Source organism: Paractinoplanes maris (genome assembly GCF_023544465.1).
Taxonomy (GTDB): domain Bacteria; phylum Actinomycetota; class Actinomycetes; order Mycobacteriales; family Micromonosporaceae; genus Actinoplanes; species Actinoplanes maris.
Genome location: NZ_JALPVL010000015.1, coordinates 54708 through 107965, shown reverse-complemented (window position 1 = coordinate 107965; position 53258 = coordinate 54708). Strand labels below are relative to the sequence as shown.

General features: G+C 71.0%; 62 protein-coding genes and 2 pseudogenes (2 of these 64 cut by a window edge). 23 read left to right on the top strand and 41 right to left on the bottom strand.

Annotation, left to right across the window (positions count from 1 at the left end):
- The 8 genes from NAG42_RS37070 to ruvC form a co-directional block, all read right to left on the bottom strand.
- Positions 1-1841: the 5' portion of a RelA/SpoT family protein gene (locus tag NAG42_RS37070; RefSeq protein ID WP_250036960.1), read on the bottom strand. The gene continues 667 nt to the left of window position 1, outside the view; only the first 1841 of its 2508 coding nucleotides appear in the window; the start codon lies at positions 1839-1841; the stop codon falls past the left edge of the window.
- A gap of 168 nt (positions 1842-2009) precedes the next feature.
- The gene (locus NAG42_RS37065) at positions 2010-2573 is read right to left on the bottom strand and encodes an adenine phosphoribosyltransferase (protein ID WP_438872496.1); all 564 of its coding nucleotides are present in this window, start codon (positions 2571-2573) and stop codon (positions 2010-2012) included.
- Between the two features lie 68 nt (positions 2574-2641).
- Entirely contained in the window at positions 2642-3844 is a 1203-nt protein-coding gene (gene secF / locus NAG42_RS37060) for a protein translocase subunit SecF (protein WP_250036959.1), read from the bottom strand.
- Position 3845: 1 nt separating this feature from the next.
- Positions 3846-5717 (bottom strand): protein translocase subunit SecD, encoded by a 1872-nt coding sequence (gene secD / locus NAG42_RS37055; RefSeq protein WP_250037215.1) that lies wholly within the window; start codon positions 5715-5717, stop codon positions 3846-3848.
- 189 nt (positions 5718-5906) lie between these two features.
- A complete protein-coding gene (gene yajC / locus NAG42_RS37050; RefSeq protein ID WP_250036957.1) occupies positions 5907-6296 on the bottom strand; it encodes a preprotein translocase subunit YajC in 390 nt (129 codons plus the stop codon).
- A 143-nt stretch (positions 6297-6439) separates the two neighbouring features.
- Positions 6440-7474, bottom strand: a complete 1035-nt coding sequence (gene ruvB, locus NAG42_RS37045) for a Holliday junction branch migration DNA helicase RuvB (RefSeq protein WP_250036955.1) — start codon at positions 7472-7474, stop codon at positions 6440-6442.
- Positions 7471-8073, bottom strand: coding sequence for a Holliday junction branch migration protein RuvA (ruvA, locus tag NAG42_RS37040; protein WP_250036953.1), 603 nt, complete (start codon positions 8071-8073; stop codon positions 7471-7473). Before ruvA ends, ruvB begins: the two co-directional genes overlap by 4 nt.
- Complete coding sequence (ruvC, locus tag NAG42_RS37035) at positions 8070-8612, bottom strand: crossover junction endodeoxyribonuclease RuvC (RefSeq protein WP_250037214.1); 543 nt, start codon at positions 8610-8612, stop codon at positions 8070-8072. Before ruvC ends, ruvA begins: the two co-directional genes overlap by 4 nt.
- 104 nt (positions 8613-8716) lie before the next feature.
- On the opposite strand from ruvC, the gene NAG42_RS37030 reads away from it, so the two are divergent.
- On the top strand, positions 8717-9256 hold the full coding sequence (locus tag NAG42_RS37030) for a hypothetical protein (protein ID WP_250036950.1): 540 nt from the start codon (positions 8717-8719) through the stop codon (positions 9254-9256).
- 29 nt (positions 9257-9285) lie between these two features.
- On the opposite strand, the gene NAG42_RS37025 is transcribed toward NAG42_RS37030, so the two are convergent.
- From NAG42_RS37025 to pdxT, 4 genes are all read right to left on the bottom strand, one after another.
- Entirely contained in the window at positions 9286-9837 is a 552-nt protein-coding gene (locus NAG42_RS37025; protein ID WP_250036948.1) for a Uma2 family endonuclease, read from the bottom strand.
- A 66-nt stretch (positions 9838-9903) separates the two neighbouring features.
- Positions 9904-10455 carry a Uma2 family endonuclease gene (locus tag NAG42_RS37020; protein ID WP_250036946.1) on the bottom strand — a complete coding sequence of 184 codons (552 nt, stop codon included), beginning with the start codon at positions 10453-10455 and terminating at the stop codon, positions 9904-9906.
- A gap of 43 nt (positions 10456-10498) precedes the next feature.
- Positions 10499-11251, bottom strand: coding sequence for a YebC/PmpR family DNA-binding transcriptional regulator (locus NAG42_RS37015; protein WP_250036944.1), 753 nt, complete (start codon positions 11249-11251; stop codon positions 10499-10501).
- Between the two features lie 18 nt (positions 11252-11269).
- Entirely contained in the window at positions 11270-11866 is a 597-nt protein-coding gene (gene pdxT / locus NAG42_RS37010) for a pyridoxal 5'-phosphate synthase glutaminase subunit PdxT (RefSeq protein WP_250036942.1), read from the bottom strand.
- A 22-nt stretch (positions 11867-11888) separates the two neighbouring features.
- On the opposite strand from pdxT, the gene NAG42_RS37005 reads away from it, so the two are divergent.
- Complete coding sequence (locus NAG42_RS37005) at positions 11889-12305, top strand: helix-turn-helix transcriptional regulator (RefSeq protein WP_250036940.1); 417 nt, start codon at positions 11889-11891, stop codon at positions 12303-12305.
- Positions 12302-12712 carry a VOC family protein gene (locus NAG42_RS37000; protein ID WP_250036938.1) on the top strand — a complete coding sequence of 137 codons (411 nt, stop codon included), beginning with the start codon at positions 12302-12304 and terminating at the stop codon, positions 12710-12712. The genes NAG42_RS37005 and NAG42_RS37000 overlap by 4 nt, the downstream gene beginning before the upstream one ends.
- Before the next feature lie 279 nt (positions 12713-12991).
- Here the strand turns inward: NAG42_RS37000 and NAG42_RS36990 are convergent.
- Positions 12992-13509, bottom strand: a pseudogene (locus NAG42_RS36990) (transposase); the annotation flags it as partial.
- Positions 13510-13704: 195 nt separating this feature from the next.
- On the opposite strand from NAG42_RS36990, the gene pdxS reads away from it, so the two are divergent.
- A complete protein-coding gene (gene pdxS, locus NAG42_RS36985; protein WP_250036936.1) occupies positions 13705-14601 on the top strand; it encodes a pyridoxal 5'-phosphate synthase lyase subunit PdxS in 897 nt (298 codons plus the stop codon).
- 14 nt (positions 14602-14615) lie between these two features.
- On the opposite strand, the gene NAG42_RS36980 is transcribed toward pdxS, so the two are convergent.
- From NAG42_RS36980 to pgsA, 4 genes are read right to left on the bottom strand one after another with little or no spacing between them, the layout of a single operon-like run.
- On the bottom strand, positions 14616-15173 hold the full coding sequence (locus NAG42_RS36980; protein WP_250037213.1) for a hypothetical protein: 558 nt from the start codon (positions 15171-15173) through the stop codon (positions 14616-14618).
- Between the two features lie 25 nt (positions 15174-15198).
- The gene (locus NAG42_RS36975) at positions 15199-16353 is read right to left on the bottom strand and encodes a glycosyltransferase family 4 protein (RefSeq protein ID WP_250036935.1); all 1155 of its coding nucleotides are present in this window, start codon (positions 16351-16353) and stop codon (positions 15199-15201) included.
- Positions 16354-16361: 8 nt separating this feature from the next.
- Complete coding sequence (locus NAG42_RS36970; protein WP_250036933.1) at positions 16362-17225, bottom strand: phosphatidylinositol mannoside acyltransferase; 864 nt, start codon at positions 17223-17225, stop codon at positions 16362-16364.
- Positions 17222-17884, bottom strand: a complete 663-nt coding sequence (gene pgsA / locus NAG42_RS36965; RefSeq protein ID WP_250036931.1) for a phosphatidylinositol phosphate synthase — start codon at positions 17882-17884, stop codon at positions 17222-17224. The genes NAG42_RS36970 and pgsA overlap by 4 nt, the downstream gene beginning before the upstream one ends.
- A 202-nt stretch (positions 17885-18086) precedes the next feature.
- Here pgsA and NAG42_RS36960 point away from each other — a divergent pair, with 202 nt between their 5' ends.
- On the top strand, positions 18087-20246 hold the full coding sequence (locus tag NAG42_RS36960) for an elongation factor G-like protein EF-G2 (RefSeq protein ID WP_250036929.1): 2160 nt from the start codon (positions 18087-18089) through the stop codon (positions 20244-20246).
- Between the two features lie 9 nt (positions 20247-20255).
- Here NAG42_RS36960 and NAG42_RS36955 read toward each other — a convergent pair whose 3' ends face one another.
- On the bottom strand, positions 20256-21413 hold the full coding sequence (locus NAG42_RS36955; RefSeq protein ID WP_250036927.1) for an FAD-dependent monooxygenase: 1158 nt from the start codon (positions 21411-21413) through the stop codon (positions 20256-20258).
- A gap of 54 nt (positions 21414-21467) precedes the next feature.
- On the opposite strand from NAG42_RS36955, the gene NAG42_RS36950 reads away from it, so the two are divergent.
- Positions 21468-22034 (top strand): TetR/AcrR family transcriptional regulator, encoded by a 567-nt coding sequence (locus NAG42_RS36950; RefSeq protein ID WP_250036925.1) that lies wholly within the window; start codon positions 21468-21470, stop codon positions 22032-22034.
- On the opposite strand, the gene NAG42_RS36945 is transcribed toward NAG42_RS36950, so the two are convergent.
- Positions 22020-22541, bottom strand: a complete 522-nt coding sequence (locus NAG42_RS36945) for an HIT family protein (protein ID WP_250036923.1) — start codon at positions 22539-22541, stop codon at positions 22020-22022. The genes NAG42_RS36950 and NAG42_RS36945 overlap by 15 nt on opposite strands.
- A gap of 9 nt (positions 22542-22550) precedes the next feature.
- Positions 22551-23441 carry an ADP-ribosylglycohydrolase family protein gene (locus NAG42_RS36940; protein ID WP_250036921.1) on the bottom strand — a complete coding sequence of 297 codons (891 nt, stop codon included), beginning with the start codon at positions 23439-23441 and terminating at the stop codon, positions 22551-22553.
- A 96-nt stretch (positions 23442-23537) separates the two neighbouring features.
- On the opposite strand from NAG42_RS36940, the gene NAG42_RS36935 reads away from it, so the two are divergent.
- The 4 genes from NAG42_RS36935 (at position 23538) to NAG42_RS36920 (ending at position 28191) form a co-directional block, all read left to right on the top strand.
- The gene (locus NAG42_RS36935; RefSeq protein WP_203382696.1) at positions 23538-24227 is read left to right on the top strand and encodes a response regulator transcription factor; all 690 of its coding nucleotides are present in this window, start codon (positions 23538-23540) and stop codon (positions 24225-24227) included.
- Between the two features lie 134 nt (positions 24228-24361).
- Positions 24362-25624, top strand: coding sequence for a HAMP domain-containing sensor histidine kinase (locus NAG42_RS36930; protein WP_438872501.1), 1263 nt, complete (start codon positions 24362-24364; stop codon positions 25622-25624).
- A gap of 194 nt (positions 25625-25818) precedes the next feature.
- Entirely contained in the window at positions 25819-28023 is a 2205-nt protein-coding gene (locus NAG42_RS36925; protein WP_250036919.1) for an RICIN domain-containing protein, read from the top strand.
- A 9-nt stretch (positions 28024-28032) separates the two neighbouring features.
- Complete coding sequence (locus NAG42_RS36920) at positions 28033-28191, top strand: hypothetical protein (protein WP_250036916.1); 159 nt, start codon at positions 28033-28035, stop codon at positions 28189-28191.
- Here the strand turns inward: NAG42_RS36920 and NAG42_RS36915 are convergent.
- Both NAG42_RS36915 and NAG42_RS36910 read right to left on the bottom strand, forming a co-directional pair.
- Positions 28170-29195 (bottom strand): adenosine deaminase, encoded by a 1026-nt coding sequence (locus NAG42_RS36915; RefSeq protein WP_250036914.1) that lies wholly within the window; start codon positions 29193-29195, stop codon positions 28170-28172. The two genes, NAG42_RS36920 and NAG42_RS36915, sit on opposite strands and share 22 nt — an antisense overlap.
- 11 nt (positions 29196-29206) lie before the next feature.
- Positions 29207-29965, bottom strand: a complete 759-nt coding sequence (locus NAG42_RS36910) for a trans-aconitate 2-methyltransferase (protein ID WP_250036913.1) — start codon at positions 29963-29965, stop codon at positions 29207-29209.
- 67 nt (positions 29966-30032) lie between these two features.
- Here NAG42_RS36910 and NAG42_RS36905 point away from each other — a divergent pair, with 67 nt between their 5' ends.
- The gene (locus tag NAG42_RS36905; RefSeq protein WP_250036911.1) at positions 30033-31010 is read left to right on the top strand and encodes an aldo/keto reductase; all 978 of its coding nucleotides are present in this window, start codon (positions 30033-30035) and stop codon (positions 31008-31010) included.
- 41 nt (positions 31011-31051) lie between these two features.
- Positions 31052-31303, top strand: a complete 252-nt coding sequence (locus NAG42_RS36900) for a hypothetical protein (RefSeq protein ID WP_250036909.1) — start codon at positions 31052-31054, stop codon at positions 31301-31303.
- A gap of 113 nt (positions 31304-31416) precedes the next feature.
- Here NAG42_RS36900 and NAG42_RS36895 read toward each other — a convergent pair whose 3' ends face one another.
- The 7 genes from NAG42_RS36895 to NAG42_RS36865 all read right to left on the bottom strand — a co-directional run bounded on the left by NAG42_RS36895 (position 31417) and on the right by NAG42_RS36865 (position 35613).
- Entirely contained in the window at positions 31417-31620 is a 204-nt protein-coding gene (locus NAG42_RS36895; protein ID WP_011905669.1) for a cold-shock protein, read from the bottom strand.
- A gap of 308 nt (positions 31621-31928) precedes the next feature.
- Positions 31929-32201 (bottom strand): DUF4235 domain-containing protein, encoded by a 273-nt coding sequence (locus NAG42_RS36890; protein ID WP_250036908.1) that lies wholly within the window; start codon positions 32199-32201, stop codon positions 31929-31931.
- Positions 32198-32626 carry a DUF3618 domain-containing protein gene (locus NAG42_RS36885; protein WP_250036906.1) on the bottom strand — a complete coding sequence of 143 codons (429 nt, stop codon included), beginning with the start codon at positions 32624-32626 and terminating at the stop codon, positions 32198-32200. The genes NAG42_RS36890 and NAG42_RS36885 overlap by 4 nt, the downstream gene beginning before the upstream one ends.
- A complete protein-coding gene (locus NAG42_RS36880) occupies positions 32623-33054 on the bottom strand; it encodes a phage holin family protein (RefSeq protein ID WP_250036904.1) in 432 nt (143 codons plus the stop codon). The genes NAG42_RS36885 and NAG42_RS36880 overlap by 4 nt, the downstream gene beginning before the upstream one ends.
- An 81-nt stretch (positions 33055-33135) precedes the next feature.
- A complete protein-coding gene (locus NAG42_RS36875) occupies positions 33136-34305 on the bottom strand; it encodes a mechanosensitive ion channel family protein (RefSeq protein WP_250036902.1) in 1170 nt (389 codons plus the stop codon).
- Positions 34306-34401: 96 nt separating this feature from the next.
- On the bottom strand, positions 34402-35226 hold the full coding sequence (locus NAG42_RS36870) for a DUF1206 domain-containing protein (protein WP_250036900.1): 825 nt from the start codon (positions 35224-35226) through the stop codon (positions 34402-34404).
- Between the two features lie 60 nt (positions 35227-35286).
- Positions 35287-35613, bottom strand: coding sequence for a hypothetical protein (locus NAG42_RS36865; RefSeq protein ID WP_250036898.1), 327 nt, complete (start codon positions 35611-35613; stop codon positions 35287-35289).
- A gap of 41 nt (positions 35614-35654) precedes the next feature.
- On the opposite strand from NAG42_RS36865, the gene NAG42_RS36860 reads away from it, so the two are divergent.
- Positions 35655-35939: a GNAT family N-acetyltransferase gene (locus NAG42_RS36860; RefSeq protein WP_250036896.1), complete on the top strand. Its 285-nt coding sequence runs from the start codon at positions 35655-35657 to the stop codon at positions 35937-35939.
- A gap of 45 nt (positions 35940-35984) precedes the next feature.
- On the opposite strand, the gene NAG42_RS36855 is transcribed toward NAG42_RS36860, so the two are convergent.
- Positions 35985-37547 carry a glycoside hydrolase family 3 protein gene (locus NAG42_RS36855; protein ID WP_250036894.1) on the bottom strand — a complete coding sequence of 521 codons (1563 nt, stop codon included), beginning with the start codon at positions 37545-37547 and terminating at the stop codon, positions 35985-35987.
- A 146-nt stretch (positions 37548-37693) separates the two neighbouring features.
- Here NAG42_RS36855 and NAG42_RS44625 point away from each other — a divergent pair, with 146 nt between their 5' ends.
- From NAG42_RS44625 to NAG42_RS36845, 3 genes are read left to right on the top strand one after another with little or no spacing between them, the layout of a single operon-like run.
- Complete coding sequence (locus NAG42_RS44625; protein ID WP_284046419.1) at positions 37694-37825, top strand: hypothetical protein; 132 nt, start codon at positions 37694-37696, stop codon at positions 37823-37825.
- Positions 37826-37841: 16 nt separating this feature from the next.
- On the top strand, positions 37842-38792 hold the full coding sequence (locus tag NAG42_RS36850; protein WP_250036892.1) for a TIGR03557 family F420-dependent LLM class oxidoreductase: 951 nt from the start codon (positions 37842-37844) through the stop codon (positions 38790-38792).
- A 40-nt stretch (positions 38793-38832) separates the two neighbouring features.
- A complete protein-coding gene (locus NAG42_RS36845; protein ID WP_250036890.1) occupies positions 38833-40470 on the top strand; it encodes a RecQ family ATP-dependent DNA helicase in 1638 nt (545 codons plus the stop codon).
- Positions 40471-40514: 44 nt separating this feature from the next.
- Here NAG42_RS36845 and NAG42_RS36840 read toward each other — a convergent pair whose 3' ends face one another.
- Both NAG42_RS36840 and NAG42_RS36835 read right to left on the bottom strand, forming a co-directional pair.
- A complete protein-coding gene (locus NAG42_RS36840) occupies positions 40515-41498 on the bottom strand; it encodes an aldo/keto reductase (RefSeq protein ID WP_250036888.1) in 984 nt (327 codons plus the stop codon).
- Between the two features lie 39 nt (positions 41499-41537).
- Positions 41538-42425 (bottom strand): aldo/keto reductase, encoded by an 888-nt coding sequence (locus tag NAG42_RS36835; protein WP_250036886.1) that lies wholly within the window; start codon positions 42423-42425, stop codon positions 41538-41540.
- 198 nt (positions 42426-42623) lie between these two features.
- Here NAG42_RS36835 and NAG42_RS36830 point away from each other — a divergent pair, with 198 nt between their 5' ends.
- Positions 42624-43496, top strand: a complete 873-nt coding sequence (locus NAG42_RS36830) for a helix-turn-helix transcriptional regulator (RefSeq protein WP_250036884.1) — start codon at positions 42624-42626, stop codon at positions 43494-43496.
- Positions 43497-43498: 2 nt separating this feature from the next.
- On the opposite strand, the gene NAG42_RS36825 is transcribed toward NAG42_RS36830, so the two are convergent.
- The gene (locus NAG42_RS36825) at positions 43499-43810 is read right to left on the bottom strand and encodes an NADPH-dependent FMN reductase family protein (protein ID WP_250036883.1); all 312 of its coding nucleotides are present in this window, start codon (positions 43808-43810) and stop codon (positions 43499-43501) included.
- A gap of 48 nt (positions 43811-43858) precedes the next feature.
- Between NAG42_RS36825 and NAG42_RS45420 the strand changes: the two are divergent.
- Positions 43859-44611, top strand: a pseudogene (locus NAG42_RS45420) (MFS transporter); the annotation flags it as partial.
- Positions 44612-44705: 94 nt separating this feature from the next.
- Entirely contained in the window at positions 44706-45107 is a 402-nt protein-coding gene (locus NAG42_RS45415) for an MFS transporter (protein WP_369077121.1), read from the top strand.
- On the opposite strand, the gene NAG42_RS36815 is transcribed toward NAG42_RS45415, so the two are convergent.
- The 4 genes from NAG42_RS36815 to NAG42_RS36800 all read right to left on the bottom strand — a co-directional run bounded on the left by NAG42_RS36815 (position 45016) and on the right by NAG42_RS36800 (position 48294).
- Entirely contained in the window at positions 45016-45747 is a 732-nt protein-coding gene (locus NAG42_RS36815) for an ankyrin repeat domain-containing protein (RefSeq protein WP_250036881.1), read from the bottom strand. The two genes, NAG42_RS45415 and NAG42_RS36815, sit on opposite strands and share 92 nt — an antisense overlap.
- Before the next feature lie 8 nt (positions 45748-45755).
- The gene (locus NAG42_RS36810; protein ID WP_250036879.1) at positions 45756-46262 is read right to left on the bottom strand and encodes a hypothetical protein; all 507 of its coding nucleotides are present in this window, start codon (positions 46260-46262) and stop codon (positions 45756-45758) included.
- A gap of 14 nt (positions 46263-46276) precedes the next feature.
- Complete coding sequence (locus NAG42_RS36805; protein ID WP_250036877.1) at positions 46277-47905, bottom strand: alpha/beta hydrolase; 1629 nt, start codon at positions 47903-47905, stop codon at positions 46277-46279.
- Between the two features lie 65 nt (positions 47906-47970).
- Complete coding sequence (locus NAG42_RS36800; protein WP_250036875.1) at positions 47971-48294, bottom strand: hypothetical protein; 324 nt, start codon at positions 48292-48294, stop codon at positions 47971-47973.
- Positions 48295-48345: 51 nt separating this feature from the next.
- Here NAG42_RS36800 and NAG42_RS36795 point away from each other — a divergent pair, with 51 nt between their 5' ends.
- From NAG42_RS36795 to NAG42_RS36780, 4 genes are all read left to right on the top strand, one after another.
- The gene (locus NAG42_RS36795) at positions 48346-48621 is read left to right on the top strand and encodes a hypothetical protein (protein ID WP_250036873.1); all 276 of its coding nucleotides are present in this window, start codon (positions 48346-48348) and stop codon (positions 48619-48621) included.
- Positions 48622-48655: 34 nt separating this feature from the next.
- A complete protein-coding gene (locus NAG42_RS36790) occupies positions 48656-49159 on the top strand; it encodes a hypothetical protein (protein ID WP_250036871.1) in 504 nt (167 codons plus the stop codon).
- 72 nt (positions 49160-49231) lie between these two features.
- Positions 49232-50065: a helix-turn-helix transcriptional regulator gene (locus NAG42_RS36785; protein ID WP_250036869.1), complete on the top strand. Its 834-nt coding sequence runs from the start codon at positions 49232-49234 to the stop codon at positions 50063-50065.
- Positions 50058-50465, top strand: coding sequence for a VOC family protein (locus NAG42_RS36780; protein WP_250036867.1), 408 nt, complete (start codon positions 50058-50060; stop codon positions 50463-50465). Before NAG42_RS36785 ends, NAG42_RS36780 begins: the two co-directional genes overlap by 8 nt.
- Here NAG42_RS36780 and NAG42_RS36775 read toward each other — a convergent pair.
- The 4 genes in view from NAG42_RS36775 to NAG42_RS36760 are tightly spaced (at most 17 nt apart) and all read right to left on the bottom strand, a layout consistent with a single transcriptional unit that may run on beyond the window.
- Positions 50462-51085, bottom strand: a complete 624-nt coding sequence (locus NAG42_RS36775; RefSeq protein ID WP_250036865.1) for a response regulator — start codon at positions 51083-51085, stop codon at positions 50462-50464. The genes NAG42_RS36780 and NAG42_RS36775 overlap by 4 nt on opposite strands.
- Positions 51082-52341 (bottom strand): sensor histidine kinase, encoded by a 1260-nt coding sequence (locus NAG42_RS36770; protein WP_250036863.1) that lies wholly within the window; start codon positions 52339-52341, stop codon positions 51082-51084. Before NAG42_RS36770 ends, NAG42_RS36775 begins: the two co-directional genes overlap by 4 nt.
- A 17-nt stretch (positions 52342-52358) precedes the next feature.
- Positions 52359-53099: an ABC transporter permease gene (locus NAG42_RS36765; RefSeq protein WP_250036861.1), complete on the bottom strand. Its 741-nt coding sequence runs from the start codon at positions 53097-53099 to the stop codon at positions 52359-52361.
- 5 nt (positions 53100-53104) lie between these two features.
- Positions 53105-53258, bottom strand: partial view of an ABC transporter ATP-binding protein gene (locus tag NAG42_RS36760; RefSeq protein ID WP_250036860.1) — the 3' end only. It continues 749 nt past the right edge of the window; the window shows 154 of its 903 coding nt (coding positions 750-903); its start codon lies off the right edge, out of view; it ends in the stop codon at positions 53105-53107.

Below are 53258 nucleotides of genomic sequence, written 5' to 3'. Positions count from 1 at the left end.
CGCTGCAGGGGCAGACCCTGCTTGCGCATGGCCTTGACGATCGACTCCTTGCCGTCCTCGATCGCTTCCTCGCGGCGCTCCTTGTTGAAGTACTGCCGGATCTTGGTCCGCGCGCGGGGACTCTTGACGAAGCCCAGCCAGTCCTGCGTCGGGCCGGCGTTGGCCGATTTCGACGTGAAGATCTCGATGACGTCGCCGTTGGACAGGGTGGACTCGAGCGGGACCAGCTTGCCGTTGACCCGCGCGCCGATGCACTTGTGCCCGACCTCGGTGTGCACCGCGTAGGCGAAGTCGACCGGCGTCGACCCGGTCGGCAGGGGGATGACGTCGCCCTTGGGCGTGAAGACGTACACCTCCTGACTGGACAGATCGAAGCGCAACGCGTCGAGGAACTCCGACGGGTCGCTCGCCTCGCGCTGCCAGTCGAGCAGCTGCCGCAGCCAGGTCATCTCGTCGATGTGAGCCGGCGGGCCGACGATCGTCGCGCCCTTCTGCTCCTTGTACTTCCAGTGGGCGGCGATGCCGAACTCGGCCGTGCGGTGCATCGCGAACGTGCGGATCTGCATCTCGACCGGCTTGCCGGTCGGGCCGATGACCGTCGTGTGCAACGACTGGTACATGTTGAATTTCGGCATCGCGATGTAGTCCTTGAACCGGCCCGGCACCGGCTGCCAGTTCGCGTGGATGACGCCCAGCGCGGCGTAGCAGTCGCGGACCGTGTCGACCAGGATGCGCACGCCGACCAGGTCGTAGATGTCGTTGAAGTCGCGGCCCCGCACGATCATCTTTTGATAGATCGAGTAGAGGTGCTTGGGCCGGCCGGTGGTCTCCGCCTTGATCTTGGCCGACTTCAGATCCAGCGAGACCCGGTTGGTCACCTGGCGCAGTAGCGCCTCACGCTGCGGCTGGTGCTCGCCGATGAGCCGGTTGATCTCCTCGAACCGCTTGGGGAAGAGCGTGCCGAACGCGAGGTCCTCGAGCTCCCACTTGATCGTGTTCATACCGAGGCGGTGGGCCAGCGGGGCCAGGATCTCGAGCGTCTCCTTGGCCTTCTGCTCCTGCTTGGGGCGCGGCAGGAAGGTCAGGGTGCGCATGTTGTGCAGCCGGTCGGCCAGCTTGATGACCAGCACCCGCGGGTCCTTGGCCATCGCCACGACCATCTTGCGGATGGTCTCGGCCTTCGCCGCGTCGCCCAGCTTGACCCGGTCGAGCTTGGTCACGCCGTCGACCAGCAGGGCGACCTCGCCGCCGAAGTCGTTGCGCATCTGCTCGAGCGAGTAGTCGGTGTCCTCGATCGTGTCGTGCAGCAGGGCCGCCACCAGGGTGGTGGTGTCCATGCCGAGGTTGGCCAGGATCGTCGCCACGGCCAGCGGGTGGGTGATGTAAGGGTCGCCGGACTTGCGGTACTGACCCGAGTGCCACCGGGCGGCCACGTCGAACGCACGCTGGAGCATGCGGCCGTCGGCCTTGGGGTGGCTGGCCCGATGGGTGGCGATCAGGGGCTCGAGAACCTCGCTGACCTGAGTGCTCTGCCAGGGCGCGTTGAAGCGCGCGAGACGAGCCCGCACGCGACGGCCGGTGGGAGCGCTGGCCAGGCCGAAGCCGCCGGCCGAGACCTCGGCCGGGGCCATCGGCTGAGTGGCCTCCGCGTCGGGAACCTCTGCCGGTGCGGTCGACGCCGGATCAACCTGCGCCGAATCAACCTGCGCCGAATCAACCTGCGCCAGATCGACCTGCGCCGCGTCGACCTGCTCGGGGGCCGCCTCAGCAGCTGCACCAGTCGGTGAGTCCTCGGTCGGCTGCACCGTGCCCTCCGCCGGAGGGACGACGTCGCTGGACACCGGCCTCCTCACACCATCGCTCGGGACCTGGCCGGTTGTCGCCGGCCGCAGAAGTCCGCCAATGCCAGGGTTGGTCACCTGGTCAGGAACGCCATCCTACCCGCACTGTCTTCCCGGATGGCGCGGCCGAACCTCCGAAAGAGCGGGCGCGAGGACGGCAAAGCCCCATCAAACGGTCAGCAGGGCGTGGACCTTCCGGGGATTGAGCCGCTCACGGCCCTTCAGGAAAGCCAGCTCCATCAGCACGGTGAAACCCACAACCGTGCCGCCCGCGCGCTCCACCAGATCGAGGGCGGCACCGGCCGTGCCGCCGGTGGCCAGCACGTCGTCGACCACCAGGACGCGCTGCCCGGCGATGAAAGCGTCCTCGTGCACCTCGAGGGTGGCCTCGCCGTACTCGAGCTCGTAGGAGGCCGCCAGGGCCGGCCGCGGCAGCTTGCCGGCCTTGCGCACCGGCACGACGCCGACCTCCGCCGCATACGCGATGGCGGCGGCCACGACGAAGCCGCGCGCCTCGACCCCGGCCACCACGTCGAACGAGTCGCGCCCGTGGTAGGCCACGATCCCGTCGATCACCTCGCGGAACGCCCGCCCGTCGGCGAACAGCGGCATCAGGTCCTTGAAGACGACGCCCGGCTTGGGGAAGTCGGGCACGTCGACGGTGCCGCCGGCGACCACGGCGGCCAGGTCGGGCCCGCTGTCTCCGGTGGCGCGAAGCTTCTCTTCGGTCACGGGCGCCAGCCTACCGTGTGTGGGGGCGGCCGGATCACCGGCCGCCCCCACTCCACTGCTCATGACGTCTAGCGACGCTTGGTGCCTCCGCTGGGGCGGTTGCCGGCACCGCCGGGCCGCTGGGTGCGGTTGGTGTTGCGCTTGGCCGTCGGACGGCTGCCCGGCCGCGGGGCGGCCGACGCCAGAGCCGGCGCCGCCTCGTCGGTGACCGTGGCGTTGGCGTCCCGGCCGGTCCGCTCGCCGCGCGGGGCGACGTCGCCCGAGCGGGCCCCCGCCCGCCGGGCGAGGACGCGGGCGGTGTGCGCCTTGATCCGGGGCTCGCGGTCCTTGAGCACCGTGAGCACCGGGGCCGCGAACAGGATCGAGGCGATGACGCCGAAGCCCATGCCCACGAAGAGCACCAGGCCCAGGTCCTTGAGCGTGCCCGCGCCGAGCAGGCCGGCCCCGATGAAGAGCAGACCGCCGACCGGCAGCAACGCCACCAGACCGGTGTTGAGCGAGCGCATCAGGGTCTGGTTGACCGCGAGGTTGGCCGCCTCGTTGTAGGTGCGCAGGCTGCTGGCCGTGATGCCGCGGGTGTTCTCCTGGATCTTGTCGAACACCACCACCACGTCATAGAGCGCATACCCCAGAATCGTCAGGAAGCCGATCACCGTGGACGGCGTGACCTCGAAGCCGACCAGCGAATAGACCCCGGCCGTGACGATCAGGTCGAGCAGCAGCGAGCTGAGTGCCGCGACCGCCATGCGCCACTCGAACCGGACGACCAGATAGACCATCACCAGCACCAGGAAGATGACCAGGCCGAGCAGCGCCTGTCTCGTCACCTGGCCACCCCAGGCGGCCGACACCTGGTCGTCACTGACCTGCTCGGCCGGGACACCCAGGTCCTCGACCAGGTTGGTCTTGGCCTGCTCGGCCTGCTGGGCGGTCATGGCCGAGGCGCGCACGGTGTAGGTCGGCGACCCACCCGCGGTGCCGACCCGCTGCGCGGCGCCGACCTCGTTGCCCGGGTCGACGGCCTGGATGGCCCGCTCGACCGCGTCGGACACCTCGGACTGCGTCAGCTCGGTGTCGCCCACCTTGGCCGGGACGCTGAACGACGTGCCACCGGCGAACTCGATGCCCAGGTGGAACTGCTTGATCGAGATGCTGGCGATCGAGATCGCGACGAGCAGGGCGGCCAGCAGGAACCACAGCTTGCGCCGGCCGATGATGTTGACGTTCGCCTCACCGGCGTAGAGCCGGTAGGCGAGACCTTGGCGGGCCATCTCAGGCCTCCTTGGGGTCGGTGGTGGCGTTGCGCAGGACGCGGCCCAGGCCACTGACCCGCGGCGACAGGAACGCCTTGGTGCGCGCGAACATCGTCATGATCGGGTGCCGGAAGAGGAACACCACGACCAGGTCGAGGACGGTGGACAGGCCGAGCGCGAACGCGAAGCCCTGGACCGCGCCGACCGAGACGATGTAGAGAACGACGGCGGCGAGAATGGTGATCGTGTTCGCCGAGATGATCGTCCGGCGTGCGCGCGCCCATGCTCTGGGCACCGCACTTCGCGGACTTCGGCCCTCGTGGATCTCGTCTTTGAGTCGTTCGAAGTAGATGACGAACGAGTCGGCCGCGACACCCAGTGACACGATGAATCCGGCGATGCCGGCCAGGGTCAGGGTGAAGCCCACCGTGCGGCCGAGGAAGACCAGCGCACCGAAGGTCAGCAGACCCGACAGGATCAGGCTCAGGAAGATGACCGAGCCGAGCAGGCGGTAGTAGAAGAACGCGTAGATCGCCACCAGGCCCATGCCGATCGCGGCGGCCAGCAGACCGGCCTGGAGCTGCTGGATGCCCAGCGTGGCGGAGACGGTCTGGGCCGGGCCCGAGGTGAAGGTGACCGGCAGCGCGCCGAAGTTGAGCTGGTCGGCCAGCTGACGGGCCGAGGCCGAGGTGAACTGGCCGGTGATCTGCGAGGTGCCGGTCAGCACGCCCTGGATCTGCGGGGCCGAGATGACGTTCTTGTCGAGCACCACCGCGACGGCGCAGTGGTCGACCTGGCCGTAGAGCGCCTGCGCGGCGACGAAGCAGGGCGCACTCGAGGTGGCCTCGAACGCCTGCCGGGTCAGCGCGGCCCACTTGTTGGCACCGGCGCTGGTGAAGTCGAGCGAGACGACCCACTGGCCGGTCTGCTGGTCGAGCTGCGGGCTCGCCTTGGAGATGTCCTCACCGACGACCGGCGCCTTGTCGAGCAGCACCTTGCCGCCCTGGTAACAGGCCACGGCCTCGGAGTCGATCTTGTCGATCGCGCCGTTCGGCCGGTCGTTGAGCTGCTGGCAGCCGATCGTCGGCACGTTGAACTGCATCTGCGGGGTCAGCGCGTTGACCTCTTCGCCGGTGAGCTTGCCGAAGTTGGCGAACGGCAGCCCGGCCTTGGTGTCGGTGCTGAGGTCGACCGGCGCGGTCAGCTTGCCGGCCGCGGCCCACGCGGCGGCGCCGACCTTTTTCTGCACGGCCGCCCGCTGCTGCTGCGTGTCGGCGCTGACCGGCGCACTCGCGCTCGCGCTGGGCGACGGCGCCGGCGCACTCGGCGTGGCGCTGGGCGTCGGGGCCTTCACGACCTCGCCGCCACCCTGACCGCCGGTCGAGGGGGCGTTCTGCACCGCGGGCGCACCGGCGCTCGGGTTGGCGCCGGGGTTGGCGCCCGCGCTCGGGTTGGCCGACGGCGCCGCGCTGGGCGCGGCCGACGGCGGGTTCAGCGCGACCGAGGCCACGTCACCGGTCGCGCCGATCACCATGCGGAAACGCATCTGAGCGGCCTGCGACAGGTCCTTGAGCTGGTCGTCGGCCTTGCCGGCGAGCGAGACCACGATGTTGCGGTCGCCCTGGATGACAACCTCGGCCTCGGAGACACCGAGCGCGTTGACCCGCTCCTCGATGATGCCGCGGGCCTGCTCCATGCTCTGCTTCGAGGGCACCTGGTTGCCCTCGACCGAGGCGATGTAGGTCGCCTGGGTGCCACCGACCAGGTCGAGGCCGAGCTTGGGGTGCAGGCGGTCGGTGAAGCTGCCGCTCGCCCCGCCCGCGAAGAAGACGAGGAGGTACAGGACGACGAAGATCGCGCCGAGCACGGCTAGTTGCCGTCCGGGATGCATCTGTCCCTGTGGTGGTCGTGCCACGGCTGTCGATCTCCCTGTGTTTACGGCATCTGAGTGTGGTTAAAGCGGTCGTAGTATCTAACGTCCGCTTCGCGCGATCGGCTGCGGCCACGCGCGGGCCCGACGAACCGGCCCGGCAGCTTGTCGCCGCACGGGCCGGCCCGAAGGGGTCTTACGTCTGCGACGTCAGTCCTTTTTACGCGTATCGGTGACCGGGTTGACGATCGGCTCGTCGACCAGCGGCTCCGGCTCCGGCTCGACGATCTCCTCGGAGGCCGGAGCGGCGGCGGTGCTGGTGACGACCCGGGCGATGGCCGGCCGCGCGAAGTCGACGTGCACCCCGTCGGCGATCTCGATGGTGACGACGTCGTCGGCGATGGCGACGACGGTGCCGTGCAGGCCGCCGATGGTGACGATGCGGTCACCGGGGCCGAGCGTGTTCTGCATCTGCTGAGCCTCGCGACGACGCTTCTGCTGCGGCCGGATCATCAGGAAATACATCACGGCGAAGAGCAGAACGATGAGGAGCAGCGGCGTGAAGCTGCCGCCCCCGGATGCCTCGGCTGCCAGGTCCACGAATAAGCCTTCCGTTGGCCGGCGGTCACGCGGAACACGTGCCGTCGGCGATAAACACATCCCGGTTGAACGGCGGCGAGTCTAATCGGTCAACCTGGGAAGTCCGAATGCGGCACACATCACGTTCGCATTACGAGGGGATTTCATGCATCCCGTGCGAACAAATCCCCTTGGACCGTGCCCGAGGGCGGCGTCTTTCCCAGATGCAGCCAGCCCGCCTCGGTCGCGACCCGGCCCCGCGGGGTACGGGCGAGCAACCCGGCCCGGACGAGAAAGGGCTCACACACCTCCTCGACGGTGTCCGACTGCTCCCCCACGGCGACTGCCAGCGTGGACAGACCGACCGGGCCGCCCCGGAACGACTCGATCAACGCCCGCAGGACGGCCCGGTCGAGCCGGTCGAGGCCGAGAGCGTCCACGTCGTACACCTTGAGGGCCTCACGAGCCGTGGCCTCGGTCACGACGCCGTCGGCCCGCACCTCGGCGTAGTCCCGCACCCGGCGCAGCAGCCGGTTGGCGATCCGGGGTGTCCCCCGCGACCGCCCCGCGATCTCGGCCGCCCCCTCGTCGGTGATCGGCACGCCGAGAATGCGCGCCGACCGGTGCAGCAGCGAGTCGAGGTCGGCCGGCGAATAGAAGTCGAGGTGCGCGACGAAGCCGAACCGATCCCGCATCGGGCCGGACAGCAAGCCCGCGCGGGTGGTCGCCCCGACCAGCGTGAACGGCTCGACGTCGAGCGGGATGGCGGTGGCCCCGGGCCCCTTGCCCACCACGACGTCGACCCGGAAGTCCTCCATCGCGCTGTAGAGCAGCTCCTCGGCCGGCTTGGCGATGCGGTGGATCTCGTCGATGAACAGCACGTCCCCCGGCGCGAGCCCGGTGAGGATCGCCGCCAGGTCGCCCGACCGCTCGATGACCGGCCCGCTGGTGGTCCGGATCCCCGTCCCCAGTTCGGCCGCCACGATGTTGGCCAGCGTCGTCTTACCGAGCCCGGGCGGCCCCGAGAGCAGGATGTGGTCGGGTGGGGTGCCCCGGCCCATGGCTCCCTTGAGCAGCAGCTCCAGCTGGTCGCGCACGCGGTGCTGGGCGATGAACTCGGCCAGGCGGCGGGGGCGGACACTGGCCTCGGCGTCGAGCTCGTCGTCGCCGGCGTCGGTGGAGACCAGGTCGTCGGTCATCGGGCCTTGCCCAGCAGGCGGATGGCCTGGCGCAGCAGCACGGGGACCGGGGGCACCTCGCCGTCGATGCTCTCGGCGACCGCGACGACCGCCTGGTCGGCCTGGGCGGCGGACCAGCCCAGCGCGAGCACACCCTGGCGCACCTGCTCCTGCCAGGCCCCGTTGAGCAGACCGGCCGGGCCGCCGTCGGCCGTGGGCATCGGGCCGATCCGGTCGCGCAGCTCGAGGACCAGGCGCTCGGCGCCCTTCTTGCCGATGCCGGGCACCCGGGTCAGCGTGGCCAGGTCACCGCCGGCGATGGCCCGGCGCACCGTGTCCGGCTGGTGCACGGCCAGCACGGCCTGGGCCAGCCGCGGGCCGACCCCGCTGGCCGTCTGGAGCAACTCGAACAGGTGCTTCTCGTCGTCGTCGGCGAAGCCGTAGAGGGTCAGCGAGTCCTCCCGGACGACCATGCTGGTGGCCAGGCGCGCCTCGACGCCGGCCTTGAGACCGGCCAGGGTGCCGGGGGCGCACTGCACCTGCAGGCCGACGCCGCCGACCTCGATGACGGCGCTGTCCGGGGCGATCGCCGCCACCACTCCGCGCACGCTGGCGATCATCGGCGGGCTCCCCCTTTGTGGGCGCGGGCGGCAGCGGCCAGGGCCGCGGCCTGGATCCGGGCGCGGGTACCGCCGCGCCAGATGTGGCAGATGGCGAGGGCGAGGGCGTCGGCCGCGTCGGCCGGCCGGGGCGGCTCGGCCAGCTGGAGCAGGCGGGTGACCATCGCCGTGACCTGTGCCTTGTCGGCCGTGCCGGAGCCGGTGACGGCCGCCTTGACCTCGCTCGGCGTGTAGGTCTGCACGGGTAGCCCGGCCCGCGCGCCGGACAGCACGGCGACCGCGCTGGCCTGGGCGGTGCCCATCACCGTCCGTACGTTGTGCTGGGAGAACACCCGCTCGACGGCCACGCTCTCGGGCTTGTGCTCGGCCACCAGCTCGGCCAGGGCACGGTCGAGTTCCAGCAGGCGGTGCGCGATGTCCTGGTCGGGCTCGGTGCGCACGACGTGGTAGGCGATCATCTTGCCCGGCCGCCCCGGCACGCCCTCGACGACACCGACCCCGCACCGGGTGAGACCCGGGTCGATGCCGAGCACGCGCACCACGGACCTCCCCTGCCTCACGTACGTGTGTTCGACACCCTAATACGCGCCCCACTTGCGCCCGGCAGCGACACGCCTCGACGATGGAGCAGGGGGTGTGACCCATGTATCTCGTTCCGCCCATGGACGATGAGCCGCCACCGGCGTATGTCGCCTTCGTCGCGGCCCACCTCGACGCGCTGCGCCGGGAGACGAGCCGGCTGGTCGGCGCCGACCCGGAGGCCGAGCACATCTATCTGGACGTGCTGGCCGACGTCGCGTCGCACTGGCGGCGCCTGGACTGGCAGCGGCGCCTGCTCGGCCGCCCCGACGCCGCACGCGACTATCTGCGGCGCCGCCTCGAGGTGCGGACGAAGGACTGGCGCGACGACCAGATCTACGAGGTCGACGTCCGGGTGCTGCCCCGGCCGTCGTACGCCCCCGCGCTCTACCGCCGGGGCGGCAGCATCGCCCTGCTCAAGGCGGCCGTCCTGCCCGACACGCACCGCCCGGGCCGGATGCGGGCCGTCGCCGACGCCGGCATCGCGTGGTGCCAGGCCTACCGGCGCCACCAGTGGCACGCCGTCGGCCGCCGGATAGCCTTCGGCATCCTCCTCATAGCAACCTTGATCCAGACGATGTCCTCGATCTCGGTCGACTACTGAAAAGCGCCGCAGGCATCGATGAGCGACATTCAGTTGGCCGCGGCATCGGAATACTCGGATTCGAGTTCGGACAGCAGGACGTTGCGTTCGCGGCCATAGACGGGCTCGCCGCCGGCCAGCAGGAGGCGGTGGACGAGGACGAAGGCGTCGTCCTCGGCGTGGTCGGGCGTCCGGTCGACGATCCAGTACTCGGGGATGCCGTGCGCCGCATACCAGGCCGCCTTGTCGGTGTACTCACCGTTGGCCGCCCCCTCCGAGACGATCTCGACGACCAGGCTGAAGGACGAGGCGGGCAGGTTGGAGAAGGTGGCGAGATCGGCCGGCAGACGGGTCACCACCCCGAGGTCGGGCACGCGGTTGTCGCGGGGGCGGTCGCCCCGGAGGCCGGGATCGATGGAGACGTTGTGGCCGGCGGCGTGCAGCAGGGTCAGGACCCGCCGGCACATGATCTTGTGCCAGTAGGTGGCCGGCGCCGTGACGACCAGGTTGCCCTCCCGCAGCTCATAGCGATAGGGCTTGGGCAGCGACGCGAGATCCTCGACGTCCAGGTCCTCGATGGGCGGAAGAAAGAAGCCGGCCATGGGCGGGTCGCACCTCCACGCCGAGATGACTCGATCCCGCCACCTTACTGGTCACACGACCAGTCGTCAGGATTCAGCCGCGGAGCCGAACTCCGCCTCCAGCTCTGAAAGGAGCAGGCTGCGCTCCCACACGTAGTCACGCTTGCCCTCTGACAAGACGAGTCGGTGGATACGCACCAGGGCGTCGTCGTCGGAGCGATCGGGAGTCTGGTCGGCGATCCAGTACTCCGGGATGCCACGCTGGGCATACCACGACAATTTGTCGGTGTATTCACCGTTCAGCGAGTTCTCGGAGACGACCTCGACGACCAAGCGGTAGGCCGAGCCCGGGAGGTTCGAATAGGACGCCAGGTTGGACAGGGCGACTTCGACGACGCCGACGTCCGGAAGGCGGTTGTCGCGCGGGCGGTCGCCGAGAACTCCTGGGTCCTGGAAGGCGCGCAGTCCGGCCGCCCGAAACATGATCATGAGACGCGCCGACACCTCCTTATGCCAGAACGTCGACGGCGTCATGATGACGAGGTTTCCCTCGTGCAATTCATAGCGGTAACCCTCGGGCAGGGTGAGGAGGTCTTCGACATCGAGGTCCTCGATCGGCGGAAGATTGAGGCCGGTCATAACGGCAAGCACCCCCTCACCCTACTGGTCTCACGACCAGATGTCACGCGTCAATAGCTGCAAGGATATCGTCGCTGATGTCGGCGTTGGAGTAGACCTCTTGGACGTCGTCGCAGTCGTCGAGGGCGTCGACCAGCTTGAGCACCTTGCGGGCGCCCTCCTCGTCGACCTCGACGTTCATCGTCGGCAGCAGCGACGAGTCGGCCGAGTCGTACTCGATGCCGGCCTCCTGCAGGGCCGTGCGCACCGCGATCAGGTCGGTCGGCTCGCTGACCACCTCGAACGCCTCGCCCAGATCGTTGATCTCCTCGGCGCCCGCGTCGAGCACGGCCAGCATCAGGTCGTCCTCGCTGAGGCCGCCCTTCGGGACGATCACGACGCCCTTGCGGTTGAACAGGTAGGACACCGAGCCGGCGTCGGCGAACGTGCCGCCGTTGCGGGTGAGCGCCGTGCGCACCTCGGTGGCCGCTCGGTTGCGGTTGTCGGTGAGGCACTCGATGAGCAGCGCGACCCCGTTGGGGCCATACCCCTCGTACATGATCGTCTGCCAGTCGGCGCCGCCGGCCTCGAGGCCGGAGCCCCGCTTGACCGCGTTGTCGATGTTGTTGTTGGGGACCGAGCTCTTCTTGGCCTTCTGAATCGCGTCGAAGAGCGTCGGGTTGCCCGCCGGATCCCCGCCGCCGGTGCGGGCCGCGACCTCGATGTTCTTGATCAGCTTGGCGAACATCTTGCCGCGCTTGGCGTCGATGACGGCCTTCTTGTGCTTGGTCGTCGCCCACTTGGAGTGGCCGGACATGCGAAAACCTCCGTGGTCTCAGGCGGCCTGGCGGACCATCTCGACGAAGTACCGGTGAACACGGAGGTCGCCGGTGAGTTCCGGGTGGAAAGCCGTGGCGAGCAGGTTGCCCTGCCGAACGGCGACAATCCTACCGGCGGCCGGACCATCCTTGACGCGGCCCAACACCCGCACGTCGCCGCCGACCTCCTCGACCCAGGGCGCGCGGATGAAAACCGCGTGAAAATCGTCGCCGGCGATGTCGTCGATCGCCACGTCGCCCTCGAAGGAATCGACCTGCCGGCCGAACGCGTTGCGCCGCACGGTCATCTCGATGCCCTGGAAGGACTCCTGGTCGGGTCGTCCGTCGAGCACCCGGGTGGCCAGCAGGATCATGCCCGCGCAGGACCCGTAGACCGGCATGCCGTCGGCGATCCGCTTGCGGATCGGGTCGAGCAGCCCGAACGACACCGCCAGTTTGCTGATGGTGGTCGACTCGCCGCCGGGGATGACCAGGGCCTCGACGTCGGCGAGCTCCTCCGGCCGGCGGATCGGCCGGGCCAGGACGTCGCTCTCGGCCAGCGCGGCGAGATGTTCGCGCACGTCGCCCTGCAGGGCCAGCACTCCGATGTTCACGGTGCCAGCTTAGGCTCGGTTCGTGTTCGCTTTGCGCAGGGTGCGCGACCACATCGACCGCAACAGCGCGGCGCCGCTGCGGCTGAGCGACCTGGCCGCGCTCGGCGGCATGTCGCGGTTCCATCTGGTACGAGCATTCCGCGCGACCTACGGCGAGACCCCCATGAGGTACCTGTCCCGCCGGCGCATCGCCCAGGCGCAGGACCTTCTCCGGTACGCGAACCTGACCGTCACCGAAGTCTGCATGGCGGTCGGCTTCACGTCGCTGGGCTCGTTCTCGTCGCGCTTCTCGGAGCTCGTCGGCGAGAGCCCGACCGCCTATCAACGCCGCTGGGCCACGTCGTCCCCGCACATCCCGGGATGCTGGCTCTTCATGCACGGAGTGATCGCAATTTCGGAGAAGCCCGCCGGGGACCGGCCCCCTACGGTCGAGGCATGATTCTCAACGTTTCGCTGATGACGGTGTACTGCCTCGACCAGGAGGCCACCCGCGACTTCTATGTCAAGCACCTCGGCTTCGAGCCGCGCGTGGACGCCCAGATGGGCCCGCTGCGCTGGGTGACGCTGGCCCACCCCAACCAGCCCGAGCTGGAGCTGACCCTGATGACGCCGGGCCCGCCGCTGGCGCCGGAGGCCGCGTCGTTCATCCGGGGCCAGCTGGAGGCGGGCCAGATGGGCGGTTTCGGCCTGCGCGTCGACGACTGCCGCCGCACCTACGCCGAGCTCTCCGCGGCCGGCGTCGAGTTCCTGCAGGAGCCGTCCGACCGCCCCTACGGCGTCGAGGCCGTCATGCGCGACAACACCGGCAACTGGCTCGTCCTCGTCGAAAAGCAGAACCAGCCCTAGTTGTGCGCAGTCCAGGAACCCTTCCAGCGAGCCCGGAGGCCTTCGTCCCACGCTGACGCCGCAGGCCCGATTACTGCTGGCGCCTGATCGTGGAGCAAGGCTGGTAACCGGCACGAGCAGCTGAGCGCTACGACGTGTCCTGGCGGACCGCCTGTCGCTGGGCGAACCGCTACAGCGACTTGAGCGCTGACGGCATGCCGAGCGCTCGTCACACCCGCACCTGTCACGTCCGCTGGCGTGGTGTAGGTGTCGGCCATCGCTGATCCGTGTGGGTTGATGCTATGCGGCGATCTCGGCTGGATCGGTGTCTTGGCTGGTGATCACGGGGGTGAGACGGGCTTTGCGAAGCAGATCCAGGCCCATGTAGCGGCGTCCTTCGACCCGTTCATCGGTCTGCTCGCCAGCACGGCGCCGACGAGGCAGATGATCGCGGCCCGGTTCGGGAAGATCCCGACGACGTCGGTGCGCCGCCGGATTTCTTTAATCAGGCGTTCTTGCGGGTTGCTCGACCAGATCTGGCGCCGGGGCTCGCGCGGGAACGCGGTGAACGCGAGCAGATCGTCTCGGGCGTCGTCGAGGTGTCGGCGGCGTCACCGAACTTGTCGCGATGGTATCGCGAACTGGGCTTTCGCCTCGTCGGTGTCGGGCTGGTCGAAGACGGTGCGGACCAGGGCGGCGACCCACGGCTGCGCCGATTTGGGGACATTGGCCAGGAGGTTGCTCAGGTAGTGGGTGCGGCAGCGCTGCCAGCACGCGCCGGGCAGGGCCGCGCCGATCGCCGAGACCAGGCCGCGGTGGCGTGGACGTTGATGTGCGGCCAAGTTGTCCACATGCCGTCCGGGGGCGGCGGCGTTGTCCACAGGTGCCGGTGGGGCGGATGAGCCGTTTCACCGGCGGACCAGGCCACCGAGGGGGCGATTGGCCATCGGACGGGGCTGGGAACGTGCCTACCCTGCACGTATCGAGACCACTGTCTGAGGAGCCGATTCACGATGTCTGAGAACCAGCCCGCCGTCGGGACGGCCCGGGTCAAGCGCGGCATGGCGGAGATGCTCAAGGGCGGCGTGATCATGGACGTCGTCACGCCGGAGCAGGCGAAGATCGCCGAGGATGCGGGCGCCGTGGCCGTCATGGCCCTGGAGCGGGTGCCGGCCGACATCCGGGCCCAGGGTGGCGTGTCGCGCATGTCCGACCCCGACATGATCGACGGCATCATCAACGCCGTCTCGATCCCGGTCATGGCCAAGGCCCGCATCGGCCACTTCGTCGAGGCCCAGGTGCTGCAGTCGCTCGGCGTCGACTACATCGACGAGTCCGAGGTGCTGACGCCGGCCGACTACGCGCATCACATCGACAAGTGGAACTTCACGGTGCCCTTCGTCTGCGGGGCCACCAACCTGGGTGAGGCGCTGCGCCGGCTCACCGAGGGCGCGGCCATGATCCGGTCGAAGGGTGAGGCCGGCACGGGTGACGTCTCCAACGCCACCACCCACATGCGCAGGATCCGGGCCGAGATCCGGCGGCTGCAGACCCTGCCCGAGGACGAGCTGTTCGTCGCGGCCAAGGAGTTGCAGGCCCCCTACGAGCTGGTCAAGGAGGTCGCCGAGCTGGGCAAGCTGCCGGTCACGCTGTTCACCGCGGGCGGCATCGCCACCCCGGCCGACGCCGCGATGATGATGCAGCTGGGGGCCGAGGGCGTCTTCGTCGGCTCGGGCATCTTCAAGTCCGGGAACCCGGCCGAGCGTGCCGCCGCCATCGTCAAGGCCACCACCTTCCACGACGACCCCGACGTGATCGCCAAGGTGTCCCGCGGCCTGGGTGAGGCCATGGTCGGCATCAACGTCGAAGAGGTGCCCGAGCCGCACCGCCTGGCCGAGCGCGGCTGGTAGGCGAGCACCGACGGTCAGACCGGCTCCAGTGGCACTGCCGGGACGGCGGGCGCTGGAGCCGGGGCCGGGGCGGGAGCCGGGGCCGGGATGGCCGCCGGCATCGGTGGCTCCTCGATGTCGAAATACTGCGGGAGCGGGTATTGCCGCGCCATGCGCAGCGCCCGCACCAGCGGGCGCCGGCGAGCGGTCAGGGCGTCGCGCACCAGGTCGGTGTGCACCTGCCGGGCCAGCACGACCCGGCGGCTGGTGGCGACGAGCGTACGCATCGCCGGGTCCACCCCGGCCGGCGTGACCGCCTGCAGCTGGCGGGTCAGATCGTTCTCGGCCGACTCGCGCTCGTCGGCCTCCGCGTCGAGCGCGAGCCGCGCGGCCGCGTAGAGCTCGACGATGTCGGACTGCTCGGCCACCACCGCGGCCGCCGCGGCCCGGCGCATCAGGTGCGCGTCGAGAGCCCGCTCGGCCGACTGGGCCCGCACGTGCACCCGCTCGACCCGGTGGGCCGTCCAGCCCAGGTAGGCCGCGAGCAGCACGACCGCCGCGGCGACACCCAGGACCCAGTACATGGCCGGAATCGTAGTGCCCCGCCGCCGCCCCACGTCATGAGCTGTGACGTGGTTCGGCCCACTCCTCGTCCATGACCCGCCCGTCGGTGGCCTCGATCGCGGTCGCGTAGACCTCCAGGACGCGCTGGGCGACGCTCGGCCAGTCGAAGACGGCCACCGCCGACCGCGCCGCCTCGGACAGCGCCGAGCGGCGCGCGGGATCGGACAGCAACGCGTCGAGCAGCACACATAGCGCCTGGGAGTCCCCGGTCGGGAACAGCGCACCGGCCCGGCCGCCGTCCAGGACGCGCCGGAACGCGTCGAGGTCGCTGGCCGCGATGGCCGTGCCCGCCGCCATCGCCTCGGTGAGGATCATGCCGAAGCTCTCGCCCCCCGTGTTCGGTGCCACATAGACGTCGACACTCCGCAGCATGCGAGCTTTGTCAGCTTCTGAGACCAAGCCGAGGAATGTCACCCGGTCGCGCAGATCGGCGGGAAAGTCCGGATAAAGGTCGTCGGAGTCACCTGGTCCCGCCACCAGCAGTCGCAACCCCGGTCGCTGACGCGCCAGCGGTACGAAGGCCTCGCGCAACAGCACGAAGCCCTTGCGGGGTTCGGTGAACCGCCCGAGGAACCCCAGGGTCCCCCCGTCCCCCGGCCAGCCCTCCAGCGGCCGGGCGGACGAGAACTTGGCCACGGCGACCCCGTTGGGGATCTCCACCGCTCCCCCGCCCAGGTGCTCGACCTGCACCTTGCGGGCCAGCTCGCTCACCGCGATCCGCGCGGTGATCTTTTCGACCACCAGCTGCAGCATCCCCTGAGCAGCCGACAGAGCCCGTGAGCGGGTCATGGCCGTATGGAACGTGGCCACCACCGGCCCCCGGGCCGACAGCACCGCGAGCAGCGACAGGCTGAGCGTCATCGGCTCGTGCACGTGCAGCACGTCGAACTGCCCCGCCTTGAGCCACCGCCGCACCCGGGCCGTCGACACCGGCCCGAACGCGATCCGGGCCACCGACCCGTTGTAGGGCAGCGGCACGGCCCGGCCGGCCGAGACCACGTACGGCGGGAGCTGAGCATCCTCGTCGGCCGGGGCCAGCACGCTGACCTCGTGACCGAGGCCGATCAGGGCCTCGGAGAGGTCCATGATGTGGTTCTGCACGCCACCGGGCACGTCGAACGAGTAGGGCGACACGATCCCGATCCGCATGGCACCTCCTAGAGCCACAATTTCTGCAGCATGTGCCAGTCCTGCGGATGCTCCGCGATGCCGACCGCGAAGGCGTCGGCCAGCAGCTGGGTGGTCGCCTTGACCCGGACGTCGAGCGCGCCCTCGGTGACCGGCGTGATCCGCCGCAGCACGGCCCGGGTCTGCGTCGGCGTGAAGAACAGGTCGACCGCGAACAGCGGCGCGCCGGTGCGGATGGCCAGGATCGCGGGCCCGGCCGGCATCCGGGTGCGCCCGCCGAAGAAGCTGACCTCGACGCCGTTGCGGGACAGGTCCCGGTCGCCGAGCAGGGCCACGGCGTACCCCTGCTGCAGTTTCTCGGCCAGCACGTCGAGCGGCGGACGCTGCCCGCCGGTCAGCGGGAGCACCTCCATGCCGAGCTTCTCGCGGTACTCGACGAACTGCCGGAAGACGGCCTCGGGCTTGAGCCGCTCGGCCACCGTGATCATGCGCCAGTCGTGGGAGACCAGCCAGGCGGCGGCCGCGTCCCAGTTGGCCAGGTGGGGCAGCGCGAGCACGACGCCCTTGCCGTCGGTGATCGCCGTCTTGAGCTGGTCGTAGTCGTCGGAGGACATGCCGAAGCCGGTGAGGAACTGCTCGCGGGTCTGCGAGGGCAGCCGGAACGCCTCGAGCCAATAGCGCGCGTACGAGCGGAGCGCGTCCCGGACCAGCAGATCGGGCATGTCGGGCACCACCTGCTGCAGGTTGCGGCGCAGCCGCTGGGTGCCCGGACCGTTCTGGGCGTACGCCCGGTCGGCCGCGACCATGAAGAGCCGCCGCGCCACCGGCAGCGGCAGTGCCCGCACCACCCGCCACCCGGCCGCGTAGCCGAGCTCGATCAGCCGGTCCTTCACGCAGACGTGCCCTTCGGGTCGATCGGCACCGACTCGCCGGGGGCCGGCGCCGGAGCAGGCTCGGTGCGGGCCGCATGGATCAGACGCTGGAACACGGTGATGAGCGACAGCGCGGCCAGCACCCAGAGCGCGGCCGGCAGGCCCCACTCGAGCCCGGCGCCGCCCAGGATGCCGCCGACGCCCACGATGAGCAGCCGCTCGAGCCGCTCGGCGATGCCCACGTCGGCGTTCAGCCCCAGGCTCTGGGCCCGGGCCTTGACATAGGAGACGACCTGGCCGGCCGACAGGCTGATCAGGGCGGCGACCATGCCACCGTACGGGTTGCCCTGACCCGCCAGGTAATAGGCGACCGCGCCGAAGACGGCCGCGTCGGCCAGCCGGTCCATCGACGAGTCGAGCAGGGCACCGAACTTGCTCGACCCGCCGCGCATGCGCGCCATCGTGCCGTCGAGCGCGTCGGTCAGCGCGAAGGAGGTGACGATCACGGTGCCCCAGATGAGGTGGCCCATCGCACCGAAGTAGGAGCCGATCAGCACACCGACAGTGCCGGCGACGGTGACGGCGTTGGGAGTGACCCCGATACGCAGCAGGAAGCGCGCGGTCGGGTTGAGGCCGTAAGCGACAACGGCGCGCGCGGAAACTTGGACGATCTTTGCCATGGCCGTCCTACCTTATCGGCGCTGACCAGGTCGGCGCGCCCCGGCAAGGCCGGAACGTTTGGCGACTACATAGGGTTGCGGGGCGGACAGCGCCGGGTGTGGGATTTCCCCTAACAGCGGCGTAACAGTCGGGAAACGACAGAGCGACCCGCTCCATCGGATCCAGCCGCAAAACACCCAGGACGATGGCAGGAGATCCGCCATGGCGCAGAAGACCCAGGAGAAGGGGCTCAACGGCGCTACGGCGCCGGTGGTGACCGAGCCCGGCAGAGTACGCAACGTGGTGCTGGTGGGCCACTCCGGTTCGGGCAAGACAACCCTGGTCGAGGCGCTGCTGGCGGCCACCGGGACGATCTCGCGGGCCGGGTCGGTGACCGAGGGCACCACGGTCTCGGACCACGACCCGGCGGCGGTGCGGCAGCAGCGCTCGGTCGCGCTGGCCTGTGCCCCGCTCGTGCACCAGGAGGTGAAGATCAACCTGCTCGACACCCCGGGCTACGCCGATTTCGTCGGGGAGCTGCGCGCCGGCCTGCGGGCCGCGGACGCCGCGCTCTTCGTCGTCTCGGCGGTCGACGGGGTCGACGACGCCACGGTCGCGCTGTGGGAGGAGTGTGCCGCGGTCGGCATGCCCCGCGCCGTCGCGATCACCCGGCTCGATCACCCGCGGGCCGACTACGAGCAGACCCTGGCCGACTGCCAGGACGCCTTCGGCGAGAACGTCATGCCGATCTATCAGCCCATGCTGGGCGACGACGGTCACTCCGTGGCCGGCCTGATCGGCCTGATCACGTTGCGGGTGCTGGACTACTCCGAGGGTTACCCGCCGCGCGCCGGCGAGGCCGAGCCCGAGCACCTGAACCCGATCGCCGACGACCGCAACGCGCTCATCGAGGGCATCATCGCCGAGAGCGAGGACGAGTCGCTGATGGACCGCTACCTCGGCGGTGAGCTGATCAGCACCGACACCCTGGTGCCGGACCTGGAGAAGGCGGTGGCCCGGGGCAACTTCTATCCGGTGATCCCGGTCTGCGCGGGCACCGGTGTCGGCCTCGACGCGCTGCTCGACGGTCTGGTCGGCGGTGCGCCGTCGCCGCTGGAGCACGACCTGCCGGTGGTCACCGGGGTGGACGGCTCGCCGCGCCCGCCGCTGCACTGCGATCCCGACGGGCCGCTGGTGGCCGAGGTGGTCAAGACCACCATCGACCGGCATGTGGGCCGGGTCTCCCTCGTACGCGTCTTCTCGGGCACCCTGCGGCCGGAGCAGACCCTGCACGTCTCGGGTCACGGCCTGGCCGAGCGCGGCCACCCCGACCACGACGCCGACGAGCGGGTGGCACACGTCTACTCCCCGCTCGGCGCCCAGCTGCGCGAGGTCGGGCAGTGCGTCGCGGGCGACATCTGTGCGATCACCAAGTCCGGCACGGCGGAGACCGGCGACACGTTGAGCAGCAAGGATCAGCCGCTGCTGATGGAGCCGTGGGCGATGCCCGAGCCGCTGCTGCCGATCGCCGTGGTGGCCAAGACCCGCTCCGACGAGGACGCGCTGGCCAAGAACCTGGGCCGCCTGGTCGCCGGCGACCCGACCCTGCGGCTGGAGCGCAACGCCGACACCCACCAGCTGGTGCTGTGGACGATGGGTGAGTCGCACGCCGACGTGGTGCTCGACCGGCTGCGCGCGGGCGGGGTCGAGCTCGACACCGAGCCGGTGAAGGTGCCGCTGCGCGAGACGTTCGGCGCGGCCGCCAAGGGGCACGGGCGGCACGTGAAGCAGTCCGGCGGCCACGGGCAGTACGCGGTCTGCGACATCCACGTCGAGCCGCTGCCACGCGGGTCCGGTTTCGAGTTCGTCGACAAGGTGGTCGGCGGATCGGTGCCGCACAACTACATCCCCTCGGTCGAGAAGGGGGTGCGGGCCCAGCTCGAGCGCGGGCTGGCCACCGGCTATCCGGTGGTCGACGTGCGGGTGACCCTCTTCGACGGCAAGGCTCACAGTGTCGACTCGTCGGACGCGGCCTTCCAGACCGCCGGCGCGCTGGCGTTGCGTGAGGCCGCCGCGGCCGGGCAGGTGACGCTGCTCGAGCCGATCGACGAGGTCGTGGTGCGGGTGCCGGAGACCTACGTCGGGGCCGTGATGAGCGACCTCTCCGGGCGCCGGGGCCGGCCGCTCGGCACCGAGAACGACGACAGCGGCTCCTTCAGCCTGGTGCGGGCCGAGGTGCCGGCGACCGAGCTGATCCGGTACGCCGTGGAGCTGCGCGCCCTGTCCTCGGGCTCGGGCACCTTCACCCGCACCTACGCCCGCCACGAGCCGATGCCCTCCCACCTGGCCGAGGGAGCCAAGAAGGATTTCGACCGCCGATGACGTCGGCGCTCAGACTGTGATGGCGTTGGCTGCCTCGCGCAGGGGCGCCAGCACCCGCTCGATGACCTGCTCCTTGCGCGGGTGGAACTTGAGCGTGCGCATCCCGTAGTTGCGGAATCCGATCGCGAGCCGGCCGCCGGGCACCATGTCCTTGACCATCCGGCGGCCGAACTCCATGTTCTTGGCCACGTAGGGACGCATCCGCCGCTCGTACGCCGCGAACGCCTCGACGTGTCCGGCGCGCCCCAGCTCCTCGGCCAGCACCCACGCCCCGACCAGGGCCAGGCTGGTGCCCTGGCCCGAGGAGGGCGCCGGGCAGTGTGCCGCGTCGCCGAGCAGCACGACCCGCCCGGACGACCAGCGCGGCATCTCGACCTGGCTGAGCGAGTCGAAGTAGAAGTCGTCGGCCTCCCGCATCGCGTCGAGGAACTGCGCCGTCCGCCACCCGCCACCGGCGAACGCGTCGGCCACCAGCCGCTTGCCGTCCCGCCGATCGTGCCCGGCCCGCGGATCGGCGAAGATCATGCCGACCCGGGCCGGGCCGGCCGGATCCATCGCATAGACGAAGGTCAGCCGCCCGGGTTCGGCATACATGACCTCCTCGCGGTCGATGCCCAGGGTGTTGGCGGTGGTGAAGATCGAGAGGTAGCCGCCCAGGTGGCGCAGGGGCACGTCGCCCAGCACCCGCCGGCGGGTGGCCGAGTGGAGCCCGTCGGCCGCGACGACCAGCCCGAAACGCCCGGTGCGCCCGCTCGCGAAGGTCACGTCGACCCCGTCCGGCCCGTCGTGCAGCTCGGCGATCGAGTCGCCGAAGGCGAAGTCGGCACCGGCCGCGTCGTGCAGGATCCGGCTCAGGTCGCCCCGCATGATCTCGAGGTCGTCCCCGCGCCGCCCCATGATCAGGTCGGCCGGGAGGGCGGCGAACGGCTTGCCGGTCCGGTTGACATAGGTGATCTGGCGCATGCCCGTGTCGGCTGCCCGGGCCTGCTCATAGACCCCCAGCCGGTGCAGCACGGTGGTGGCGGCGCCGCGGACATCGACCTTGTAACCCGCCTCGCGCAGCGAAACCGCCTGCTCGACGACGGTGACGTGGTGGCCCTGACGGGTCAGCAGCCGGGCCAGGGCGGGGCCGGCGACACCGGCGCCGGAAACCAGGATCTCAGTCATGCCGTTACTATACAAACGTCTTATACGTTTGTATAGATCGTAGGGTGAACAACCATGGGGCATCGGGAAGACCTGCTGGCGGGGGCGAAGCGCTCGCTGTACGACAAGGGCTACGCCCGCACGACGGCGCGCGACATCGTGGCTGTGTCCGGGACCAATCTCGGCTCGATCGGCTACCACTACGGCTCGACCGAGGCGCTGATGACCGCGGCCATGCTGGGCGCCATGGAGGACTGGGGCGACGAACTGAGCCGCGCGTTCGCCGAGGAGCCGGCGGGCGACGACCAGGATCCGGTGGTCGCGTTCTGGCGGCGGGTCATCCACTCGATCACGACGCATCGCGAGCTGTGGCTGGCCAGCGTCGAGGTGATGATCCAGAGCGAGCACAACCCGCACCTGCGGGCCCAGCTGGCGGCGGGCGTGCAGGCCGGGCGCCGGGGCATGGCCGCGCTGGTCACCGGCACGCCCGAGGATCAGCTCGACGAGGCGACGGTGCGCACGGTCGGCTCGGCCCAGATGGCGCTGATGTCGGGCGTGGTGACCCAGTGGCTCACCGACCCGGCGACCGCGCCCGGCCCGGAGGACATCGCCGCGGGCGTACGAGCCTTAGGGCGAGCTTGAAGCTCGCCCTTGGGCCGGCCACGCCTCGATCAGTAACCGGCGGGTGTCGTCCAGCAGCTGCGGCAGCACCTTGGTGCGGCTGACCACCGACATGAAATTGGCGTCGCCGCCCCACCGGGGCACCACGTGCTGATGCAGGTGGGCGGCGATGCCCGCCCCCGCCACGGCGCCCTGGTTCATCCCCAGGTTGAAGCCGTGCGGACTGCTCACCGAGCGGATCACCCGCATCGCCGTCCGCGTGAAGGCGGCGACCTCGGCCGTCTCGTCCTCGGTCAGGTCGGTGTAGTCGGCGACGTGCCGATAGGGGCAGACCATCACGTGGCCCGGATTGTACGGATAGAGGTTGAGCACCGCGAATACCAGCTCACCGCGCGCGACCACCAGATCGTCGGTCTCGGGGGCCCGGCAGAACGGGCAACCCGCCGGCTTGTCGGCGCCCGTGACGTAATCGAGCCGGTGCGGCGTCCAGAGCCGCTCCAAACCGTCGGGCTCAGCCTCGTCGCTCACCCCCGGAGCTTATTCGCCGGTGGCGGTGGGGAGCCAGGCGGGCAGCGGCTCGCGGGCCGCGAGCCAGCCGGGCGGGATGCCGCCGGCCCCGGTGTACGCGGCCACGACGCCCCCGGCGATGGCACAGGTGGTGTCGACGTCCCCGCCGGCCCGGACACACGCCGCGATCGCCGCCGGATAGTCGTCGAGGAACCGGTCGGCCACCCAGACGGCGAACGGCACCGTGTCCCGGGCCCTCGCCCGCGCGCCGGTGCCCAGCTCGGCCGCCGCCGCCAGCGGGTCGGTCAATCGCATCGCCGCCCGCAGCCCGTCCCGGACGGGCCCGTCGGGGGTGTGCGCGGCCACCGCGCGCAGCAGCGCCGGCCGTTGCCCGTCGAGCCGGCCGGCGGTCGCCACGGCCGCGGCGACCGCCACCGCCACTCCCCCGGCCACGCCCTCCGGGTGGGCATGGGTGACCTCGGCCGCGCGGGCACCCTGCACGGCCGCGTGGGCCAGCGAGTCGGCGTGCCAGGCGCCGAGCGGGGCGGCCCGCATGGCGGCGCCGTTGCCGGCCGAGCCCTGCCCGTCGAAGGCGGCCGCGGCCGCGATCGGCCACGGCAGGCCGTCCCGGATCTCCCGGAGCATCAGCACGGCGCCCGCGCCGTAGCCCCGGCCGGGGTCGTGGTGGCGGCCCAGCAGCTCGGCGAACGCGTCCCGGTCGAAGTCACCCTCCGCGAGCACGGCGACCAGACAGCAGGCTTCCTCGGTGTCGTCGGTCCACGGCCACGGCGGGGGCGGCGGATCCGCGACGTCGACCGGAAGCACGAAATGCTGAGCGCCCAGCGCGTCTCCGACGCTCAGGCCGGCCAGGCTCTCGAGCGCCAGCGCCAGGCGTGTATCGGGAAAAAGAGTGAACGACATCGGCGCAACGGACGATATCCCATCACGTACGGTGATCGAAGGGTGTCCCTGCATCACCGGTTAGGCCCTGCTGGCCAGGCGCAGTACCTTCTTCGCATGGCCACGGTGTTGCTCGTCGAGGACGATCACGTCGTGCGCGGTGCCATGCTTCGCTCGCTCGCCGACCGGGGGCATGCCGTGCACGCCGTCGGCACGGCGCTGGACGCGCTCCGGCGCGTCGCCGCCGAGACGCCCGACCTGGTCGTGCTCGACCTCGGGCTGCCCGACCTCGACGGGTCGGACGCCCTGCGCATGCTCCGCGGCATCACCGACGTGCCGATCATCATCGCCACCGCGCGCGACGACGAGCAGACCGTCGTCCGGCTGTTACGGGCCGGCGCCGACGACTACATGGTCAAGCCGTTCACCGGCGCCCATCTCGACGCGCGCATCGCCACCGTGCTGCGCCGCGTCGGCCGGGCCAGCCGCACCGCTCAGCCCGCCGTGCACGAGGTCGGCGAGCTGCGGGTCGACGTCGGTGAGCGCAGTGCCACCCTGGCGGATCAGGCGCTCGCGCTGACCCGCAAGGAGTTCGACCTGCTGGCCTACCTGGCAGCCCGCCCGGGCCGGGTGGTTTCCCGACGTGAGCTGTTGGAGGAGGTATGGCGACAGCCATCGGTCGGCGAGGACCAGACGATCGACGTACATCTGTACTGGCTACGCCGGAAACTGGGCGAGTCCGCGGCGAAACCTCGCTACCTGCGCACCGTGCGGGGAGTCGGATTCCGGTTGGTGGCGCCGGACTGAGAGGCCGCCTGGCCTACATCACCGCCGCCACCACCACCGTCGCCGCTCTCGCGTTCCTCGTCCCGCTCGGCTTCGAGCTGCGCCACGACCACCGCGAGCAGGTCCTCGCGGCCGCCGAGCGGCAGAGCTCGCGGATCGTCGGCGCGCTGTCGGCCGGGGCCGGCCCCAAGGGCCTGGCCGCGGCCCTGGCCGGGGTGAGCGACCGGGTCAGGGTCTACGCGCCCGGTCAGACCGCGGGCGGCCGCGCGCCGGGTGACGAGGTGCGGCACGCCGCGACCAGCGGCTCGACGGTCACCGAGGACGTCGACGGCGGCCTGGTCCGGCTCGAGCCGATCACCGTCGCCGGCCGGACGTCGGTGGTCGAGGTCTTCGTTCCCGACGGCGACCTCGACGGCGGCGAGGGCGACTGGTGGCTCCTGCTGGGCATCGCGCTCGTGCTGGTCGCGGCCAGTGTCATCGTGGTCGACCGGCTGGCCCGGGGCGCGGTCGACTCGGCCCGCGGCCTGGTGCAGGCGGCGATGGCCGTCGGCGGCGGCGACCTCGGCGTCCGCATCCAGCCCTCGGGCCCGCGCGAGCTGGCCGAGGCCGGGTATGCGTTCAACCGCATGGCCGACCGCCTGGTCACCTCGCGCACCAACGAGCGCGAGATGGTGGCCGATCTCTCGCACCGGCTGCGCACACCGCTGACCGCGCTGCGCCTGGACGCCGAGGCGCTCGACCCGGACGACACCCAGATCATCAGCCTGAGCCCCGACGAGATCGACCGCCGGCGCGGCATCCGGCGCATCCGGCAGGCCATCGTCACGCTCGAGGGCGAGGTCAACCAGCTCATCAACACCACCCGCAAGGCGGTCGCGGCCCAGGTCGCGGCCGCGCCCGAGACCGGTGTGTGCGACGTCAGCGAGGTCGTGCGCGAGCGCATGACGTTCTGGTCGGCCCTGGCCGGCGACCAGAACCGCAGCCACCGGGTGGTCGGCGCGCAGATGCGCATCCCGGTGCCGGTCGCCCGGGCGGAATTGGCGGCCGCGCTGGACGCGATTCTGGGTAATGTGTTCCGCTACACCCCCCAGGGAACGGCCTTCGAAGTGGGCATCTCACGGCGCGACGGATGGATCGCTGTGCGTGTCGACGACGCCGGTCCCGGCATTCCCGATCCGGAGAAGGCAATGCAGCGTGGCCAGAGCAACCAGGGTTCGACCGGTCTCGGGCTCGACATCGCTCGTCGCGCGGCGCAGTCCGCGGGCGGCTCGGTGAGCCTCGACCGCGCGGCCATGGGCGGAGCCAGCGTCGTGATGCTGTTCGCCGACCCCGAGGCGACGCCGAAACAGGCCAGCCGGTTCGGTCTCGTCGGGCGCCTGGCCCGGGAGCGGGCGGGCCGCCCGGCCCGATCCGAGTGAATCGGCCCGAGCTCTTGCTTAGATCTGTATTAAAGGCGTTCCGCCGGGCGGGCCGGGGTGGCAAGGTTCCCACCGATCCCATCCGGCTTCCCGGTTCCGCGCCCGCACCATCGAACCGGCGAGGCTCCCGCGCGGTGAGAGGTGGCACCCCCATAACCACCTCCCACCGCGCCCCCGCCAGGCAAGGAGAGGTCTTGTCCCCGCACCGCCCGCCGGTCCTGCGTGGGCACCGCCGGGCCGTCTCCCGGCAGCCGCACCGGTTGCTGCCGGTCGCCCTGGGCCTGGCTCTGCTCGGCGTCGGCGGGGTGGTGGGGCCGAGCGTGGTGCAGAGCGTCTCCGACGGTCCCGGCTCGCGAAACCTCTCGCTGAGCTCGGTGCCGGCCGACAAGCCCGAGCAGGGCCTGGTCTACGACGGGCTCAAGCCGGCCAAGGCGGGCACCCTGTGCGCCGGCTCGTACGAACTGGACCAGCAGAACTGCACACACGGCCCCGACGAGGCGCCGGCCGGGCTCGAGGTGCGCCGCGACGTCGCCCCGGTGACCGCGAAATCACCCGAGCCGCGGCCGCCGGTCCTCGAGAGTGCCGCGGTCACCCCGACCGACGCCGAGATCGCCCGCGACGAGGGCGGCAGCGCGCTGACCGCGGACGCACCGGCTCTGGTGCCCGACGCGGCTCCCGGCGACGCCGACTTCATCATGGGCGCGCACGACGTGGCCTGCGAGGGCGACGGGCGCACCGGCAAGCGGGTCCAGGTGCTCTATCTGCACGAGTTCGGCACCCCGAGCCGCTACACCGACTTCCTGGGCTCGATCCGCACCTGGTCGGCCGGCGTCGACCAGATCTTCGACGAGAGCGCGGGCGAGACCGGCGGCTCCCGTCACGTCCGGTTCGTGACCACCCCGCAGTGCCGGGTCGACGTGTCCGAGGTGGAGCTGCCCGCAGCCGGCCTGACGTCGTTCACCCGCAACATCGACGAGCTGCGCAAGCTCGGCTACAACCGCACCGACCGGAAATACCTGATCTTCGCCGACACCAAGGTGTACTGCGGCATCGCCACCTACATCGCCGACCGGCGGCCCGGCCTGGGCAACCGCAACAACGGCGGTCCCTCCTACGGCCGGGTCGACGCCGGCTGCTGGAGCTCGGCGATGGCCGCCCACGAGCTGACCCACACGCTGGGCGCGTCGCTGATCGACTCGCCCAACGCGAGCGGGGCCGGTGGCTGCGTCGACGAGTACGACCTGCTCTGCGGGCCCGACCGCTCGGGCCGCAAGGTGCGCAACGTCTGCCCCAAGAAGCACGAGACGCGGCTCGACTGCGGCCACGACGACTACTACAACACCAACCCGGAGCCGGGCAGCTATCTCGACACCAACTGGAACGTCGCCAAGAGCGAGTTCCTGCTGCGCAGTGACGGCGGCGACGACATCCCGGACGCCGGTGGCGCCCCGCCGCCGACCAGCCCGCCGAGCTCAGCCCCGGCCCAGCCGGACCCGAGCCCGAGCGCCGAGCCGACCCCCACGGTGATCGACGAGCCGGGCTCGGACCCCGGTGACGGCGGCGGCGATGCTCCGCCGTCCCCCGATGTCACCCCGACCGAGACCGTCCCCGGCGAGGAGCCGGGGGCCGAGCCGAGCGCGCCGGCCGAGACACCCGTCACGGACTCACCGGAGCAGTTGCCGGTGGCCGCGACCACCGCTCCCCCGACCGAGCCGGCCGGCGTGCAGGCCGAGCCCGTGCAGGCGGTGCTCGAGGTGCGCGACGCGACCAGCGGCTCGGTCCGGCTCACCTGGAGCGCGGCCTCGGCCACGGCGACCTATCAGGTGTCGGTCGGCGGTCAGCCGGTGGCCACGACGAAGGCCACCCGGGCCCGGCTGATCGGTCTCAAGCCCGACGCGAAATACCAGGTGACCATCAAGTCGGGCGGCAAGTACACCGCGCGGGCCACGGCCGAGACAGCGCCGGCCGCCCGCCCCGCGCAGAACTCGTGGTTCACGCTGACCAACGCGCTCACCGGCGGGGCGGCCGACCTCTACGCCGCCCGGACCGCACTCGGCACGCCGCTGACCCTCGGTGGCAGCGACGACGACGCCCAGCAGCAGTGGAAACTCGTGCCGGCCGGCAAGCGGAGCTACACGCTGGTCTCGCGGGCCACCGGCAAATGCGCCGGCCCGGTCGGCGGCCGGCCGGTCGCCGGGGCGCCGCTGGTGCAGACCGCCTGCGACAGCACGGCCGCCCGGTGGGTGCTGCAGGCTTCGGCGTACGGCTTCACCCTGCGCACCGCCGAGGGCGACCTCGTGGCCGGCGTGGGCGATCAGCGTTTCGGCGCGCACCGGGTGCTCGTCCTGCAGACAGGCAACGGTCAGCGCTATCAGAGTTGGACGGCGGTACCGGACTAGGGAGGCGTTGTGCGAGACACATTGGATCGGCCCCTGACCGAGCCCGAGGAAGGCCCGGCCAGGTTCAACCGGCGACGGCTCGTCCGGTGGATCTCCGTGCTCACCGTCGGCATCGTCGTGGTGCTGGCGATCTGGCAGGAACCGCTCTATGCGCTCCGGCTGCCCTGACTGAAGGCGTAGGCGTCGATCTCGGCGAGCAGCTTGGCCTTCCCGGACGAGTCGAGGAAGCTCTGCGAGACGGCGGCACGGGCCAGTCCGGCCACGCCGTCGTCGTCGAGGTCGAGCAGCCGCGCGGCCACCGCGTACTCGTTCTCGAGCGTGGTGCCGAACATGGGCGGGTCGTCGGAGTTGATGCTCACCGGCACGCCCGCGGCGACCAGGGCGGCCAGCGGATGTTCGTCGAGTGAGGCCACCGCCCGGGTGCGCAGGTTCGAGGTCGGGCTGATCTCGAGCGGGATGCGGTGCTCGGCCAGATAGGACACCAGCTCCGGGTCCCGTGCGGCCGAGATGCCGTGCCCGATGCGCTCGGCGCCCAGCTCGTGGATGGCATCCCAGACCGTCTCGGGGCCGGTGGTCTCGCCGGCGTGCGGCACGCTGTGCAACCCGGCTGCCCGGGCCTGGTCGAAGTACGGCTTGAACTGCGGGCGGGGCACACCGATCTCGGGACCGCCCAGCCCGAAACTGATCAGGCCCTCGGGCCGCTCCTCGAGCGCGATGGCCAGGGTCTGCTCGGCCGCGGCGAGCCCGGCCTCACCGGGGATGTCGAAGCACCAGCGCAGGTCGATGCCGAACTCGGCCGAGGCGCCGCGCCGGGCGTCCTCGATCGCCTCGCAGAACGCCTTGGCCGGGATGCCGCGCTTGACGCTGGAGTAGGGCGTGATGGTCAGCTCGGCGTACCGGACCTGCTGGCGGGCCAGCTCGCGGGCGACCTCGAAGGTCAGCATGCGCACGTCCTGGTCGTCGCGGATCAGGTCGACCACGGTCAGGTAGACGTCGATGAAGTGCGCGAAGTCGCGGAACGCGAAGTAGTCGGCCAGCGCGGCCGGGTCGGCCGGCACCGGCGAGGCGCCCTCGTGCCGGGCGGCCAGCTCGGCCACGATGCGCGGCGAGGCCGAGCCCACGTGGTGCACGTGCAGCTCGGCCTTGGGCAGGCCGGCGATGAACGATGTCACCCTTCGTCCCCTTACGATGAGGCGGTCCGGGCCACCACGAAGACGCGGCGGAACGGGAACGCGACGTAGCCCCCGGTCGCCGGGTAGGCGCCGGTCAGCTCCCGCGCGAGGTCGGCGCGGAACGACTGCCAAGCATTGTCGTCCAGCGTGACCTTGACGGGACGCAACGCCGTCCCCTCCATCCAGCGCAGCACCGGGTGCTCGGGCCCGTCGACCGGCAGCAGGTGCAGGTAGGTGGTCTCCCACGCGTCGACCTCGGCCCCGTCGAGCAGTGCCGCATAGTCGGCGGCATCACCGACCGGCGCCTCCCGCAGCACGTCGCTCACGCCGTAACGCTTCCCGACCTCACGCAGCAGCACGTGCGAGGGCGCGCCGAAGTTACCCGGCACCTGCATCGCCAGCCAGGCGCCGGGCGGCAGCTCGCGGGTCCAGCGGACGAGCAGATCACGGTGTTCGGGCACCCACTGCAGGGTCGCGTTGGTCACCAGCACGTCGACGTCGGGCTCCGGGTGCCAGTCGCGCACGTCGCCCGTACGGAAATCGGCCGGACCGCCGTGGGCCGAGGCCTTCTCGATCATCTCGGGCGAGGAGTCGATCCCGGTGAGCCGAGCCCCGGGCCAGCGTCCGGCCAGCGACAGGGTCAGCTCGCCGGGCCCGCAGCCCAGGTCGACGACCGCGCGCGGACGCTCGGCGCCGATCCGCGCGACCAGGTCGAAGAAGGGGCGTGAACGCTCGGCGCCGAACCGGCGGTAGACGGACGGATCCCACATGCGAGCCTCCCAAACCGTACGTACGTTTTGCATGCACGATATCCCAGGCCGGGTAATGTCGTGACCCGTGGAGAAACGCAGTTTTGGCAGGATGGGACGGACGGTCGGCGTGGTCGGCCTCGGCGCGTGGCAGCTCGGCGCCGACTGGGGTGACGTGAGCGAGGCCGACGCGCACGAGACCCTGCAGGCCGCGGTCGACGCGGGCGTCACGTTCATCGACACGGCCGACGTCTATGGCGACGGCCGCAGCGAGCAGATCATCGGCTCCTTCATCAAGGACAAGCCCCAGCTCACCGTGGCCACCAAGATGGGCCGGCGGATGGCCCAGGAGCCTGGCAACTACACCCTCGACAACTTCCGCGCGTGGAACGACCGGTCCCGGGCCAACCTCGGCGTCGACACCCTCGACCTCGTGCAGCTGCACTGCCCGCCGACCTCGGTCTTCTCGTCCGACGCGGTCTACGACGCCCTCGACACCCTGGTCGAGGAAAAGCGGATCAAGGCGTACGGCGTGAGTGTCGAGAAGGTCGACGAGGCGCTCGCCGCTATCGCCCGCCCGGGCACGGCCAGCGTCCAGATCATTCTGAACGCCTTCCGGCTCAAGCCGCTCGAGCGGGTGCTGCCGGCCGCCGCCGAGGCCGGGGTCGGCATCATCGCGCGGGTGCCGCTGGCCAGTGGCCTGCTGTCCGGCCGCTACGACGAGCACACCACGTTCGCCGCCGACGACCACCGCAACTACAACCGGCACGGTGAGGCGTTCGACGTCGGCGAGACGTTCGCGGGCGTCGACTTCGCGACCGGGCTCGAGGCGGTCAAGCGGCTGCGCCCGCTCGTTCCCGAGGGCTTCACGATGGCCCAGTTCGCGCTGCGCTGGGTGCTCGACCAGGCGGGCCTCACGGTGGTCATCCCCGGCGCGCGCAACGCCGATCAGGCCCGGGGCAACGCCGCGGTGGCCGGGCTGCCGCCGCTGAGCGACGAGGCCCAGGCCGGCGTGCGCGAGGTCTACGACGAGCTGATCCGTCCGCAAGTCCACGACAAATGGTGAACAATCCGACCGCTCCGAAAAGGCTCCATGGGTGGCTTCCCATGGCGCTCGGAGTGCTGGCCGTCGTCGTCGGTGCTCTGTGGACACTGCAGGGTTTCGACATTCTCACCGACAGCCGGATGAGCGGGGTCGGAATCTGGTCGGTCATCGGCCCGGTCGTCGCCATCGCGGGACTGATTTTGATCATTCTTGGAGAACGCTCTCGGACCCGGGCGAAACGCGCGGAAACATTGGCGATGATTCAGCAACCACCGCCCACACCGCGAACTGATCGGTCACCCGGCGCGAGGTGAGCAAAAGGTAAGACAATACAAAGCCCCCGCATCCTGCAGGATGCGGGGGCTTTCGCGTCGTAGCCGACCTCCGCCAGGCGATCGGCAGCCGGTCCGGGGACCGGCGTCGTTGCTCAGAGCGGGCGAACCTGTTCCGCCTGCGGGCCCTTCTGACCCTGGGCGATCTCGAACTCGACCCGCTGGTTCTCCTCCAGCGTGCGGTAACCGCTCGTCTGGATGGCCGAGAAGTGGACGAACACGTCAGCACCCCCGCCGTCGACGGTGATGAAGCCGAAGCCCTTGTCTGCGTTGAACCACTTCACGGTTCCTTGCGCCATGCTGAACTCTCCTTCTGAAAAAGCCGGCCCCGCTACGCCCCGGGCCGATGACCGTTTTCGAGCAGCGGCGCCGTGAGGCGGCCCTTTCAGAGGACGTCCCATCCGCCTGATCTCCTGACACCGGCCGGTGGGCCGGTCCCCCTCGATCGGGCGGAAGCAGCGAACCACATACGCAAAAACTGGGCACACTGTACCCGAGAATCGAGCCGAAAGGCTGCCCCTAAGGCGAACGAATAGGGACGCCAGATATGGAAAAGGTCCCCCACTTCGCTCTCGCGATGTGGGAGACCAGCCACTGTCAACTAACGTCAGTCAGGCCATTGACCAGTAATTTTTCGGACGCCGACTGCGCCACTCCGATCGACGGCCGCCTTCACGAGTGCGAAGATCGCGCCTTGCAGCGCAGCGGCGGCGAGAATCTCGACCCAGCCCCGATCCTCGTCGGTCGCGTTAGGCGCATCGTCATCACCGGAGGCCACTCGCCAGACCTCTTTGAAGACGAAACCCGCCACCGCACCGGCACCGATGCCGAGCAGCAACCCGACCGGCTTGTAGGCCAGCTTCGATACCTTGCCGCTCATCGGCGACTCCCTCGAACAATCAGAATGATGCCGACAACAGCCACCACGCCGGCCAGAACCAACGGGAGCGGAACGGGGCTGTTCCGCAGCGTCTCGCGGACGTCCACCTGGTCGGCCTTGGCCGCCGTGAGGTCGGCCGCCTGATGCGCCTTCTCGGACGTCCGGTCGGCCGCCTCGTGCACCTTGCCGCTGACCGCGCCGGCGGCGGCCACAGCCGCGCCGCGGACCCGCTCGGTCGCCTCGACGGCCTGCGCCTTGACCTTTTGCTTGGTCTGCTCGACCTGCTCCTTGGCCCGGGCCTTGACGTCGGCCTTGGCCGCGAGCGCCTGCACCGTCTCTCCGAGCTCGGCGCGGGTCTGCTTGATCTCCGCGCGCAGCTCCTCGATCGACGGCTTGGGCGCCTCGGATCCGTTCTTCTCACTCATGCGCGACCACGCTCCACCGCGAGCTTGACCTCGTCGACGTCGGCCTTGACGCTCTGGATGGCGGCCGAGGGCTCCGGGGGCACTGCTTTCGACACCTGGTTCTTGCCGATCAGGGCGAGCACCCCGGCCAGCACGAAGAGGGCGACCGTGACGATCAGCGCGGCCAGCCAGAGATCCAGGAACAGGTTGAAAACGATGATCAGGGTCGCAACGAGGGCACCGACGCCGTACATGGCGAGAACTCCGCCGCCGCCGAACAGGCCGATGCCGATGCCCGCGTGCTTCCCTTTTTCCGCCAACTCGGCCTTGGCCAGGGTGATCTCGTCGCGGACGAGACGACTGATCTGCTCACTGGCCTGCTGCACCAACTCGGCGGTCGACTGATCGGCGCCCGTGGAAGTCTGGCGTCCGTTCAGAACATCGGCCATGATGTCCTCCTTTCCGTGTCCCGGTGTATGCCCTGATCACCAGAGAGTCAATCCTGCTGCGCAGAACCCGGCAGAACAGACTCACCGGTGGGTAGGCACGGGCACCTGCTCGTCCGGCCCGCCGAAGGCCACCGCGCGCTCCGCACCGTCCTCGCCGCTGAAGAAGCGGCTGTCGTCGGAGTCGGCCTGGGGCGCCGGTCGCAGGCTCGCACCGGCGGCCGTGCGGGCACCGTTCGCGAGGTCGGCCCGGTACCGCGGCAGCGCGTCGCGCTGGTTCTCCCAGATGAACGACACCAGGCGCTCGCGCACCAGGCAGCGCAGATCCCACAGCGAGGGGGCATCACTCGCGCTGACCAGAGCGCGCAGGCGGACCATGCCGCCGGTCGCCTCGGTCACCTGCAGCACGCACACCCGTCCGTCCCACAGCTCGGAGCCCTCGCAGACGGCCCGCAGCTCGGTCCGCAGCGGCTCGATCCGGGTCGACCAGTCGACGTCGACCTCGGCGGTGCCGAGCACGGCCGAGGACTGGCGGGTCCAGTTCTGGAACGGCTTGGTGGTGAAGTACGACGTCGGCAGCACCAGCCGCCGGTCGTCCCAGATCTGCACCGCCACGTAGGTGAGCGTGAGCTCCTCGATGCGGCCCCACTCCCCCTCGACGACCACCACGTCATCGACCCGGACGGCGTCGCTGAAGGCCAGCTGGAGGCCGGCGAAGACGTTGCCGAGGGTGCTCTGGGCGGCCAGCGCGGCGATGACGCTGACGACCCCGGCCGAGGCCAGCACGCTGGCGCCGAGCGCGCGGATGCCCGGGAAGGTCATCAGCACCACGCCCAGGGTGAGCACCACGATCGTGGCCACCGTGAGGCGGCGGATCATCACCACCTGGGTCTTGAAGCGGCGGCGCTTGAGGTTGTCGGGCACGTCGGTGCGCCAGCGAGCCAGCGCCGCGTCCTCCAGCACCAGCACGAACGCCGCCACCAGCCAGGCGAACGCGGCGATGAAACAGATGATCAGGGCGTGCAGCACGCCCGCCCGGCCGGGGAAGTCACCGGCCGCGGCACGGATGCCCTGCTGGATCGCGAAGAGGGTCAGGGTGGCCAGGAACGGCTTGTGTGCCGTGCGAGCCAGGTCGGCCGCGAGATCCGAGGTGCGGCCGAGCCGGCCGAGCAGCCAGTGCACGATCGCCACCAGCGCGATCGCCAGCCCCGTCGCGACAGCCACGACGAGCAGGGCCTTGACAGTGCTGGGCACGTGTCTCTCCTTCACGCAGAAAGTGCGGATACCAGCGACCCAGTGTTCCTTGGTCGCCGGCACCCGCAACTCTCCCGCCCGAAGGTCAGAGGTTGCTCACACTTTCCGGTACTTGGCCTGAGCGATGCAGTAGACACCGAAGCAGGCGATGCCGAGGGCGATCAGCCCCAGAACCCAGACACCCCAGGAGTTCCCGGCCAGCGTCTTCAGCGCCGCGTCGAGACCACGCGCCTTCTCCGGGTCGTATTTCACCGCGGCCACGACGACCAGCACACCCGCGATGGCGTACGCCGTGCCCTTGGCCATGTAGCCGGCCATGCCGAGCCGGATGATCGGCTGGCGGGTGCCGTGGGTCATCTGACCGGTGTTGAGGTGCTTGGTGAACTTCTTCTTGTAGCCGTAGATGAACATGCCGACACCGACACCGACCACCACGAGTCCGATGAGGCCGATCAGCCACCGCCCACCGGTGCTGTCCATCAGGGTCGAGGACTTGTTCTGCGAGGTGTCACCCATCGAGGCGTTCGAGCCTTGCAGCACCTTGATGGCGTAGTAGGCCAGGTAGAGGTAGAGGATCGCGCGGGCGCCGGAGAGGACCCGCTCGGCCAGCGCCGCACGGTCCTGCTCGCCGCTCTCGCCGATGGCGGCCTCGAAGGCCTGCCAGATCGCCATCGCGATCATGCCGATCACGATGATGACGAGCAGTGTCTTGCCGAGCCCGTTGCCGGCCAGCGTCTGGAGCGCGCCGGACTGGTCGCTCTCCTGCGACGAGCCCTGGAAGGCCACCTGGAAGGCGATCCAGGCGAAGATGAGGTGGATGATGCCGTATCCGATGAAGCCGCCTCGAGCAAGATATTCGAGCGGCTTGCTGTCGGCGGCCCGCGAGGCGGTGCTCTTGACGTTCGAGGCGGCGGATGTCATGTGACGGAAAATGTCCCGTCCCGGGTTTTCTCAAACCCAGGACGGGAACAGCCCCGTGTGTTACTGACGCGAGACCTGCAGCCCGATCTGGTCACTGGTCACGCTGTCCAGCGACACCATCAGGCCGGCGACCTCCACCGCCTGCTGCCCCTTGGTCAGGCTGAGCTGCTCACCGGCCACCTCGAGCGTCACCGTGTCGGCGTCGGCGCTGAGGAACTTGGCCTCCACACCCAGGAAGCTCGCGCTCGCGTTGGTTTCGCGATCGATCGAGACTGTGCACTGGTCGAGGCCACAACTGACGTTGTCGCTGCTGCAACCCGCGAGGAGCGCGAGGCCGAGAGCGGCTGAGCTGAGGACGGCGGCGAGGCGGGGCGTGGGTTTCAACACCCTTCCAGCGTACGGGGCCCGCGCGACCCTAAGCTGAGCCGATGAGCGACGTCGATGTGCGCGACAACCCCGCCGAGAAGCGCTTCGAGCTGCGGATCGGCGACGACGTGGCGGGTTTCGCCGCCTATCGGGTCCGCGACGGCGTCACGGTGGTGACCCACAGCGAGATCAACCGGCGCTTCCGCGGCCAGGGCCTGGGCACCGTGCTGGCCGAGCGCACGCTCGACCAGCTCCGGGCACAGGGCGCCCGGGTCTACCCCGCCTGCCCGTTCTTCGCCAAGTACGTCGCCGAGCACCCCGGCTACGACGACATCATCGAGGACTAAGGCCTGTCCTGTCGATCACGCCCCGCGTGATCGACAGGACAGGCCTTAGGCAGCCAGCGGCTGCGGGGCGGGCGCGGGCACCCGGGTGCCCGCGATCAGCTCGGCCGCGGCCACACCGGAGGCGCGGGTGGCGCCGAAGGTGGCGATGTGCACCGCGCCCACGACGGTCTCGGGCACGCCCATCTCGACGACGATCGCGTCCGGCCGCTGAGCCAGCACCCCGTCGAGCGCGCCGGCCAGCCACGCGTGGCGGTGCACGTCGCGCACCACGAGCACCAGTGGGCGCCCGGCCGCGCCGTCCAGCACGGTCGCCACCGGGTCGGCCCCGAGGTCGTCCTCGGTCAGGCGCACCGAGGTGGTGCCGGGCAGCAGGTCGCTCAGCGGCGCACCCAGGCCCCAGGGGGTCTCGGCGCCGATGGCGATGTTGCGGGGCGGGGCGAACTCGACGACGTGGGCCGGCTCGCGGACCGGCAGCGCGGCGTCGCCCGGGGCCACGGTCACCCGTACGGCCCGGCGCGCGGCGTCGAAGCCCACGCTGGTGGTCGGGGCGAGCACGGTCACCGCGGAAGCCGAGTCGGCGATGGCGCGGGCGCCCGACGCGGTCTGGGTGGCGGTCGTCCACCGGCCGAGGTCACGGACCCGGGCCGCCGCGGCCCGCAGCCGCTCCTCGGGCAGCTCGCCGGAACGCACGGCGTCCACGATCGCGTCCCGCAGCAGCACGGCGGTCTGCTCGTCGGCGTGGTCACCACCCACGCAGATCGCGTCGACACCCGCGGCGAGGGCCTTCACGGTCGCGCCGGCCAGCCCGTAGCGGCGGCGGACGGCCTGCATCTCGATGCCGTCGGTGACGATCAGGCCGTCGAAGCCCAGCTCCTCGCGCAGCAGCCCGGTGAGGATGGGTCGGCTGAGCGTGGCCGGGAGCTCGGAGTCGTACGCGGGCACGAGCAGGTGCCCGGTCATGACCACCCGCACGCCGGCCGCGATCGCCGCCCGGAACGGGACGAGTTCGCACTCCTCGAGCTGCGCCCGGTCCCGGTCGATCAGCGGCACGTCGTGGTGGGAGTCGACGCTGGTGTCGCCGTGACCCGGGAAGTGCTTGGCGCAGGCGGCCACGCCGGCCGCCTGGAGCCCGCGGACGAAGGCGGCGGAGTGGCGCGCCACGAGCTGAGCCTCGGCCCCGAAGGCGCGAACCCCGATGACCGGGTTGGCGGCGTTGCTGTTGACGTCGGCGTCGGGCGCGTAGTCCAGCGTGATGCCCGCGTCGGCCAGGTCGCAGCCCAGGTCGCGGGCGACCTCCTCGGTCAGCCGGACGTCGTCGATCGCCCCGAGGGCCAGGTTGCCCGGCCGGGAGCTGCCCAGCCGCGACTCGAACCGGGTGACGTCGCCGGCCTCCTCGTCGATCGCGACCAGCACGTCCGGACGCTCCGCGCGCAGCTGTGCGGTCAGCGCCGCCACCTGTGCGGGCGACTCGACGTTGCGGGCGAACAGCGCCACGCCGCCGAGACCCTCGCCGAGCCACCGCCGGACCCAGTCGGGCGCGGTGGTGCCGGCGAATCCCGGCTGTAGCACCGCTGCGGCGAGTTCCGGCAATTCGCCATGGTTCGGCATAAGCCCCCGTACCTCCGGTGACGTCCGGCGCGTCCTGTGGGAGCGCGCCCCCCGTTGTGCGGACCAATGGTCACACTCGACAGCTGTTTCAGTCAACAAACCTTTCTATTAGCTCTGGGTTAAGTGCGGTCGATACCATGCGTCTCGTGACCCCCACCGTGCTCGCCGCCGCCACCGTCGACTGGTCCGAGGTGCACGCCGTCCGGCTGCTCGGCATCGCCTTGGCCTTCCTGCTGCTGCTCTGGGCCATCCGTCGCATGTTCGGTGGCAAAAAATAGGGGTATCTCCCGGCCCATGCGCATCGGATACTTCCTTTCCTGCGAGGAATACACCCCGGCCGAGCTTCTCGAGCAGGCCCGCGGCGCCGAGCGCGCCGGCTTCAGCGGCCTGTGGATCTCGGACCACTACCACCCCTGGGTGGACGCCCAGGGCCAGAGCGCGTTCGTCTGGTCGATGATCGGCGCGCTCAGCGAGGCGACCAGCCTGCCGATCACCACCGCCGTCACCTGTCCCACGGTTCGCATCCACCCCGCCGTCATCGCCCAGGCCGCGGCGACCAGCGCGGTGCTGACCAAGGGCCGCTTCCGGCTCGGCATCGGCACCGGCGAGGCGCTCAACGAGCACATCTTCGGCGACGCGTGGCCCGAGGCCGACGTACGCCTGGAGATGCTCGAGGAGGCCGTCGAGATCATGCGAGGCCTGTGGCAGGGCGGCAACTACTCGTACCGCGGCAAGCACTACACCGTGGAGAACGCCCGCATCTACACGCTGCCCGAGGTGCCGGTCGAGATCCTGATCTCCGGCTTCGGTCCCAAGGCGGTCGAGGTGGCCGCGCGGATCGGTGACGGCTACGTCAGCACGATGCCGGACGGCGACCTGGTCCAGCGGTTCCGCGACAACGGCGGCGGCAAGCGGGTGGCGCAGGCCGGGTTCAAGGCGGCGTTCGCGAGCTCCGAGGAGGAGGGGGCCCGGATCGCGTACGAGAAATGGCCCAACGCGGGTGTGCCGGGCGAACTGTCCCAGGTGCTGCCGACCCCCAAGCACTTCGAGCAGGCGTCCCAGCTCGTCACGCAGGACATGGTGAAGGAGTCGTTCGTCTGCGGCAACGACCCGGCGGCCCACCTCGAGATGATCGGCAAATACCGGGACGCCGGTTTCGACGAGGTCTATGTGGCCAACACCGGGCCGCACTACCAGGGCCTGTTCGATCTCTATCAGAACGAGATCCTGCCCAAGGCGTCGTGAGCGTTTGCCCGCCTCGACGCCCGGGAAAAATGGCCGCTCGATGAAGATTCCTGTCTACGGACCGCGCCTGCGCAAGGTCGCCCGGAACCATTTCGGGTGGCCTTCGCTGCGCCCGGGCCAATTCAAGCCGATGCGCGCCGTGCTGCGCCGTCGCGACGCTCTCGTCGTGCTCCCCACCGGGGCCGGCAAGTCGGCGATCTATCAGATCCCGGCCGTGCTGCTGCCCGGGCCGACCGTGGTGATCTCGCCACTGCTCGCCCTGCAGCAGGACCAGATCGCCGCCCTCAACGAGCGCGACGACCCCAAGATCCGGGCGGTGCGGGTGAGCTCGGCCGAGACGCCGGCGCAGCAACGCGAGGCGATCCGCGAGATCCGCGAGGGCCGCGCCGAGTTCCTCTTCATCACCCCGGAGCAGCTGAGCGATCCCGAGCGGATGGCCGAGGTCAAGGCGCTCAAGCCGGGCCTGGTCGCGGTGGACGAGGCACACTGCATCTCGGCCTGGGGTCACGACTTCCGCCCCGAGTTCCTCGCCCTGGGCGACATGATCAAGGGCATCGGCCGCCCGCCGGTGATCGCGCTGACCGCGACCGCCTCCCCGCCGGTCCGTGACGACATCATCGAGCGCCTGCAGCTCGACAAGCCGGAGATCCACGTCTCCGGCCTCGACCGGCGCAACCTCTTCCTCGAGGTGGCGCACTGCCCCGACGAGGACTACCGCTGGCGCCGGCTCACCGCGCTCCTCGACTCGGCGCCGCGGCCCGGCATCATCTACGTCGCCACCCGGCGCTCGGCCGAGGAACTGGCCGAGCGCCTGACGAAGGCCGGCTACCCGGCCGACTTCTATCACGGCGGCATGGCCGGCGGCGCCCGCGAGCAGAAACACGAGGCGTTCACCGCCGACAAGGTCGACATCATGGTGGCCACGTCCGCGTTCGGCATGGGCATCGACAAGGCGAACATCCGCTGGGTGGCCCACATGGCCCTGCCCGATTCCCCGGACAGCTACTTCCAGGAGATCGGCCGGTCCGGCCGCGACGACGAGCAGGCTCAGGCGTTGCTGCTGTGGCGTTCCGAGGACGAGGCGATCCAGCGCTTCTTCACCGGCGGCTCCCCCGACGAGGTCGAGCTGCGGGAGCTGGCGGCGGCGCTGCGGTCGGGACCGAAGACCAAGACGGAACTCAAAGAGGCCACCGGCCTGGGCCCGCGCAAGCTCGGCTCGTACCTGAACCTGCTCGAACAGGTGGGCGCGGCGACCACCGGAAGCGGCACCAAGCTGACCGTCCCGAACTTCGCCCCGCTGCCGGCCGCGGCGGCCACGGCGGCGCTCAAGGAACACGAGCGCCAGCAGGTCGTCTCGCGGTCACGCACCGACATGATGCGCGGCTTCGCCGAGACCCGGGCCTGCCGGACACAGACGTTGCTGGCCTACTTCGGCGAGGACCTGGCCAAGCCGTGCGGCCACTGCGACAACTGCGCCGGGGGCTCGGCCGCCGAGACGATCGAAGCCACCACCGACGAGCCCTTCCCCATCCACGCCAAGGTCCGCCACGGCGAGTGGGGCCCGGGCACGGTGATGGGCTACGAGGAGGAACGGATGACCGTCCTCTTCGACGAGGTGGGGTACAAGACCCTCTCGGTGCCGGTCGTGATCGAGAACGAGCTGCTCACCGTGCAGTGATGGCGTCCGCCGGCCGGTCTCCCCTCAGAGACCGGCCAGTCGGTTCAGCGCTCGATCATCTGCATCTGCTCCTCGGTGTGGTGGCCGCCCTCGGCCACCGGCAGCGCGGTGAGCGTCGCGATCTGCTCCGGCGTCAGCGTGACGGCGTCGGCCGCGGCGTTCTCCTCCACCCGGCTGACCCGCTTGGTGCCGGGGATCGGGACGATGTCGTCGCCCTGGGCCAGCAACCAGGCCAGGGCGACCTGGGCCGAGGTGGCGCCCACCTGGTCGGCGACCGCCTGCACCTGGTCGGCGAGGCGCAGGTTGCGCTGGAAGTTCTCGCCGGTGAAGCGCGGGTGGTTCTTGCGCATGTCACTGTCGTCCAGCTTCTCCACGTCGGCCGGGGTGCGCAGGGCGCCGGTGAGGAAGCCGCGGCCGAGCGGCGAGTAGGCGACCAGGCCGATGCCCAGCTCACGCAGCAGCGGCAGGATCTCGTCCTGGTCACGGGTCCACAGTGAATACTCCGACTGCAACGCGGTCACCGGGTGCACGGCGTGCGCACGGCGGATCGTGTCGGCCCAGGCCTCGGACAGGCCGACGTACCGGATCTTGCCGTCGGTCACGAGCTGCGCGAGCACACCCATGGTGTCCTCGATCGGCGTGCCCGGGTCGACGCGGTGCTGGTAATACAGGTCGATGTGGTCGGTGCCGAGCCGTCGCAGGGAGCCGTCGACCGCCGTACGGATGCTGTCCGGGCTGCTGTCCGGCTTCCCGGCACCGCGCCCGGTGTGCGAGATCAGACCGAACTTGGTGGCCAGCACGACCTGGTCGCGGCGGCCCTTCAGGGCGCGGCCGACCAGCTCCTCGTTGACGTACGGGCCGTAGACCTCGGCGGTGTCGATCAGGGTGACGCCGAGGTCGATCGCCCGGTGGATGGTGCGGACGGACTCGGCGTCGTCGCTGCCGGCGCCGCTGTAGCCGTCCGACATGCCCATCGCGCCGAGACCGATCCGGCCCACTTCGAGTGCACCGAGCTTCGCGGTACGCATGATGTCTCCTCCGTGTCGTCGTGCGTCAGAAAATGACCGTCAGGCTTCCGGGATCGGCCGGCCGAAGGTCTCGAGAGTGATGGCTTCCGGCTCGGGGCCGCCCCGCCTGCCGGTGTCCAGGGCGTCGATCGCGGCGAGCTGCTCGCCGGTGAGCTCGAAGTCGAACACGTCGAAGTTCTCGGCGATCCGGGCCGGCTTGGTCGACTTCGGGATCACCTGCCGGCCCTGCTGCAGGTGCCAGCGCAGCATCACCTGGGCCGGGGACTTGCCGTACGCCTTCGCGACCTCGCCGATCACCGGATCCCGCAGCGTGCTGGTGTGCTCGCCGTCGCGGTAGAAAGTGATCCCGCCGATCGGCGACCAGGCCTGGTTGAGGATACCGTGCTCGGTGTCGAAGGCCTGCACCTCGCGCTGCTGGAAGTACGGGTGCACCTCGATCTGGTTCACCGCCGGCACGACGGTGGCGGTGTCGAGCAGCCGGGTGAGGTGGTCGACCATGAAGTTGCTGACGCCGATGGCGCGGACCTTGCCGTCGGCCAGCAGCTTCTCCAGAGCGCGGTAGGCGGCCAGGGTCCGGTCGAACTCCGAGGGCAGCGCCTGGTGCAGGATGAGCAGGTCGATCTGGTCGACGCCGAGCTTGCCGGCGCTCTTGTCGAAGCCGTGCAGGGTCCCGTCGTACCCGTAGTCGCTGATCCAGATCTTGGTCTCGACGAAGACCTCGGAGCGGTCGGCGCCGGACTTGGCGATGGCCTCGCCCACCTCCCGCTCGTTGCCGTAGGCGGCGGCCGTGTCGATGTGCCGGTAGCCGTCGGACAGGGCGGCCAGGACGGCGTCGCGGGTCTCGTCGGGCGGGGTCTGGAAGACGCCGAGGCCGATGGCGGGCATCTCGACGCCGTTGTTCAGCCTCAGGTTCGGGACGGTGGGCATGACAGAGTTCCTCTCAGTTCCGGGGGGCCGGCCCCGTACCGGTCGTCTTCAGCGCGGTAGGCGGTGTCAGCCCTTCCGGTGAAGGACGTACCCGGCCCGTGACTACCAAACATCGGTCTTCCGGTCTCCGGGAGTCCCTGCTGAAGGAGGTACCGGCAGGGACCCCCTCCGGCCGGGACCGGTGCTTAGCCTGGGTTCATGGACAACACCAGCGAGGTACGGGCCTTCCTGACCTCCCGCCGGGCGAAGATCACCCCGGAGCAGGCCGGCATTCCCGCGTACGGCAGCCGCCGGGTCGCCGGGCTGCGCCGCGGTGAGGTCGCCGCCCTGGCTGGGGTCAGCGTCGAGTACTACACCCGCCTGGAGCGCGGCCACCTCGGCGGCGCCTCCGACAGCGTCCTGGACGCCCTCGCCCGCGCGTTACGGCTCGACGAGACGGAGACCGCGCACCTGCACCATCTGGCCCGCGCCGCCGGACCGGCGCCGATCCGCGCCCGCGCCCGCCGCAAGCCCCCGGAGATCCGGCCGGCGATCCGCCGGGTGCTCGACTCGATGACCGGCGTGCCCGCGTTCCTGCGCAACCACCGCTTCGACATCCTGGCCGCGAACCCGCTGGGCCTGGCTCTCTACGCGCCCATGCTCACCGCCGGCCCGATGCTCCCGGTCAATTCCATGCGGTTCACCTTCCTCGACCCGCACGCCCAGGCCTACTATCCGGAGTGGACACAGGTGGCCGGGTCAGCCGTGGCCGCGCTGCGCATCGCCGCCGCCCGCAACCCGGACGACCAGCAGCTGATGAACCTGATCGGCGAGCTGTCCATGCGCAGCGAGCCCTTCCGCACGATGTGGGCGGCCCAGGAGGTCTACGTCCACCGCCACGGCACCAAGCGTCTGCGCCACCCCGCCATCGGCGAGCTCGACCTGGCCTTCGAGGTGCTCGAACTGCCCGGCGATGACGGCTTGACGATCCTGACCTACTCGGCCGAGCCCGGAACCCCGTCCGGCGACGGCCTCGAACTGCTCGCCACCTGGGCCGCGACACAGGTGGGCACGGCCGCCGCCCAGGACTGAGATCAGCGCGTGAGCAGGCCGGTGCGGCGCAGCCACGCTTCGACGTCGGGCTCGGCGTCGGCGACCTCTTCGCCGCGGACGGCCAGACCTTCCCCGAGCTTCGCGCCGGGGCAGGACGCGGCGTAGTCGCGCTCGGTGGTTCCCAGGCCGCTCATCGCGTACGTGGTGAGGGGGTGGACCGTCTTGCCGGTGAAGTCGAGACCCCCCTGCGGCTCGCCGTCGCGCCTACCGTCGACACCGGATCGCCGGAGGGAAGGAATCGGGATGACCTCACGCGACGGGCTGAGCCGAAGCTCGGCGGCGATCCCAGCCACGAGTTGTCGCCGGACCGGCGGCACGCCGGAGGTCTGAACGTGCGGCGGATGGTGATCCCGGCCGGGGCGTTGCTGTGGGGGCTGCAGTTCGCCTTCCTGAACCCGGCCCTGGCCCTGCTGCTGGTGACGGTCTACGACGCCGGCCCGGGCGAGGTCGGCTGGGCGCTGGCGATCTACAACACCGGCGGCTTCGTCGCCTCGCTGCTGGTACCCGCGTACGCGGACCGGGCCGGCGACTATCTGCGGCCGACGCTCGCCTGCGGCGTCCTGACCCTGGCGCTGGCCGGCGCCCTCGCGGCCACCACGTCCCTGCCGGTGGCGGTGCTCGCCCTGGTGGTGCTCGGCGGGCCGGCCGGCGTGGGCAGTTCCCTGTTGTTCGCCCACCTCAAGCACACCGGCGCGGCACCGGGCGAGGTGGTGCGGACCCGGGCGCTCGTCTCGGTCGCCTGGGTCGCCGGCCCACCCTTGGCCACGGCCGTCATCGCCGCGTCCGGCGCGCGATCGATCCTGGCCGCCATCGCGGTGATCGCGCTCCTCAACATCGGCACCACCGCCGCCATGCGCGCCCCGAAGGCGGTCGAGGGCGACGCCGCCGCACAGCCGAGGGCGGTGCTGAGCGGCCGGGTCATCGCGGTCGTCGTGGTGTTCATCGCGTTGCAGGCCACCAACAGCGCCACGGTCTCGATCATGAGCCTGTTCGTGACCGGCCGGATGGGACTGGACGTGGCGTGGTCCGGCGTCACTCTGGGCGTGGCCGCCGCCCTCGAGATTCCGGCTCTGTTGCTGATCGGCAAGCTCAGCAACCGTTTCGCCTCGGCGAACGACCCGCACGACACCTCGAGGGACGCGGCTGCTGCTGTCCGGCTGCCTGGCCGGCGTCGCCTACTACGCGGCCATGGCTTTTGCCAGCGGCCCGGTTCCGCTGCTCGCCTTGCAGGTGCTCAACGCCTGGTTCTTCGCCGCCGTCGCGGGTGTCGGCCTGACCCTGTTCCAGGAGCTGATCCCGCGCCCGGGGCTGGCCTCCGGTCTGTACGCCAACACCCGCCGGCTGGGCGCTGTGGCCTCCGGACCGCTGATCGGCGCCGGATCAACGACCGCGCTCGGCTACGGCGGAGTCTTCCTGGCCTCGGCCGTGATCACCGCGGTCGCCCTGGCCGGGCTTCGGATGGTGCCCGCCGAGCACGGCGAAAGTGTTCCCGGGCTGACTACCCGGCGGCGACAGACGTGGCGCCGCGTGCGCGCAACCAGGCGATCAGGGCGGGGTCGCCGTGACGGACGGCGGCGTCCAGTGGCGTGAGGTGCTCCCAGGGCGGGATCCAGTCGAGGTCGGCGCCGTGCTCGAGCAGGAACTGGGCGGCCCGCTGCTGCCCGCCGTGACAGGCTCCCCACAAGGCGCCGTTGAGCTCGTCCGCCGCCGGCCGGGTGTCGCCGGTGAAGTAGGCCGGCCAGCGGTCGCTCAGGCCGAGGGTCGCGGCGTGCCACAGCGTCGTGCGTGCTCCGCGCTCGACCAGCCGGCGCGCGGCGCGCCATTGGGCGAACGCCGTGGCGTCGTCCAGCGGCGTGCCGCCGCCGATGACCGCGCCCGGAGCGTCGATCTCGGCGCCGGCGTCCAGCAACGCGTCCAGCACGGCGACGTCGTCGCAACTGGCCGCCCAGTGCAGGGGCGTCTCGGTGTGCGGGCCGGTGAAGCGGGCATTCACGTCCGCGCCCGCTTCGACCAGCACGGCCACCGTGGCCGGTCCGTCCGGGTGATGACCGGGCCAGTCCGTGACCACGTGCAGCAACGTCCGGGACATGCCGCCGTCGGGGTCCCCGAGCCGGGCCGTGGCCAGGCCCGGGTGCTCGGTCAGCAACCGCCGCAGGGCCGCCACCTGTCCACCGCGGATGGCTTCGGCGGCGGCGACCGCCCAGGGGTGTTCCGGGTCGAGAACGAGCATGCCGAAGATTAACGGCTGTCGCGGCGGGCCTGCCGGCGGGCACCGGTCGCGCGGGTCGAGGCGCGCTGCTTCGGGATTCCGGCGTGGTCGGGCTGCCGGTCGGTGCGCTGGGCCGCGCGGGTCTGGTTGCGCGGGCGGGGCGGGCCCGGCGGGTCGACGTTGCCCGGCTGCTGGGCCTCGGCCAGGCGCTCGGCCCGCAACGCCTCGACGGAGGCCCGGGCGGCGCCGGCGACCGCGTCGCTGACCCGGGCCAGCGCGTCCTCGAAGACCTCGGCCTTGGCCCGGCTGCGGGTGTTCTTGGGGTAGGCGCGGCCGCGGGCACCCACCTCGCCGACCCGGCCGGCGGCCTGCCGGCGGTAGACCTTCTGGTGTTTGTTGCGGGCGCGGCGGATGCGGGTGTGCACGTCGAGCAGCCCGTCCTCGTCGAGCCCGGCCAGATTGTCCGGCTCGGCCTCGCGGAACAGCAGCAGTTCGGTCTCGGTCAGTGAGTTGACCATTCCGGGCAGGTCGCTCATGGTTTCGTCCTTCGTCATTCGTCGGCGGCGATCAGGGCGGTGAGGGCGGCCGTACGCTCCGGGGTCCAGCCGTCCGGTGGCGCGATCTCGGCCCAGGCGGTGACCGGTGCGGCGCCGAAGTTGTGGCCGTGACCGGCCGGCACGTTGTTGGAGACGGCCATGTCGGCCGAGACCTGGGCCCAGGTGATCAGCGGGTACCAGCGCATGGCGGGCAGCACGTCGTAGCCGCGTTCCTCGGCCAGCCAGTCGGGGCGGTTCAGCGCGAGACCGGGTGACCACCAGGTGATCGGGTCGGAGGGATATTGCAGGTAGACGACCCGGGGCCGGTCCCAGGGCGTGGCCGGGCGGGCCAGGTCGGCGGCCGGGTCGGCGGCGAAGCGGATCATCGCGCCCTGCTCGTAGCGGGGCAGCACCTCGGGCGTACCCGGGTCGCGATCCTCGACGAACTGCCGCCAGAGCTCGTTGCTGGAGGGCGGCCCGACCAGCAGCATCCCGTCGACCCGGTTGCGGATGTCGCCGCTGCCGCTGAAGGCCGCCTCGGAGCCGAAGGAGCCCAGGCTCTCACCGAAGACCAGCAGCTGGGGGCGCTGCCCGACCGGCATCTTGGACCACACGCCGTAGACCTCGTCGACGAGCGCCCGGCCCGCCGCCCGCGCCCGGTCCCGGTCGACCAGGAAGGAGATGACGCTGGGCAGATAGGAGTACTGCATCGAGACCAGCGCGGTGTCGCCGTTGTACATGTATTCCAAGGGGTCGACGCCCTGCGCGTTGACCCATCCGGTGCCCGTGGTGGTGATCAGGCACAGCACCTGGCGCGAGAACCCTCCCGTACGCTCCAGCTCGCGCACCGCCAGCTCGGCCCGCTCGGTCGGCGTGCCGGCCGAGTCGAGCCCGGCATACACCCGGATCGGCTCCCGGGGCGTACGGCCGGAGAAGGCCCGCAGATCGGCCACGCTCGGCCCGCCGCCGATGAACGTGCGCCCCTGATTGCCCAGCGACGCCCAGCTCAGCACCGAGCCCGGCCCACCCGACCGATAGGCCGAGAGGGGTGCCGCCACCTCCGGCTGGGTCTCCGAGTTGACCGCCGCGAAGGTCCGGTCAGCCGCCCGGAACAGGTAGGGCACCAGCAGGCCGTTGCCGAGGAAGATCAACATGACCACCATCAGCACGACACCGAGCGCCCGGGCGGCCGGCGCCGGCACCCCGCGTCCGAGCAGCCGGATCAGCGCGTGGGTGGCCCGCCGGATCAGCCGGGCCAGCCCGACGACCAGCACGAAGAGCACGGCCGCCAGCGGCAGGCTGAGCAGATAGCTCGCGCGCGGCGGTGGCGGCAGGTCGATCAGCCGGTGGATCTGCCGCTGCCAGCCCGACCCCAGCCACAGGAAGACCAGGATCAGCACGCCGGCGACCCCACCCAGCACCCACCAGGCCACCCGGCTGGGTGCGGGCAGCGCGGGCCGCCCCGAGATCCACCGCCCCAGCCACCCGCCGAGCACCCCGAGGCCGTAGCCGACCGCCGCCAGCAGCCCGCCGATCACCCCCTGGAACAGCCATCCCCGCGGCAGCAGGGACGGGGTCAGCGACGCACAGAAGAAGACCAGGGCCCCGGCCAGCCCGAGGTAGGTGTAGCGGAACAACGCCACAGCTCTCCCCTCCGGCCCGCACAGCGTGCCGTCGTGGAGCATCCCTCGCCGGGGGCCCCGCCGCCTCACCCCTTCCGGGTGAGAGCGAGTCCGGCGTCGGCGGCCCGGCGGTAGAGGATCTCCGCCTGCTCGGTGTCGCCGGCCTCGGTCCGGAGCAGGCCGAGGCCATACCAGCCCAGGCCGTGACCGCCCTCGGCCGCGCGCTCGAAAGCCGTCTCGGCGTAGGCGCTGTCGCCCATGGTCCGCAGGATGAACCCCAGTTCGGCGTACGCCTCGGGCGAGCCCCGCAGGGCGGCGCGCTGGTAGAGGCCGGCGGCCGCGGCGAGGTCGCCCGCGTCCCGCACCCGTCCGGCCGTGCTGAGCAATCCGGCCACCTCGTCCGCTGACATGCCCTTCCGTCGGCCGGGATCAGGCGGAGCTGAGGGAGATAGGGTCGGGCGATGTTTCCGAGTCCCCGGTGGCGGCAGATGATCGATGAGCGCACTCAGGAAGCAGTCACCGTCCTGGGGCAGATTCCCGGCGTGCACGGGTTCGTCGTCGGCGAGAGCGTGACCGAGGCCGAGGATGCGCGTGTTCAGCAGGCCGCGTACGCCCTGCACGTGGCGCGCCGGCGACCCGATCTGGACGGCCCGTGGACCGGGACGCCGGAGCCGCACCTCGACACGTACGGGTCGGAACTTCTCCGCGTGATCGAGCTGACGGCCGGTGGGGTATAAGACTGCGAGACATCACCGACCGTGAGGATTTCCCGTGAGCGACGATCCGCTGTATTCGATGCTGGGCTTCACCGACGCGGAGTGGGGACTGCTGGTCGGCCTGCCGCAGTCGGTGCTCACCGCGGCCAGCGCCGCCACCCCCGACAGCACGCGCAAGACCCGGGCCGAGACGGCGGCCGGGCTCGACGTCATCTCGGACGCGCGGGCGTCGGCCAGCCCCATGGTGGCCGCGGTCGCCGGGGCGATCCTGGACCGGGCGGGCGATCCCGAGCTGGGTGAGGAGCCGCCGGTGATCGAGCCGAGCGACCCCATCGCGTACGCCGAGGACGTGCTCGGCCGGGCCGCCGAGGCCAACGCCCTGCTGGTCACCAAGGCCGAGCAGGCCGACGCCGAGACCTACAAGCACTGGCTCGTCGAGATCGCCGAGAGCGTCGTCGGCGCCGCCTCCAGCGGCGGGATGCTCGGCCTCGGCGGCGAGACCGTCACCGACAGCGAGCGGGCCTTCCGCGACGACCTGGCCAAGGCCCTGTCCGACTGACCCCGGCGGCGGCACAGACGGGGCTCATCCGGTCCGGGCATCGGGTGGGCCCATCGTTTACCGTCGTAACCGATGGTCATCGACGAGTACGTCCAGGCCCGGCCGGCCGCCGCACTCGCGCCCTTCGTCGCCGCGTATTCGGGGTATCGCCAGCGCGGGGTGGCGCCGATGCGGCATCTCGGACTGCCCTCGCCCTACCTCACGATGATCCTGACCATGGACGAGCCGCTGGTGATGGCGGCCCACCCCGATCCGCGTCAGCGGCCCGGCCACTACGACTCGCTGGTCGGTGGCCTGCACCTGACGCCCGCGGTCATCACCCACGACGGCCGGCAGTCGGGGGTCCAGGTGGCGTTGCGGCCGCTGGGCTGTCGCGCGCTGCTGGGGGTTCCGGCGGCCGAGCTGGCCGGTCTCGACGTCGACGCCACCGCCCTGCTCGGCGAGACCGTGGTGGCCGGGATCCGCGAGCGTCTGTGTGGTGCCGCCGACTGGCCGAGCCGTTTCGCCGTGCTCGACGACGCGCTGCGGGCCCGGCTGACCGACCGCCCGGTCCGGCCCGAGATCACGTACGCCTATCACCGCGTCATCCTCGGTGCGCCGATCCGGGCCGTGGCGGCCGAGGTCGGCTGGAGCGACACCTACCTGACCACCCGGTTCCGGGCCGAGGTGGGTTTGCGCCCCAAGGAGACGGCCCGGGTGGCCCGCTTCGACCGGGCTCGGCGCGCCCTGCGACCGGGCACGCCGATCGCCGAGGTGGCCGCCGGGCACGGCTACGCCGACCAGTCCCACCTGGTCCGCGAGTTCCGCGCGCTGGCCGGCTGCACCCCGTCGGAGTGGCTGGCCGACCAGTTCGATTTCGTCCAAGCGGCCCGCCTCGAACCCGCGCACGATGGCAGGCATGACTGATGCGAGGACACCGCCACCGCAGGTGTGGCCGACACTGCGGGCCACCGACGCCCGGGCCCTGATCCGTTTCCTGGTCGACGCGTTCGGTTTCCGGGAGGTGGTCGTCCACGGCGAGGGCGACCGCGTCGATCACGCCCAGCTGGCCTGGCCGCTGGGCGGCGGCATCATGCTCGGCTCGGCCGGGCGCGGCGAGAACGACCCGTGGGCGCTCGAGCCGGGTTCGTTCGGCGCCTACGTGGTCGCCGACGACGTCGACGCCCTGTACGAACGGGCGGTCGCGGCCGGCGCCGACATCCATCGCAAGCCCTACGACACCGATTACGGCTCCCGCGACTTCCTGGCCCGGGACCCCGAGGGCAACCGCTGGTCGTTCGGCACCTACCGGGGCGAGCCCGCCTAGCGTTTCAGCAGACCGCGCTCGAAGGCGACGGCCACGGCGGCGGCCCGGTCGCGGACGCCCAGTTTGGCGTAGGCGTGCAGCAGGTGGGTCTTGACCGTGGCCTCGCTGATGAACAGGCGGGCGGCGGCCTCCTTGTTGGAGTTGCCCCGGGCGATCAGGCCCAGCACTTCGAGCTCGCGCTGGCTCAGCGGCTCCTGAGCCGGTGAGCGCAGGCTGCCCATCAGCCGGCCGGCGACGGCCGGGGAGAGCACCGGCTCGCCCCGGTGGGCGGCCTCGACGGCCCGGAAGAGCTCGTCGCGGGAGGCGTCCTTGAGCAGGTAGCCGGTCGCCCCCGCCTTGATCGCCGGGAGCACGTCGGCGTCGGTGTCGTAGGTGGTGAGCACGAGGACCCGGGCCCGCACCCCTTTGTCCTGCAACGCCTTGATCGCGGTCACCCCGTCCATCCCGGGCATGCGCAGGTCCATCAGCACCACGTCGGGGTCGGCCGCGCGCACCACGGCCAGGGCCTCGCGGCCGTCGCCGGCCTCGCCCAGCACCTCGAAGCGGGCGTCGCCGGTGAACATGCCGCGCAGCCCGTCGCGGACCACCGGGTGGTCGTCGACGATGACCAGGCCGATCACGCGGCCGCGCCGATCGCGATCGCCGGGACGCAGGCCGACAGCGCGGTGCCGGCACCGGGCTCGGACTCGACCTCGAGGCTGCCGGCGATGCGGGCCAGCCTTTCCCGCATCGCGGCCAGGCCGTAGCCGCCGTTCTCGCTCACCGCGGCCGGCAACGAGGGGTCGAAGCCGTCGCCGTCGTCCCGCACGTCCAGCGTGACCACGTCCTCCATGTAGGACAGGGTGAGCCCGACCCGGCCCGCGCCGGCGTGCCGGGCGACATTGGCCAGGGCTTCCTGAGCCGTCCGCAGGAGGGCCGCCTCGATGTCGGGCAGCAGCGTGCGCCGGGTGCCGGTGGTGGTGAGCTCGGCCTTCACCTCGTGCACCCGGGTCCACTCCTTCACCACTTCGCCGATCGCCTCGGGCAGGCCGGCGCCGTCCAGGGTCTGCGGGCGCAGCGCCTGCACCGAGCGGCGGGCCTCGGTCAGGCTGTCCCGGGCCAGCCGCTTGGCGTTGTCGAGGTGCCGGCTCTGGTCGACCGGCCGGGGCGTCGCCGCCTCGGCCGCCTCGAGCTGGGTGACGATGCCGGTCAGGCCTTGGGCGAGCACGTCATGGATCTCGCCGGCCATCCGCTGCCGCTCGTCGAGCACCCCGGCCTCGCGGGCCTGGGCCAGCAGCTGGGCGTGCAGGCCGGCGTTCTCCTTGAGCGCCGAGGCCAGCTTGGCGTTGGCCACACCGAGTTCATCGATCATGCGGGCGCGTTTCTCGGTCTGCTCGAGTGTCCACATGGTCACCCAGATCATCACGTTGGCGACGCCGATGTTGATCGCCAGGACGACCAGGAAGACCGGGACGATGCCCGGCTCGGACAGGGTGGAGAAGCCGCCCATCTGCGAGATCGCGCCCGCTCCGGCCACCAGCGTGCCGGCCGCCAGCCGGCGCCAGCGCCTCAACCCGTACGTCGTCAGGATGTAACCGCTCCAGGCGAAGAACCCGAACAGCGGGCTGGTCCAGACGAGCAGGTAGATGAGCGCGGCCAGGCCGAGGAAGAAGACGATCATCTTGGGCTCGTCGTGCTCCCATTGCGGGTGCAGGGCGATCCACCAGACCAGCCAGCCGACGGTGGCGGCGACCGCGAGGCCGACGGTCGGCCAGCCCTGATGCGGCACACCGACCGAGGAGCCGGCCACCACCAGGACGATCGACGCGGCCAGGGCGATGTAGGGCAACCGCCCCATGATCCGGCCCACCCGGTCGGTCGTCGACCCCTCGGCCATGCTCACCCCACCCCCCGTTACGACCAGCGGAACGAACGGACCGCGGCGAACCCGAACACGACCACGTATCCCAGAAGAACCGTAGCCGAGAGCAGGTTGGGCCAGCCGCCCGTCATCGCCTCGTTGAGCGCTCGCTCGCCGGCGCCGAGCGGGGTGAAGTCGGCGATCCTCTGCAGCACCTCGGGCATCACCTCGCGGGGTGTCCACAGCCCGGCGAAGAACATCAGCGGGAAGAAGAGGATCGTGCCGACCGAGTTGCCGGCCTTGCCACTGGGCACCACCGCGGCGACGAAGATGCCGATGGCCAGCGTCCCGGCCGCGGTCAGCAGGAAGGCGAGAACGAAGGCGGGGAAGTTGTCGGCCAGCCGCACGTCGAAGGCCAGCCGGCCGACGGCCAGCACCAGCGCGGTGGAGGCGATCGCGGCCAGCCCGAACATGGCCAGCTGCGCGCCCAGCAGCTTGAGCGGCGACACGGGGGTGGTGGCGAGCCGGCGCAGCACACCGCGCTCGCGATAGGTGGCCAGCACGGCCGGGGTGACCTGGATGGCCACCATGGCCAGGGTGAGCGCCACCGCGATGCCGACGTAGAGGTCGATGACGCGGGCCCCGCCGAGGTCGGCCGAGGGCTCGCGGAAGGACGGGATGCTGCCCAGGATGACGACCAGCAGGGTCGGGAAGAACAGGACGAAGAAGGCGGCGATCGGCTCGCGCAGGAAGAGCTTGATCTCGGTCAGGGTCAGCTTGGCGAAGACGCGCATCAGGACTACTCCTTCACGGACCGGCCGGTCAGCTGGACGAAGGCGTCGTCCAGGCTGGCCTGCTCGATCCGCAGGTCGGCGGCGATGATCTCGTTGACGGCGAGCACGGAGGTGACCGCGTGCAGCAGGTTGCCGGTGCCGACGACCTCGATCTGGGCA

What these genes read in the sequence shown, in the direction of transcription:
- secF (WP_250036959.1), bottom strand. Translation starts at nt 3,844, where the DNA reads ATGGCCCGCCAAGGTCTCGCCTACCGGCTCTACGCCGGTGAGGCGAAC.
- secD (WP_250037215.1), bottom strand. Translation starts at nt 5,717, where the DNA reads ATGCATCCCGGACGGCAACTAGCCGTGCTCGGCGCGATCTTCGTCGTC.
- ruvB (WP_250036955.1), bottom strand. Translation starts at nt 7,474, where the DNA reads ATGACCGACGACCTGGTCTCCACCGACGCCGGCGACGACGAGCTCGAC.
- ruvA (WP_250036953.1), bottom strand. Translation starts at nt 8,073, where the DNA reads ATGATCGCCAGCGTGCGCGGAGTGGTGGCGGCGATCGCCCCGGACAGC.
- NAG42_RS37030 (WP_250036950.1), top strand. Translation starts at nt 8,717, where the DNA reads ATGTATCTCGTTCCGCCCATGGACGATGAGCCGCCACCGGCGTATGTC.
- NAG42_RS37025 (WP_250036948.1), bottom strand. Translation starts at nt 9,837, where the DNA reads ATGGCCGGCTTCTTTCTTCCGCCCATCGAGGACCTGGACGTCGAGGAT.
- NAG42_RS37020 (WP_250036946.1), bottom strand. Translation starts at nt 10,455, where the DNA reads ATGACCGGCCTCAATCTTCCGCCGATCGAGGACCTCGATGTCGAAGAC.
- NAG42_RS37015 (WP_250036944.1), bottom strand. Translation starts at nt 11,251, where the DNA reads ATGTCCGGCCACTCCAAGTGGGCGACGACCAAGCACAAGAAGGCCGTC.
- NAG42_RS37000 (WP_250036938.1), top strand. Translation starts at nt 12,302, where the DNA reads ATGATTCTCAACGTTTCGCTGATGACGGTGTACTGCCTCGACCAGGAG.
- pdxS (WP_250036936.1), top strand. Translation starts at nt 13,705, where the DNA reads ATGTCTGAGAACCAGCCCGCCGTCGGGACGGCCCGGGTCAAGCGCGGC.
- NAG42_RS36975 (WP_250036935.1), bottom strand. Translation starts at nt 16,353, where the DNA reads ATGCGGATCGGGATCGTGTCGCCCTACTCGTTCGACGTGCCCGGTGGC.
- pgsA (WP_250036931.1), bottom strand. Translation starts at nt 17,884, where the DNA reads ATGGCAAAGATCGTCCAAGTTTCCGCGCGCGCCGTTGTCGCTTACGGC.
- NAG42_RS36960 (WP_250036929.1), top strand. Translation starts at nt 18,087, where the DNA reads ATGGCGCAGAAGACCCAGGAGAAGGGGCTCAACGGCGCTACGGCGCCG.
- NAG42_RS36955 (WP_250036927.1), bottom strand. Translation starts at nt 21,413, where the DNA reads ATGACTGAGATCCTGGTTTCCGGCGCCGGTGTCGCCGGCCCCGCCCTG.
- NAG42_RS36950 (WP_250036925.1), top strand. Translation starts at nt 21,468, where the DNA reads ATGGGGCATCGGGAAGACCTGCTGGCGGGGGCGAAGCGCTCGCTGTAC.
- NAG42_RS36940 (WP_250036921.1), bottom strand. Translation starts at nt 23,441, where the DNA reads ATGTCGTTCACTCTTTTTCCCGATACACGCCTGGCGCTGGCGCTCGAG.
- NAG42_RS36935 (WP_203382696.1), top strand. Translation starts at nt 23,538, where the DNA reads ATGGCCACGGTGTTGCTCGTCGAGGACGATCACGTCGTGCGCGGTGCC.
- NAG42_RS36910 (WP_250036913.1), bottom strand. Translation starts at nt 29,965, where the DNA reads ATGTGGGATCCGTCCGTCTACCGCCGGTTCGGCGCCGAGCGTTCACGC.
- NAG42_RS36900 (WP_250036909.1), top strand. Translation starts at nt 31,052, where the DNA reads ATGGCGCTCGGAGTGCTGGCCGTCGTCGTCGGTGCTCTGTGGACACTG.
- NAG42_RS36895 (WP_011905669.1), bottom strand. Translation starts at nt 31,620, where the DNA reads ATGGCGCAAGGAACCGTGAAGTGGTTCAACGCAGACAAGGGCTTCGGC.
- NAG42_RS36890 (WP_250036908.1), bottom strand. Translation starts at nt 32,201, where the DNA reads ATGAGCGGCAAGGTATCGAAGCTGGCCTACAAGCCGGTCGGGTTGCTG.
- NAG42_RS36885 (WP_250036906.1), bottom strand. Translation starts at nt 32,626, where the DNA reads ATGAGTGAGAAGAACGGATCCGAGGCGCCCAAGCCGTCGATCGAGGAG.
- NAG42_RS36880 (WP_250036904.1), bottom strand. Translation starts at nt 33,054, where the DNA reads ATGGCCGATGTTCTGAACGGACGCCAGACTTCCACGGGCGCCGATCAG.
- NAG42_RS36870 (WP_250036900.1), bottom strand. Translation starts at nt 35,226, where the DNA reads ATGACATCCGCCGCCTCGAACGTCAAGAGCACCGCCTCGCGGGCCGCC.
- NAG42_RS36860 (WP_250036896.1), top strand. Translation starts at nt 35,655, where the DNA reads ATGAGCGACGTCGATGTGCGCGACAACCCCGCCGAGAAGCGCTTCGAG.
- NAG42_RS36855 (WP_250036894.1), bottom strand. Translation starts at nt 37,547, where the DNA reads ATGCCGAACCATGGCGAATTGCCGGAACTCGCCGCAGCGGTGCTACAG.
- NAG42_RS36850 (WP_250036892.1), top strand. Translation starts at nt 37,842, where the DNA reads ATGCGCATCGGATACTTCCTTTCCTGCGAGGAATACACCCCGGCCGAG.
- NAG42_RS36845 (WP_250036890.1), top strand. Translation starts at nt 38,833, where the DNA reads ATGAAGATTCCTGTCTACGGACCGCGCCTGCGCAAGGTCGCCCGGAAC.
- NAG42_RS36840 (WP_250036888.1), bottom strand. Translation starts at nt 41,498, where the DNA reads ATGCGTACCGCGAAGCTCGGTGCACTCGAAGTGGGCCGGATCGGTCTC.
- NAG42_RS36835 (WP_250036886.1), bottom strand. Translation starts at nt 42,425, where the DNA reads ATGCCCACCGTCCCGAACCTGAGGCTGAACAACGGCGTCGAGATGCCC.
- NAG42_RS36830 (WP_250036884.1), top strand. Translation starts at nt 42,624, where the DNA reads ATGGACAACACCAGCGAGGTACGGGCCTTCCTGACCTCCCGCCGGGCG.
- NAG42_RS45415 (WP_369077121.1), top strand. Translation starts at nt 44,706, where the DNA reads ATGGCTTTTGCCAGCGGCCCGGTTCCGCTGCTCGCCTTGCAGGTGCTC.
- NAG42_RS36815 (WP_250036881.1), bottom strand. Translation starts at nt 45,747, where the DNA reads ATGCTCGTTCTCGACCCGGAACACCCCTGGGCGGTCGCCGCCGCCGAA.
- NAG42_RS36810 (WP_250036879.1), bottom strand. Translation starts at nt 46,262, where the DNA reads ATGAGCGACCTGCCCGGAATGGTCAACTCACTGACCGAGACCGAACTG.
- NAG42_RS36800 (WP_250036875.1), bottom strand. Translation starts at nt 48,294, where the DNA reads ATGTCAGCGGACGAGGTGGCCGGATTGCTCAGCACGGCCGGACGGGTG.
- NAG42_RS36795 (WP_250036873.1), top strand. Translation starts at nt 48,346, where the DNA reads ATGTTTCCGAGTCCCCGGTGGCGGCAGATGATCGATGAGCGCACTCAG.
- NAG42_RS36785 (WP_250036869.1), top strand. Translation starts at nt 49,232, where the DNA reads ATGGTCATCGACGAGTACGTCCAGGCCCGGCCGGCCGCCGCACTCGCG.
- NAG42_RS36780 (WP_250036867.1), top strand. Translation starts at nt 50,058, where the DNA reads ATGACTGATGCGAGGACACCGCCACCGCAGGTGTGGCCGACACTGCGG.
- NAG42_RS36770 (WP_250036863.1), bottom strand. Translation starts at nt 52,341, where the DNA reads ATGGCCGAGGGGTCGACGACCGACCGGGTGGGCCGGATCATGGGGCGG.
- NAG42_RS36765 (WP_250036861.1), bottom strand. Translation starts at nt 53,099, where the DNA reads ATGCGCGTCTTCGCCAAGCTGACCCTGACCGAGATCAAGCTCTTCCTG.